Raw genomic sequence first — 55,598 nt, forward strand, 5'->3', positions numbered from 1 at the left:
CCACGCCGGCGGCGACTTCAAAGCCTGCTACCGACAAATCGCCGAAAGACGGGGCCGCAACATCGCCAAGGTGGCGGCCGGCCGCAAAGTTCTCACCCTCGTGTATTACGGCCTTCGCGACGGTCACATCCGTTGCCTCGCACGGGTCGCAGGAGGGTGACGCTCGGACGCAGCCAGCAGTCCAGCCCGCAGAACGGCATGACCCCCTGCCGGGTCGTCATTATGTGATTGGGCACTGTTGGCTGCGCCGGATCGCTCCATGCTCGGACCCGGCCACACCGGTCGGGGCCCGGCGAAGACATGACCAAGCAGCCGAGCGGCCTGCTTGAACCCCACAACCCACGGGGAACTGGAGACGACCGCGCCACGCGTCCATGGCCACAACGGCGAAAGACGCGACCGCGAAGCCCCTGACGGGGCTTCAACATCCATTATCCGAACCGGACTGACCGGGCCGTCAAGGCTTCCCCTCCGGGCGGCCTCCGGCCGGCCTTGACCGCCCTACCCCCGACGACCCACTCGCCGAAGGCCACCCTCGCGCGCTCACACATCAACTAACACTCGCCCGCAACGCCACGAACCCACAACCAAAACGGACTCCGCGGGCGGAGACTCTGCTTGACAAAACCCACTGCTTCAGACATGCCGTTCTGCATCCGACCGATCATCGCTCGAGTCGGATTATTATCGATCGGGCGTTCTGGATAATCAGGATCGGCACCTCGGCGGATACCTGCGGCTCACGCTCCGGGCGGCGCGTTCCGGGCTACCCGCACTCGTGTCAGGGCGAGCCGACAGGCCTTGAAATTTCTCAGAACGATGTCACAAGAGTTGGGGCGGCGGCGTCATTTCTGCATGCGAGAACATGACATAGATCCCGTAGTGGTCATCGGAGCGGGGTTGGCAGGGTTGACCGCTGCGGCGACTGCTGCCCGAGCAGGGAACCGGGTGGTCGTGGTGGAGGCCCACGGCGGCGGAGGTCGGGCGCGCACCGACGAGCGGGGCGGCTACCTATTCAACCAGGGTCCGCACGCTATCTATCGGGGCGGCGAGGCGTGGCGGATACTGCGCGACCTGGGGGTGCCGCATCGTGGTCATCTACCGCCGTTGCGCGGCGCCCGGGGTGTCCGCGACGGCAAGCTGGTGCGGCTGGTATGCGGCCCGATGGGCTCATTTATCGCCAGACTTGTCAAGGCGTCTCCTGCGAGATGGGCGGGTCGAAGCGCTGAAGAGTGGGCCGGTTCTTTGGGGAAAAGCCGTGACGTGTCCGAACTGACTCGGATGTTCATTCGAGTGACCTCCTACGTGGCCGACCTCGAGCGCATGCCAGCCGACCTCGCCATTTCGCAGCTGAAGCTGGGTTTCGTCGGGGGCGTGTCCTACCTCGACGGGGGATGGGCAACCCTGGTGGCGGGCCTCTTGTCGGCCGCGTCGGAAGCCGGTGCAACCATTCGGACACACCAATCCGCCACCGCTATCAATGGCGTCCCGGGAGGATGGGAAGTCTTACTCGCGGGAGGCGAGGTGCTGCCTGCTGCTGCGGTGGTGGTCGCCGCCGGCGGCCCCGCAGCGGCCCGCAAGCTGCTGCCGGTCGACCCGGGCTGGCCTGAGCTCGGACCCGCGGTCACCGCAGCCTGCCTGGATCTCGGGCTGCGGGGACATCGCCCTCCGCTGGTGTTTGGACTGGACGAGCCGTTGTACCTGTCGCGGCATTGCCCGCCCGGTAACCTGGCGCCCAGAGGAGGGTCCCTGGTGCACGTAATGCGCTACGGGGCACGCGACGCACGTTTGGATCGCTCCGAACTTCACGTCCACGCCCGTCTGGCCGGAATTACTGACGGTCACATCGTTGAGGAAAGGTTCCTGGCCGACATGGTCGTCACTCACCTGCTTCCCAGCCCTGACCAAGGGTTAGCCGGCCGGCCGGAGGTCGCCGTGCCCGGGGCGGAGGGGATTTACCTGGCAGGCGACTGGGTGGGGCCCACGGGATGGCTGGCCGACGCGGCGATGGCTAGCGGCGAACGCTCTGGCATGCTCGCAGCCCGGGCACGGGAGGGAAGGCGCACCTACCCGAGGGTCGCGTGAACCCTGGCTCCGCAGCCGGCAGCGTGGATGTCTTCGAAGGGGAGCGTCCGCGCCTGACCGGCCTGGCCTACAGGATCACAGGCTCATTAGCGGACGCCGAGGACGTGGTGCAGGAGGCATGGATACGGTGGGCCACCTACAACGTCGGCAGCGTGGACAACCCGGCCGGTTGGCTCACGACGGTCACCTCCCGCCTGGCGCTCGACCGTCTGCGAGCGCAGCGCCGGCGGCGGGAGGAGTACGTCGGGCCGTGGCTTCCTGACCCGGTTCGGACCGCCAGGAGCGTTGAGGAATCGGCCGAGCTCGCCGAGTCGCTGACCCTCGGGTTCCTCGTCCTGCTCGACTCGCTGGGCCCCTACGAGCGGCTCGCTTTCCTTCTCGGGGACGTCTTCGGCGAGCCCTACTCGATCATCGCCGAGACACTCGGAAAAACCGAGCCGGCGTGTAGGCAGCTGCTTTCCCGCGCAAGGCGCAAGATGCATTCGGCCCGGCCGAACGGCGGGACTCCCGATCCGGGCCCTGCCTCGGGCGAACTGTTGGTACAGCTCATGGACTCCGTGCTCGCAGGTGACGAAGGGAGGGCCTTGAGTCTCCTCGACCCCGACGTCGTGCTCACGTCCGACGCCGGGCCCACCCGACGCGCAGCCAGACATCCCGTTGTCGGTGCCAAACGAGTGCAACAGCTTCTCAGAGGCGGCTGGCGGCTGTTCGGATTCAAGACTCGCCCGAGCCGCGACGAGCTACCGTCTGCACGCCTCGTCGACATCAACTCGAGCACTTCGCTCGTGATGGACTGGCCCGAAGGGCCGATCGTTATGACCTGTGAGAGCATCAACGGGCGTATCACCTCAATATGGCTCCGCCTCAACCCCGACAAAACCGCAGCCGTCAACGACCGGCCGCCCATCGTCTGAGATTTTCACCAATGCGAGTCGATCCAGGGCAGGACCGATCTTCGGAACCGACAAGATCACGCCCGAATAAGTACCGGCCGCCCGGTGTTACGGAGTGGTCGTCGCATACCGGCGGTGGTAGGACACGCGCCCAACGTGCCGATCTGGCGCTGGGCCGAGGACGCTCCAATCGGATTATGGATCGGCCCTTCTGCACCGACAGTCTGCTTCCGAATCAATTGCCGCAGCGCCCTCCGGGCTCCCTTGAGGTGTGTCCCGATGGCCAATTTGGGCTTTGGGATGGTTAGTGCTGGCGCGGGCTTGGCCGGTTCAAGCACGGAAAGATCTCGATCCCCCATGAGCGCCCGACCTATGGTTCTGCTCTTCGCGGGGGTTCGGATCCAGGACTCGTGGAAAGAACTCGAGTACTGCGTCCGAACCGGAGAGCCGGCGTTCCGAAAGCGGGGCGTAACCGACCCCTTCGCCGAGATCGCCCAGGACCCCGACGACGCTGCCACCTTCGACGCAGCCATGGCGTCGGGAACCCGTCTCACCGCGCTGGCGGTAGCCGCGACCTACGACTTCTCGCCGACGGTCAAAGTCGTCGACGTCGCTGGTGGCAATGGTGCCCTTTTGGTCGGCATCTTGGGAGCTCATCCGCATCTTGAGGGCATCGTGTTCGACAAGCCGCTGGTGGCCACCCGAGCGAGCGATGAGATCGCCGCCGCCGGACTCGCTGACCGGTGTCGTGCGCTCGGCGGCGACTTCTTCGATGATGTGCCTTCCGGTGGCGATGCTTATCTGCTGAAGCATGTCATCCATGACTGGGCCGACGAACGGGCGATCGCCATCCTTCGCAACTGCCACCGCGAGATGAAGCCGGGTGCCAAGCTGCTCGTTATCGAAGGTGTCTATCCGGACCGGATCGATGAGTCGCTCGAGAGCCGCGGTGCGGCCGCCAACGACGTCAACATGCTCGTGAGTACCGGGGGCCGGCAGCGCTCAGAGGCCGAATTCCGCTCGCTCTACGACGCTGCCGGGTTCACCTTGAGCCGGATCATCCCAACTCCGGCCATGGTCAGCATCATTGAGGGTGTGCCTAGCAAATAGGCCCTGGGAGTCGGCGTCGATCAGCCACTGCGCACCTCGGGAGTACAGGTGGCGCATCGTCCGCTCGTCGTGATCGATCAGATCAAGCTCGGCGAGTTTTGTTGGTAGCGTCCGAGCGGTGCCGGGAGCAGCCACCACCCCCATGATGCGCGCCGCCGTCTATCGCGGCGAGCACACAGTCGTGATCGAAAAGATCCCTGTACCGGAGCTCGAACCAACGAAGGTATTGCTCGAGATCAGCCACTGCGAGATCTGCGGGAGCGACCTCCACATGTCTCGAAGCTCCGGTTCGCGGGTGCACATAATCACGTCGATCGCAGCCCGAGCACGTGCGCGCGAATCGGCGATAAGCGTCACCCGTGTTCCTCCGGCACTCCGTCGCGACCAGCGCCGAATGTCAGGGCTAAGGGAGGTGAAGGGTTCCGACAGGTAGACCGGGTGCGTTCACTAGGTGGCCATCGTCAGTCAGAACCTTCGCGTCGAGATGCTCGGCCAAGGCGACATACAGGGCGTCAGCGACGGTCAGATTGAACCTGAGACGCCATGCGTCGTCGAGCAGGCCCCGAACCTGGGCGACCCGCAGGGGCCACGTCTTCAACTCGGCCACTGCTGTACCGATGCCGTCTGTCGGCAGGACTGCGTTCAGTTCCCAGCGGCGAAGGACCGCCCCGCACTCCACGAAGAAGTGATCAGGAACCCAGGGAACACTGTCGGTGGGTAGTAGACCTCGAAGTGCTCGGCCACGCATCGTGTCGGCCACCAGCTCCACCCCGGCCGAGGCGTCGATGACGACCGGTGTCACGCTTCGCCGAGGGCACGAACCTCAGCCAAGGTCTCGGCTGCCCGCACGGCCGGGCTGGCCGGCTCCCCGCTCTGGCGGTGGTCCAACCAGGCGCGAAAGGTCTCGGCGCTGACCTCATCGTCTGGATTCGTGACGACAACAGCGGGATCGCTGGGCAGGTCAGCTGCATGGCGTGCCATACCGCCATGGTACCGACGGCCTGAGACTTGGTAGCGATCAGAACATCAGCGCATCTAGTTATGGCCAAAAGCCGAGGGCGTCGAACTCGAGCGCCAGACTCGGCGATCCGGCTCGTGCAGGAAGTCAGCGCAACCGTCGCCCGGCGATGACGACTGCTGCCGGACGCCGGAGTTCTGATGGGTCGTCACGGGGATCGTGGTGGTAGGTGACGATGTCGGCGCGCTCGTCTTGGGGGTTGATGAAACGGCGCGGCCACGCGCTGGCGGCCGCTAAGGCCTGGGCTGGGTCTAAACCCATTTCGGCGAGTAGGGCGACCTCTTCAGGAATCGAGCCGACCACGTCCGTCCCTGCCAGCACGGGCACTCCCGCCCGAACCGCATGCACCAACAACTCCGGGAGACGAGATCGAGTCTCGCGTGCCCGCTCCCGACGATCAGGCGGAGCATCGACATCTTCGGCAGCGGCGAGCATCGCACACAGTGTCGGCGTTCAGGCCACGCCGAGACCACCCATATCCGAGATGGTCTGCTCATCAAGACCCGGCCCGTGCTCAATCGAATCAACTCCCGCCGCAACCAGAGGGGCAAGCCCGGGCAACGTGGCGTGCACCGCAACCCGGGCCCCTAACTGGTGGACGGCCTGGCATAACTGCGCGATCAGTTCAACCGGATAGGTCGGGGCCACATCGGTGAAGGTCGGGACGTGAGGAAAATCAGCGATCACTTTCACCCAGGCGGCCCCGCGCCGTACCTCAGCAAGCGCCGAGTCGACCAGGTCCGCCTCCCCGACGGGTTCCACAAGCAACTCCGGGAAATACCGATCCGGTGGTGCGAGGAATCGACCCGCCGCTCGGACCGCCGGCAAACCCTCCACCCCCGATAGTTCGAGGATGAGCCCACCCGGAGAGCCCACATCCCGTATCAATGTCACCCCTGTCTCGGCCCAAGCGACCAGACTTGCCCGCGCTTGCTCTAAGTCAAGGGCCACCGGACCGTCTGGCCCCCTTCCCACCGCCGGGTGAGAATGCGCATCCACCAAACCAGCCAACACGAATCGACCCGGCAGCGCCTCTGCGTCACCGATCGGCTGCTCGGACCACTTGCCGTCCTGACCGACCCACCACGCCCTGGCTTGGTCACCGAACGGCAACTCGATCCCGTTTACCGCCCAGCTGACCACAGCTCCAGCATCGCGCCAGATCAGCAGCGCCTGCGATTACGCACCCGGCCCGCCGGAACACACCGATTCGGCGCCTTCAGTGGGCTCCTGAGCCGTTCGTCGTTTCACCCTGGTCCCCTGGAGGCAGGGATGCAAGCCCACGCGACGAACGTCAAGTTGGACATGACCCGCGGCAGCCTCCCGAGAGCCGAGCGCCATAGGCGCTTTCGATTCAGGGTCGTCGCCGCGGCCCTGATACTTGCCGCTGGCGGATGCGCCTCATCCCGAAATGCATACCCGGAACGCGCACCAGAGCTCTCATCCTGGCTGTATCTCGATTCGACACAGGTGCGAGCCGGGACACCGATCAATGGCACACTCATCGTCACCAACTCCACAAAGCACACCATCGGCGCGCCTCCGGGCTGCGCCACCAGCTACGAGGTCGTGCTTACCAGCTCGAGTTACCACCCCATGGTGGCGTGGCCAGCCGTCTGCGCGTACAACAGACGTAGCGCCATCTCCTTCCATCCAGGGGACACCAAGATTGCGATCAAGGTCCAAACGACCTACTTGGCCTGCTCACAACAGCCAACATCAGGTTCAGTCACGCCCATGTGTGATGGGGGCGGCCAGCTACCCCCTTTGCAAGCTGGCATTTACTACACCGACCTGGTGAGCAGCGGGAACTTCCTCCTTGTATGCCCCCCGGTCCAGGTGACGTTGCTCAGCCCAACTTGAAACAGAACATGAGCGCATCCAGTTACGGCCGCGACATGGGCGAGGACGCGAGATATCGGCGATCGGGGTTTCAGCCCGTTTCGGCTCCCACGTCTGGGCGATGGGGTATTCGCAGAAGGGCAACCGACAGAGCCGCCCATACGAGGATCAGCCCAACCCACACAAGGAGCTGCTGCCAACCGGAGAGGTCTGGTCCGACTCGTGACCCGAGAATCCCCACGTTCCAACTCGTGGGAGGTGAGGACGGCTGCGAAGGGCTAAGGAAGCTGCCATATTCGATACCCCCGGTGCCATAGATGCGGTTTCCGGAAAGCCCGAGGGTCGAGACATAGACGCCCACAGCAAGAAGGGCGAGAGCTAGCGAGACAACCAGGACTACTCGCTGACCGATTCCGAGGCGACCAAGCAGCGGCACGTCCATATTGTTCTCGCGCTCCGGCGATCCTTTGGTTGACGGTTGGGGACGGGCGCGTGATTCGATCCTATGCGCTTCCGCGGCGTGTCATCTCAATGTCGTATCGTCTTAGCCCGTGTCTGTCGAGGACCCCCTGGGGAGGGTACGGCCGACGGAGGTTCTTGGTCGGTTCACCCTGCCTGTAGGGGCGGCCCTTCTTGTTGGTGGGTTGGCGACCGTGGGAGTCCAAGTCAAGAACGTCATCGACTTCTTCTTCGGCCCGGTCGGCGGCCGTCTCGTGTCGATCTCCGGGATCGTGAGGCTGCCCACAGCTCTTTGTTTGCTTGGATCTGTGTTGGTTCTGATGATGGACGGGGGCCGACGGTTACGAGCACTAGCTTGCGTGCTAGGGGCGGCGACGGGTTTGATCTTGATCGGGCTCAGCATTGTGGGGCTAGTGGGAGTTGTCGAGTTGGCGACCCCCGAGCACGGTCACAGTGCCATCTTGAAAGCCTCAGATGCTGCGTCGCAAGCAGTCGGATATGTCACGATTCTTGCCTTGGCCGCAGCCTTCCTCGTCTTGGCCTCAATGTTGTTGAGGCAAAGAGCGTGACCGACAGCGACGAGCCTTCTCTGCTGTTCTTGCGACCGGTTTCAGGTCTTGTAGCCAGTCTTCTCCTTTTGGCAGTGGTCGCGGCGATGGTGGCGGCTTTACTTCAGACGATCAGCCTGACCATCACAAACCCGGTCCCCGTCGATGGCTCTAGCTTCTCCTTCATTGGCTCACCGCCCGTGGACTTCGCGGATCGGCTGAGCGTCTTCACTTCTGCCGGCACGAATCTGACCATTGTGTTGATGCTTATCGCAGCGTCCGTGCTAAGCAGCCTCCAGCAGCCAAACCTGTGGCGTCGAGTGACTGTTACCTCAGTGGAGCTTCTCGTGGTCATCGTCGTGGTGTCTGACATCGTCATGGCGATCGAAGTGGGGGTCAGCAACGGCCCACTCTTGTTCCCAGGCGTTGACACCACAACACGAGCGACCGCAATCGTCGGCCTCCTAGCCCCTGCTGCTGTTGCCTCCGCTGCGGGTTTGGTCGCTTTGCTCGGGTCCCGTCACAACGCTCAAAAACACGAACCCGCCTTGTCTCCGACTGACCCCGAATAACAACGCATCCGATTATTTGTCGCCGGAGATCAGGGCCCACCGACCGAACGCCGGAGCTCGACACCGACCCGCTCGAGATCGCCGACTACGAGGTGTGTCCTGAAAGGGGAGTGGTGACGATGTAGAAGGTTGTTGTCACGAGCCGTGCTGTGCTGGTGATGGAGGTTGGCCCTCCGGGATCGCCGATCAGGCGGAGATCCCAAACCACCGCAAGCTGCTGCGTTTAAGAGGCGTGGTGGTGAGCGTTGCGGAAAAGGCCCCGTGTGAGGGGTCAGGTGTGCGACATGAAGACGAACGTGAGTGAACCACTGATGACGCATCGAAACGGCGAACGATGACATCGAAACCGGGGAATCTCGTAGTTCCCGGGATGAAGGCGTGCCCGCTGGTCGGGTGGGCCGGGGTCAGGAGGCTGCCTGGTGGCTGTCTTGACGGTGTCCGGTGTAGAGGTGGCGTGAGCGTGTCGCAGGCGCTGGCATGGAACAGGAGAACCTGTCGCCCCGATAGTGACGGCCAGTCGAAATGGGTGTTGTCGGCCCCCTGGTCGCGAGAGGGAGAACGCCAAGGGAATACCACCCGGAGGCGGAGAGTACCGATGCGGGGCACAGGGGCGGACCGGCCCGTAGTAGCGGTGAAGGCTCTGTAATGGGGCTGGAGTGACGGGGCCGGGCGGATCAGATCGACCGGAGGCCAACCCTGTGGGGGAGGAGCCGACGGAGGGATCGAAGCCTACGAAGCGGAAGTCGTTCGACATCGAAAAGCGCCTGGTCTTCCGGGCGTGGGAGAAGGTCCGGGCCAATGCTGGGGCGCCGGGCGTGGACGCCGTCAGCATCGACGTGTTTCAGGAGCGGTGGGGGGACATCCTCTACAAGCTGTGGAACCGGATGAGCTCGGGGAGTTACTTCCCGGGCCCGGTGCGGGCGGTGGAGATACCGAAAGATCATGGGGCGGGGGTCAGGGTCCTTGGTGTGCCCAACGTGGCTGACCGGGTGGCCCAGACCGCAGCAGCGATGCTGCTGGAAGACAAGCTGGAACCGATCTTCCACCCTGACAGCTACGGCTACCGCCCAGGGCGCTCCGCCCAGGACGCGGTCGAGACCTGTCGAAGGCGGTGTTGGGAGCACGACTGGGTGATCGACTGCGACATCCGGGCGTTCTTCGACTCCGTCCCCCATGACCTTCTCATGAAGGCGGTCGCTCACTACACCAGCGAAAGATGGGTGCTGCTCTACATCGAACGGTGGCTCAAAGCCCCCATGCAGATGCCGGACGGCACCCTGGTCCCCAGGGAGGAAGGAACCCCGCAAGGGTCGCCGATCTCACCGGTGTTGGCCAACCTGTTCATGCACTACGCGCTCGATCGTTGGATGGACCGGGAACACCCGGGCTGTCCGTTCGAGCGTTACGCGGATGACATCGTGATCCACTGCGACAACCAGACCCAAGCCGAAAATCTTCGGGCCAAGGTCGCCGAACGGCTCGAGACGGTTGGTCTCGAACTGCACCCCGACAAGACCCGGATCGTGTACTGCAAAGACTCGAACCGGCCCGGAACCTCGGAGCATGTCAGCTTCGACTTTCTCGGGTTCACCTTCCGGGGGCGCCTGCTCAAAGGCCCATACGGACACTTCACAGGGTTCGTGCCGGCCATAAGCAGTAAAGCACGCAAGGCGATCGGCCAGAAGATCAGGACTTGGCATCTCAACCGTCGCAGCTGGGCGGACCTCTCCAGCCTCGCTACCGACATCAACCCGGTGACCACAGGCTGGATCAACTACTACGGAGTCTTCTACCGCTCCGAGTTGCGCTTCCTCGCATGGCGCATCAACGACCACCTCGTCAGATGGGCCATGCAGAAGTTCAAACGATTCCGAAAGCGATACGCCAGAGCATTCGACTGGCTGGTTCGTGTACACCACCACCAGCCAGCCCTATTCGCTCACTGGCAACTCGCCCCACCGCTTCGAGGCCGACCCGTGGGAGCCGGATGACGGGAGACTGTCACGTCCGGTTCTGAGAGAGCCGGGGGGTGAAACTCCCCCCGGCCACTCGCCCGGGTGGCGAAGGTTGTTCGCCGCCTTGGGATAACACGGTGCGCCGGCGTTATGGCGCTGTCGCCGGGACGACAGAAGGCCTTGACTGGTGCCCGGCTTGGGTGTACTCCTTGGCGTCGGCAAGCTGATCCAGGAGGGGAAACGATGAGCAACGTCAAAACCATGCAAGAGCTGTATGCAGCCTTCGGTCGTGGTGATATCGAAATGGTGCTGGGAGGCATGGATCCGAACATCGAGTGGCGGGAAGCTGAAAACAACCCCTACCAGCCCAGCGGTGAACCCTGGATAGGCCCAGACGCCATCGTGAACAACCTCTTTGTCAAGCTAGGTGCGGATTGGGATGGATTTACCGTCAACCCGAAAGAGTTTCATGAGGCGGGTGAGACGGTCGTGGTCGAAGGTCGCTACGCGGGCACCCACAAGGTGACTGGGAAGCACCTTGACGCCCAGATGACACATGTCTGGCGCCTTCGGGATGGGAAGGTGACCGGGTTCCAGCAGTACGTCGATACGGCCCAGCTTCGAGAGGTGATGGGCGAGAACTAGAAGGGGCCCGCGGCTGGGTCCGAGCGGAACGATGCTCCTAGGAATGTCAAGGGGTCATTTCTGATTCTTTCGGTGGGGTCGTCGGCGGGGGTTGCGGCAAGACACGGATGGGCCAGCTGGCTGGCTCTTAGTAGGCCAGCGGTCCCTCGCCGAGGAGATCTCGGATGGGTGGCGGCGGGTCGACAGATCGTTCTAAGCACCTGCCCGCGTGCGGGTTGTCAGCCGATTCTCGGGGCAGACCCGCCACCACGACGGTCGCCGGTTAGACGGCGGCGATGATGTAGGGGTAGATCTCGCGCGAGATGCAGCGCTTGAGGATCCTGATGATCTCTTTCTTGGTGCGCCCGTCTTTGGTTCGACGCTCCACGTAGGCGATGGTACGCACGTCGGAACTCATCCTGGTTATGACGATGTGCCATAGCGCTGCGTTGGCTTGGCGGTTGCCGCCGGGGTTGAGCCGGTGTCGGGTGATCTTGCCCGATGACGCTTCGAGGGGGCTGACACCGCACAGCCGGGCCCATGCCGGCTCGGACCTGATGCGCTCCGGGTTGTCTCCAGCAGCGACCAACAACGCGGCCGCGGAGTGTTTGCCGACCCCGTAGAGGCTGATCAGCCCGGGAGCGGTCTCGGCCAGCAGGGCGTCGAGAAGCTTGTCGAGTTCTCTGCGTTCGGAGTCGAGCTCGAGGACCCGCCGTCCCAAAGCCCGCAACGCTGTCTTGGTCGCATAGCCGACCGGGTCGCTGTCAGCTCTGGGGCGCATCGCGGCCGCGCGTTTCGCGACCAGAAGGCGGGAAATCCCTTCTAGTGACTGGCGGATCTCCTCAGGAGCGGTGAAGCCGAGATGTCGGATCTGGTTCAGCGAAGCGATCTTCATGTCCCTGGCGGACCGCCTGGCGACCATCAGCGCTCGGATCGCTTCCACGTTGCCGTCCTTGGTCTTGGCTACACCGAGTTGGCGTTGCCCCTGCGCGGCCCTCGCTGCTTCGATCGCGTCCACCGTGTCGTTCTTGCCCTTGCGCCGGCGCTCCTGGCGGTTCGGTCGGTCCACCTCCAACGCTTCGACCCCACAGTCCCTGAGGAATCTCGCCAGGGGCGCCCCATACGACCCTGTGCCCTCCACCCCGACACGCTCCAGTTCCCCGAAGCCGGCCATCCACTCCAACAACTACCGGTTGCCCTCCGCCGAGGTCGGAAACGACTCCACACCGAGAAGGCCACCAATACGATCGAGCACCGCGGCAACATTCACATCCAGGTGGATGTCCACACCGCGCGTGACCGGGCGCGGGCTATCTACGATTGTCACAGCCATCCCTCTCTTTCCTGTCTTGGATTCGGGATGGCACCGCCGCTTCGTGCGGCACGGTGGGTCGTCCTGTTGGCGCAGGGCGATCCGCCGCACTCAACCAGCGGCACCACCACCGAGAGACTGGTCGACAACGCTGCTCTCGGACAGGTTGACCGTCAACCCTCTCTACAAGTCAGACCAGACCTCGGCAAGCTGAACGTAACCCTCACCACGATCCAGACGGTGGATGCTCGATCAGCTCCACCCACATCCTCCGTGCCGAATCCGGCACGGCGGGATTGGGCGCACGGACATCGTTCTGCGCTCATGGCCCGTCGTCATGTCGCGGGTACGCGTGAGTGTCAGGCCTCGACGGCGTAGAGCTTCCACGTGCCGGGGACGCCTTTCAGTTCTGTTCGCCTCGGTCTGTGAACTCGATGCCGGCCCCACCGACGAGGTCGGTAACTGTGGATGAGACGGGGACCTCACCCGCGGTCGGTGGAACGCTTCCTCCACGCTGCGGCCGCGGGGCCGCCGCCTACCTTCTGACCTGGGTTGAGCGGGGAATCTCGCACGCAACGCATCACTGTCACGTGCTGCGCTTCGACCTCGACGGGCGCTTCGCTCGTGATCAGTTCTTCTGTGGCGGCCGGTGGGATGCCGGTCTGCTCGCCGAGATGGCGTCGGCCGACAATGCTGGTTGACGTGCGCAGCTTGGCTCCGTCGGTAAATGACCTATTGGCCGAGGTGGACGACCGTGAGCCGTTCGTCAATCCCGATGGCCGCTCGAGCGCCGTGTTCGAACGGGTGTGGATCGCCGGTGTGGCCCACGTCGTGAAGTATCTGCATCTGGATCACGACTTCACCATGCGTGTGTCGGGAGATCTGAGCTGCCGGACGGTGCGGGCCTGGGCTGGCGGACTACTGGATTCAGCGGGGGGCCTGATCGACCACGCCATCGTGGGCGCCGCCCTCGGGCACGGCCGCAACCGCTGGGGCGCGGCCCTGCTGATGCGCGACGTCTCAGCCGAACTGCTTCCCGCTGGCGACGTGGTGATCCCCACCGCCGACTACGCGACCTTCCTCGACCACCTCGCCGGGTTTTGCGCGGCGACGTGGGGCTGGCGCGACGATCCCGAAGCGGGGCCGGGCCTGCTGCCCTACGAAGCCCGCTGGGCGTGGTTCGGCCGTGCGGCCATCGAGGGCGAGCGCGTCCTGGGCTGGCCGGAGCGTGTACCTCAGGTAGCCGAGGAAGGGTGGCGCCGCTTCGACGAGCGTGCTCCGCGGGATCTCGCCCGTTTGGTCGATGAGCTGCGCTGGGACACGGGGCCTCTCGCAACTGCGCTCAGGGAGACACCGTCGTGCTTCTTGCACGGCGACGTAAAAGCGTCGAACACGGGCACGGCAGTCGATGGACGCACGGTGCTGATCGACTGGGCGTATGTCGGTGAGGGGCCTGCGTGTCACGAGCTGGCCTGGCACCTCGCGCTCGACCGGTCCCGGCTGCCGATGTCCAAGGAGTCGTCGATCGAGGCGTTCCGTACCGCCCTGGAGGGCCACGGTGTCGACATCGGCGGGTGGTGGGACCGCCAGCTCGGCCTGTGCCTGCTCGGAGCGGTAGTGCAGTTCGGGTGGGAAAAGGCTCTAGGCGACGGTGAAGAGCTGGCCTGGTGGTGCGACGCAGCGCGGGATGGAGCGGCCTTTCTGTGACAACCGACGCAGCAGCCGCCTACTCCGTCACCGGCGGGGCATGGCAGGAGGGACCTGGACGCATCTACGACCGCCTAGCCGAAGTGCTCGCCGCCCGCTGCCCGGTTCCTCTCAAGGGATGTCGCGTGCTAGACGTGGGTGCGGGGACGGGCGCTGTGACCCGCGCCGTCCTCGGGGCCGGCGCCTCTGGGGTCGTCGCCATCGACGTGGCCTTGGGGATGCTCGCCTACGACGCCGCCCGACGTCCGCCCGCTGTCGTGGGCGACGCTGTCGCCCTGCCTTTCGACAGATCGACATTCGATGCGGCGGTGGCGGCGTTCTCCCTCAACCACCTGGCCGCTCCCGCTGACGGTCTGCGCGAGATGGCCCGTGTCACCCGACCAGGTGGCGCTCTTCTTGCCGCCGCCTACGCCACCGACGACACCCATCCGGTCAAGGCAGCCGTCGAAGATGCTCTCGCGGCGCGGGGATGGTCGCCACAGCCGTGGTACGCGGCGCTACGCACGGAGGTCACACCGCTGATGGCGACGGTCGAGGGCTGCGCCGCGGCTGCGAAGGGTGCCGGCCTCGACGCCCGTGTAGAGCTGATCCGGGTGCCGTTTCCTGAGCTCGACCGCAGCCACCTAATCGACTGGCGGCTCGGGATGGCCCAGCACGCGCCCTTCCTCACCCGGCTGTCACCCGACGATCGGGCCGCCGTTTCGGCCGATGCTCTTGCTCGCCTTGGCGACGCCACCGAACCGCTGGTGCGCTCGATCCTCGTCCTCCAAGCGATCAGGACATGAACACGCGTGCGGCGAACCGGCGCGCCCGACCACCACCGCCGCCGGGTGCTCGGGCGCGCCGAACGCTCACGCAGTTGTAATGGAACGGCCGGCTCGGTTCCGCAACAAAATGCGTGGGTCATCCGCGTGAGTTGTGGATGGAGCCACATACGGAAGGGAGCCGACCGTGTCCAGAAATAGTCTGTCGCATCGGGGAGTGATTCACCTCGGTATGGACGTCTCGAGGGATTGGATCGCTGTGGGGGTGTTGCGCCCGGAGGATCGGGTCGCGGATGTGGAGAAGATCGCCCACGATGAGGAGTCGGTCCGCCGGCTGGTGACCCGGTTGGGTTCCCCGGGGAAGCTGTGGGCGTGTTATGAGGCCGGTCCGACCGGCTACGAGTTGCACCGGCTGTTGGGCCGCCTCGGTGTGCGTTGCGATGTGATCGCCCCTTCGCTGATACCTCGGGCCCCGGGCGACAAGATCAAGACCGACCGGCGTGACGCGAAGCGGCTGGCTCGCCTGCACAGGGCTGGTGAGCTGACGCCGATTCGGGTGCCAGCGCCGGCGGAGGAAGGCGTCCGCGATGTCTGTCGGGCCCGCAGGGTTGCGGTGCGGGACCTGAGCAGGGCTCGGAACCGCATCGGGTCGTTCCTGTTGCGCCACTCGGTGGTGTGGCGTGATGGGGACACCTGGACAATCAAGCACCGAAACTGGGTGGCTACCCGCTATTTCGACGACCCCGCTGTGCGAGTGGCGTTCCAGTTCTACCTGGCCGAGTTATCAACCCGAGAGGCCACGTTGGAAGCGATGGAGGCGGAGCTGAGGACCTGGTTCGCCCACGACCTGTTTGTCGACGCGGTAACCCGCCTCGGCGCCTATAGGGGTATCGAGCACGTCGGTGCGTTGACATTGGCAACCGAGATCTGTGACTGGCGCCGGTTCAACACAGCCGGGGCGTTCATGAACTTCTGTGGGCTGGTTCCTCGCGAGTACTCCAGCGGCGAGTCGACCTGGCGGGGGCAGCTGACTCACGCCGGCAACGTCAACGTGCGCGACCAGCTGGTCGAATCCGCGTGGTCGTACCGTTACGCCCCGGTCCTATCCGCCCGCATCAAGCGCCGCCAACAAGGGCTCGACCCGATGGTGGTCGCCCGATCCTGGAAAGCCCAGCAACGCCTATGTGCCCGCTGGCGGCATCTCGCCGGACGCAAAGAAAACAGGAGCACCGTCGCCGCCGCGGTCGCCAGGGAGCTCGCCGGGTTCGTATGGGCCGAGATCACCGCATGAGATGAGCAGGTCAATCCGAGTGCCTCGCCGATCGGCGCCCGAGGCATCCGGGACTTCCCAGACGCGCCAGCCAACCGCCATCGCAGACCCGACGCCCGTACATTCTCTGCCGCCACCCCGTGGCGGCGAACGCAGTGAGGGGCCAACTTCTGCGCAATCACACTCTGCGATTCCGACACGCGTACATGAGAGTGGCGGTGGTCCGATCCACGATCGGCTGGCCCGTCTGACAAGCCCCCGACCCAGACCACCACCCCTCCCCCTCGGGGGAGGCGTAGCAGCCGCCACCCCAGCGTCAAGAACCGTTCGTCCTCGGCTACGCCTGCGGGCGCTGCGTTCTTGACCCCAGGGCCCCCGCCGCCTGCTCAATCAACAAACATCGCCCCGGACCTTCGGTCCGGCGCGTCCAAAAGGCCATCCCAAAGGAGCCTCGCGACCCACTTGACAGGCCGTTCCACATGAGAATGTCGCTGGAAACGACCGTCAAGGCGATCCGATCGACGGTTCCCGAGCATGCCTCGGCCCGACGCAGCCGTCGAAGGGTGGTACCGAGCGTGCCGCCAGATCGCTCGTGGGCGCGGAACGGCTGTTCGAACGCAGAATGACGCCCGGAGCTACCTCCGAGCGAGGTGTGTGCCGCGACAGAACCGGCGATCCCGCGACCCGGGTCGTCATCATCAATGTCATTCACCGGCCCGAGCGCATAGGCCTGACGGCGGACACTCGAGTTGACCCCTTTGCGTGAGCCACTTGAGCGGCTGCCCGCCTTCAGATTTGGCCGTCCTTCTGTGGGAACCTGGTGAACTCACCTCGTGAGAATCCCAGGCGGACCACCGGCCTTACCGTGCAGCTAGGGCTTCGCGAAGACGGATCGCCACCAGGCAGCAGTGTCGGTGAAGTGCTGCATTCGCGCGACCTTCCCGTCCCTCATCTCGAAAAGCTGCGCCGATTGCACATCCAGGGGAGTCCCACCTTTCCCCTTCCCGCGGAACCGACTTATGACTACGACCGCATCGCTTCCGTCAATGAACCGCTCCGGTGTCACGGTGAAGTCATCCCAGTTCTCGGGGACAGTCGCGAACACCTCGCTCGCAACTGCATCCTGCCCGCGGTGGGTTCCGGCGAAGGGTAAACCAGTATCTTCAGCTTCGATCCACTCGATGTCGGGCGTGAAGTTGCTCAGCACCGCGGGAATGTCACCCTTGGCGAATGCCTCATAGGCCGCTCGGATCGTCCTGACATCATCTTGAGACATCTTCGGCTCTCCTTCCATCAGGTGCTTGGATCACCGTCGGGAGCCTAGCGAGATGACATGCTGGATCCTGCGCGCCCGTCCATGCTGGTTGCGTAATCAAGAACCTGGGAACATGATCGCACCACTCGACACCTACTAGGGAGGGAGCCGGTATGGATCCGATCGAGCGCATCGAGCGCGCCACGGCAGTTGCTAGCGAGAAGGTCAAGGGAGTCCAGATGGCGGACATGTCGAAGCCGACTCCCTGCTCCGAGTTTGATGTGCGGGCTCTCCTCAACCACATGCTGGGTGGACTCACCATGCTGGCCACCGCGGCCGGAGGTGCCCAGGCGGCGATGCCTGAGGGAGACCAGGTTGGCCGGGACCCGGCGGGCAGCTACGACCAGCGCCGGTCCGCGCTCCTCGCCGCCGTGGGTAGCCCTGGTGCCCTTGAGCACAACTGGGAGATGCCCTTCGGATCGATGGCCCCGCAGATGATGGCGAGCATTGCATTCATGGAGCATCTAACGCACGCGTGGGACCTCGCGAAGGCGACCGGCCAGGACACCACGCTGCCTCCGGACTTGGTGGCCGAGTGCATACAGGCGGTCACCCCAATGGACGCAATGTTGCGGACTCCCGGTGTTTGCGGTCCCGTCGTCGACGTCCCCGAGAACGCCTCGGCGCAGGACAAGCTCCTCGCCTTTATGGGTCGCAACCCATAGCCCGCGTCACGATTGACTCGGTTCGCCGCAGAAGTAGACAGCCACCCGCGAATCCTGCGGTTGCGGCTCGGGTGCCACCAATGCTGACCGGGCGATCGCGACGACCTCACACGCGTCGGATGCGTGCCCTTGCGTGCTCGACTCGACGGCCGATGGCGAAATTGAAACGGTCAGAAAGGGCCTTGGGCTGTTGACGGGACCGATCCGAAATAGACGGTCGCCTGTCATCCAATCAGCGATCAAAACGTAAGGCAGCCGCTTTGCGCGCCCCCTGGGGACGTCGGTTGGTCCCCTTGGCCCTATCTGGTCGCCCGATTCGGACGAGCCGGACACCGCGAGCCGACCGTGAGCTGGCAAAACATCACCTCTGGCCTGTTCAGCCAGTCGTGTGCTGCACCAAGGTCCGGGGGATTGAGTTCCTCAAGCACCCACCGTCAATTCGACGTACCCTCTTCCGAGTGCCTTGGTACCTCGACCGCCACGACGCCCCAGGGTTGACCCCGGAGGACGTGGCGGGCGCGCACGGACAGGACGTCGCTGTCCAGGACAGGTACGGGGTCCGCTACGTCACTTATTGGTTCGACCCGACCGCCGGCTCGATCTTCTGCCTCGCCGAAGGCCCTAGTAAAGACGCCATCGATGCCGTCCACCGTGACTCGCACGGATTGACGGCCTCGACCATCATCGAGGTGGAGCAGGGCAACATGGCGGCCTTCTTGGGTACGCTGCCGGCTCACCCGGTCGGCGAGGCCTACGTCGCTCCGGGAGTCCGGTCGATCCTGTTTACCGACATCTGCAACTCGACTGCGATCACTCAGCGACTCGGCGATGAAGGGTCAATGGAAATCATCCGTCTCCACGACCGAGTCGTTCGCTCGGCCCTTGAGAGACACGGGGGCCGGGAGGTGAAACACACTGGCGACGGGATCATGGCCTCGTTCTCGTCGGTCACTGCATCCGTCGATGCTGCCCTGTCAATCCAGGCAGACATGCGGCGGCGAAACGAGGATGCTGAGGTTTCCATCGATCTTCGGATCGGTATCGCTGCTGGCGAGCCCATTACTGACAACGAAGACTTGTTCGGCGCGGCCGTACAGCTGGCTGCTCGGCTGTGCTCGGCCGCCTCACCCGGCGACATAGCGGTGTCTGTGGCAGTACGGGAGCTGTGCATCGGCAAGCGGTTTCGGTTCGAGGATCTCGGCCCTTTGGAGCTCAAGGGCTTCTCCCAGCCCACACCCGCGTTCTGCGTGCGACGGTAGCGGCCGCATCCAAAGCGCCCGGAACCGTGCGACCGGTGATCTGTTCGGATTCGCGAAAGGCGACTAACGAGTCGGTCGACCCGGACGCGCCCGGTGAGCCTTGTCGAGTTGTTTGGGATGGGCCGCCCAAGCTCGCCCGATGGGAGCTGGCCTGACCTCCAACGACCCGCTTAGTCAAGACGCTCACGTCCCGGTCGTGTCCGCTGCACTGGACGGTCCGAGCCGAGGAGCGGGCCGCACTGGGCTCTTGCGAGATATGCGATGTACTCGTATCAGCGAATCCAACCTAACGGACGCCTTCGGAGTCAAGGTCTTCCGCCTGGGAGATGGCCCACGCCGCGTTGATTAGCCCGATGTGGCTGAAGGCTTGCGGGAAATTGCCCAAGAGCTCCCCGGAGCTTGGGTCGACCTCTTCGGATAGCAGGCCCACATCGTTGACGAAGGCGGCGGCGCGTTCGAAGACCTGGCGCGCCCGGACTGGCTGGCCGGCCAGGGCCATCGCCTGGGCCAGCCAGAACGTGCAGAGCAGGAAGGTGCCTTCCTCGCCTTGTAGGCCGTCGTGGGAACGGTAGCGGTAGACGAGGCCCCCCTCGTCGGTGAGGCGGGATTCGGTGGCGTCGATGGTGGCCAGGATTCTCGGGTGGTCGGGGGGCAGGAAGCCGACTAGGGGCATCATCAGATTGGAGGCGTCGAGGTCGTCCGACCCGAACGACTGGGTAAAGGCTTGGGCCTGGTCGCTCCAGCCCTTGGTCATGATGGCGTCGTGAATCTCGTCCTGGATCCGTTTCCAGTCGCCCACCCGGTCGGTCGCGTCGAGCCGCTCCGCGAGGGCGACAGCCCGCTCCAAGGCGACCCAGCACATCAGCTTGGAGTAGAGGAAATCCCTCGGTTCCCCGCGAATCTCCCAGATGCCCTGGTCCTTCTCGGTCCAGCGCCGGGCGGCGGCATCGGCGAGGTGGACCAGGAAGCGCTTGGTGGCAGGGGACAGCTCGGCGACCTGGTCGGAGAGGCGGTAGACGGTGTTGAGTAGTTCGCCGTAGACGTCGAGTTGTCGCTGGCTCCACGCGCCGTTGCCTACCCGCACTGGCGCGGAGTCGCGCCAGCCGGGCAGATGGGGCAGTTCTCGTTCGGTGAGGTCCCGTTCGCCGCCGATTCCGAACATGATCTGCAGATCGGTGCCGCGCGCTACCGAGGTTGCGGCCGAGGTGGTCATGTATTCGAAGAATTCGTTGGCCTCGTCCGGGCAAGCCGCTACCCATAGCGCTTCAATGGTGAAGCTCGCGTCGCGCACCCAGGCGAAGCGGTAATCCCAGTTGCGGTTACCGCCCACGGTCTCGGGCAGCGAGGTGGTGGCCGCCGCGCAGATCGCTCCGGTGGGCTCGAAGGACAGGGCTTGCAAGACTCGCCCGCTGTGGTGGACCAGATCGTGCCACGGGCCCTCGTAGGCTTGATGTAGCTCGGACCATGATTCCCAGGCCTTGAGCGTGTCCTCCACGCGCCGGTGGATCTGGGCCTGGCTCCACACCCGGGCCTGTTTGGGTTCAGCACGTTTGCAGTGGTGCACGGCAAAGCCTGCTGATTCCCCCGACACGAGGCGCACCAGGCCCGACACCGACGACTCGCCGATAGTGAGCGGGACAGGACCGGACAAAACAAGGACGTCCGAGCCTCCGATTGCACGGACACCTCCGTCGACTGTTTCGAGCAACGGTTGAATCAGCCCGTACTCCGGGCGGGGGACGTACTCGAATTCCACATCCACTTCGCCCATGACGCAGGTCGCACGGCGCATCAACAGGTGAGGAGCGTCCTTCCCGAGCTGGTGCCCCCGGTTTCCGTCTCCCATGGCCAGGGCATCGACCACCACCAGGCGGCCTGTCGGGGTGTTGTAGCTGGTCTCCAGGACCATGCTTCGGTTCAGGTAGCGGCGAGAGATCTCGGTGGCCCGCGCAGCCCGGATCGACCAGTGGCCGGCTTGCTCACCCAGCAGACGCCCGAATATCGACGGGCTGTCGAAGCGGGGCAGGCACAGCCAGTCGACCGAACCGTCACGGCTAACCAGCGCGGCGCTGTGACGATCGGAGAGAAGGGCGTAATCCGCGATCGGGGTGGTGCTCATTGCGCCAGCTCCTTTGCGAAGGCAACACGGGGACCAGCTTGTTGGCTGTGCTGTCTCGTGACGACATCGAGCGTTACGACTGTATCGCTTGGGGTGGTGCGTAACGTCCTGGCTTCTCGTCGGACGAGACACATCACTCAACCCTGGAGGTTTGACCCCGATGTCCATCGTCCGTACCCGCAAGGTCCTCGACAACGGATCCGTTGACGCGGTCCTTGCCGCAGCCGAGAAACACGCAACCGAGTATGGCCACCGCGTCGTTATCGCCGTCGTCGACGCCGGCGGCGAGCTCGTCTACCTCCGCCGCCCAGACCGCGCGCAGGTCGCCAGCGTCGGTGTTGCCACCGACAAGGCGAGAACCGCGGCCATCTACCGGCATCCCAGCAAGGACTTCGAGGATCAGGCCAGCAACGGCCGTCCCTCCGCTCTGCACCTCGCCGGGGCGGTGCCGCTCTAGGGCGGGATCCCTCTCGTCGTCGACGGGGAAGTCGTTGGAGCTATCGGTGTGAGCGGCGCTTCGTCGGCCGACGAAGACCAGGCACTTGCCCTCATCGGTGCCGATGGGTACGCCGCCGCAGTTCGGGCCGGCCGCTGACATGGCCACCGCGATGCACCTGAGCCGCGGCGAACACTGCCCACGAGAGCGCCAAATGTTCCGCGGCGCATGGCTGGCATCGGCGTCATGACGCAACAGCTGCGGCGACTAGAAGAGAATAGAACGGCTGACAGAAGAGGTCGGGTACGCGTCGAGCCCGCTCGCAAGCGGGTGCGGATCGTCCTTGGGGGCGAGGTCGTCGCCGACACCACTAACGCTCTGTACGTATGGGAGATCCCGTGGTACCCGCAGTACTACATCCCGATCGCCGACATCGCCGAAGGCGTGCTCGAACCAACCGACACGACCACCCGATCACCCAGCCGAGGTACAGCCCACCACTACACCGTGCGTGCCGGCAATAGGCAGGCCGTCGACGCCGGCTGGCGTCACCCCGACTCTCCCATAGACGAGCTCAGAGATCGGGTCCGGTTCGAATGGGTGGCGATGGACGCTTGGTCCGAGGAGGACGAGGAGGTGTTCGTCCACCCCCGCAACCCTTACACACGAGTCGACATCCTCCGCGCGTCGCGCCACGTGCGCGTGGAAGCCGGTGGCACGGTGATCGCCGAAACGACTCATCCCACTTTTCTGTTCGAAACGAATCTGCCTCGACGGACCTACTTCCCCAAGCTCGACGTCCGCATGCACCTCCTCGACGCGACCACCACCACCTCGATGAGTCCATACAAGGGCACCGCTCGCTACTGGTCGGTTCGTACGGCCAACGGGGTGCTTGCCGACGTTGCGTGGAGCTACGACTCCCCGTTCCGTGAGTCAGGGCAAATCGCCGGGCTGGTCGCGTTCTACGACGAACTCGTCGACCTCTTCGTCGACAACGAACTCCAGACCCGTCCTAGGACGCGCTTCGTGTGAGTTCAGCTGGGCTTGGCGCGGAAGCGCCGGTACAGCTCGATGAGCTCGGCCCGCACTGACGGGTCTGCGGGCGGGAGTCGAGCGCGGCCAAGCGCAGCGATAGTGGCTCGGAGCTGTTCGAGGTAGGCACGGCAGCCGTCGCAGGTTCGCAGGTGCGCCTCCAGCCGGGAGCGTTCGCGGGCCGGGAGGGCTTCCTCCAGGTATTCGGTGAGGAGTTCAATCGCCTGGCGGCACCGCAGCTTGTCCCGGCGCGGCCAACGCAGATGGAGTCTCACACGATCACTCTGCCCGACCTCGGTAGGTCTCGAGGAGTCGCAGCCATACCTCGCTGACGGTGGGGAAGGAGGGGACTGCGTGCCAGAGCCGTTCGAGGGGAACCGCGCCGGCGATGGCCACGGTCGCGGAGTGCAGGAGTTCCTGGGTGCCGGGTCCGACGAACGTGGCGCCCACCACCACCTGCCGGCTCTGGTCGACTACCAGCTGGCTGGTGCCGATGAACGGGTCGCCCAGCACACTTGCGCCGGCAACTCCGCCTGTGGCGTAGCGAACCGTTCGAACGTCGACGCCGGCCTCGCGGGCCTGCTCCTCGGTCAGGCCAACCGCGCACACCTGCGGGTCGGTGAAGGTCACCCGTGGGACTGCGTAGTGGTCTGCGACCGCGGCGGCTGGTCGGCCGAGAATGACATCGGCGGCCGTTCGGGCCTGGTATTTGGCCATGTGGGTGAACAGGCCACGGCCGTTGCAGTCGCCGACCGCATACAGCCAGCCTCCTTCCACACCGTTAGCCCGCAGCTGGTCGTCAACCGCGACGTAGCGGTCTGGCGCCAGCCCGACTGTCTCCAAGCCGAGGCCGGCAACGGCCCCGCTCCGGCCGGTCGCGACCAGGATCTCGTCGGCGGTGATCGTTCTCCCGGCGGTAAGCGCCGCGGTGACGGGGCCGTCGCCCGGCCGGTCGACAGAGGCGACAGTCGCGCCGGTGTGGACGGCGATGCCCTCTGCTTCCAGTGCTGAGCGGATCTCGTCGCCGGCGAAGGGCTCTTCGCGGATCAGGAGCCGGGTGGCCGCTTCGACGACCGTGACCTCTTGGCTGCCTAGCCGCCGGAAGGCCTGAGCCATCTCCAGTCCTATAGGTCCCCCGCCTAGCACGATCAGGCGGTTGGGCACCTGTTTGGCTGCGGTGGCGTCCCGGTTGGTCCACGGCCCCGACTCGATCAGACCCCGTATGGGGGGAATGTCCGCGGACGTGCCGGTCGCGAGCACCACTGCCCGACGAGCTCGGATGCGCCGAATGTCGCCGTCGGACGTTTCGACCGCGACCGTCCGGGCGCCGGCCAGCCGGCCTCGTCCCCTCACCACGGCCACCCCGCGGTCGGTCAGCCAGGGCAGAGCCCCAGTGTCGTCCCAGTGTCCGGTAAACGAGTCTCGTAGCGCGAAGGTCTCAGCCGCATCGACGCCACCGTGAACCGCGGGTGCCGCTCCGGGCACCCTGCGGGCGGCGGCCAGCACATCCCCCGGCCGGATGAGCACCTTGGACGGGATGCAACCCCAGTACGAGCATTCCCCGCCGACGAGCTCAGCTTCCACGATCGCGACCTGCAGGCCCGCCTCGGCGGTGATGCCGGCCACGTTTTCGCCGGCTGGCCCGGCCCCGATCACGATCACATCAAACACTTCTGGTGTGCCCATCGTGATTGCTTCTCCTTTCGCAACGGCGCTGGACCGAATTTCTCTTTGTTGTCGTCCTAGCGATCGGACGTGCGTTACATTGCGAGTCCTGAGGGCGTACAAGTTTCTGGATGCCGCCGGGCGCGCCCCGTTCACTTTGACGCCTTGGACGGCCGGCGAGTGGGTCGAGGCTGCGTCGGCGGTGCCTTGTCACGCGGGTGTGCACGCCTGCAGGGCGGGTGACTTGTCGTACTGGTTGGCGCCCTCGTTGTGGGAGATCGAGTTGGAGGAACCGGTGGTGGAGACTCGCCACAAGCTGACCGCCCGGCGGGGACGGCTCCTGACGCGGATTGACGCGTATCCCGCAGCAGCCGTAGAGCTGGGTGCGGTCTGCGCCTGGCGGGCCCGGGATCGGGCCGTTCAACCCCTGCGCGAGTCGGGTGCCGATGATTTGGCGTCCCGTTTCGAGGCCGCCACCACCCTGGCCGAGTTGAAGGATTTGATGACCGAAACAGAAGACTCGACTTTCGAGGGGACCGCGGCGGCCTTGGCTGCTGACGCGGCCCACTTCGCTCTGACCGGTCCGATTTCCGAGGCGCCTTTTGTGTGCGCCTGCTCGGCTGGCCACATCGAGGCCGGACCAGGCGGCGCGCAGGTCGATTTCGACCGCGGGTACGCGGGAGAGCGGTTCTTCCAGTCGGCCTGGTTGACCGAGCGCCTTGCTCTGGCGCACGACTGAGAAAGGATTTCGGTCAGCGGTGCTGTTGGCGGAAGGCGTTCAGCAAGCTGTCCCGCAGGGGTTGGGGCGGTGCGTCGCCCAGCGGCTGGTCGCTGTCTCTCAGGAGACGCAGCGTGGCTCGGAATTGGTCGACGTAGCGGCCACACGGGCCGCAGTAGGCCAGGTGTTCCTCGAAGAGCAGCCGCTCAGGGTCGGACAGTCCGCCTTCTAGCCACTCGGTGATCTGTTCGACGAACTCGACGCAGCGGACCTGGGGTTGGCGCATCAGGCGGTCACCTCGACATTGTCGGAGTTGTCCAGGTAGCGCTCGAGGGCGGCTCGCGCCTTGGTGCGGGCCCGGTGAAGGAGGACTCGCTGGTTGGCTTCGCTGATGTCGAGGAGCTCGCACACCTCTGAAGCGGAGAGCCCCTGAACGTCGCGCAAGGTGATGACGACCCGCTGGCTGTTGGGCAGTTGCCCGATGGCGGCCAAGACCTGTTTGGTGGCTTCGGCGGAGATCACCTGCTGCTCTGTCGGGGAATGGAAGGTCGGAGGCGTAGACCAGAATCCGGTCCATCGGCCTGTGTCGTGAAACCGGGTGGGATCCTCGGCGGGCTCATCTGTGTCGCTGCCGAGAGCGGAGAACGGCTGGGTGCGGGCCTCCCGCTGGCCCCGGGTGCGGGCCCGGTTCACCAGGATGCGAAAGATCCAGGTCTTCAGCGATGAGCGCCCTTCGAAGCCCTCCAGACCTTTGATCACCCCGAGCCAGGTTTCCTGCACCACGTCCTCAGCGGCCTCGCGGCTGGAAACGTAGTAGCGGGCCACCCGCAACATGCTGGCGTGGTAGCGGTCGATGAGGTCGGCGAAGGCCTGTTCATCACCGCCGCGTAGCGCGGCGAGCAGCTCGGATTCGTCGTCAATGGTCGGGCGGGGGGCGAATTGGATGGGAGCGAGGCTAGGTCGCTCGCTGGGCCTCAGCCGAGCGGATCAGCCAGATGGTCACCGACCTGCAGGGCGTTGGCGACGATGGTCAAGGTGGGGGTTGACCGCTCCGGCGGACACGAAGAACGACGAGTGTCAGGAAGCAACCTCTTTCGGTCATTCGGAGCTCCATGTGCCCCGAAAATCGTTGAACAGGGTCAGGCCGCCGTCGACGAACAGGGTCTGGCCGGTGACGTAGCCCGCCTCATCCGACAGCAGGAAGGTCGTGGCGCTGACCATCTCCTCGGACAGCCCGGCCCGGCCCATCGGGATGTGGATTGTGACAAGGGCCCGCTTCTCCGGGTCGTCGATCCAGGCCCGGTTGATCGGTGTGACCGTGGCCCCCGGACCGATGGCGTTGACGCGAATACCGCGCCCGGCGAACTCGAGTGCCAGTGTCCGAGTCAGGTTCTGCATGCTGCCCTTGCTCACCGAGTAGCCCAGGAACTTCGGCTTCGGGATCATCTGGTGGACCGAGGAGACATTGACAATCGCCCCCGGGCGGTTGTCGTCGAGAAGTTGCCGGATCTGCTCGCGGGCGCACAGAAAGGCACCCCGCAGATTCACGGCCAGCACCCGGTCGAAGGCCGCCCGCTCCAGCACGTCGGAGTCCTGGGCGATCTGGATGCCGGCGTTGTTGACCAGGAAGTCCACCGTGCCGATCTCGTTTCGCACGTCCTTGAACATCTGCTCCACTGCCGTCTCGTCCGACACGTCGGCCTCCACCAGGATGGCCCGGCTGGGGGCGGGGGCACGCGTTGACTTCATCGATGCAAGCCCGCACCCCGGCGTCGATGGCGTGTTTGGTCGCGTCCGCGCCCTCGACCGATCCCACATAGTTGACCGCCACGTTGACGCCCTCGTGTCCCAACCTGACAGCTATCGCCTGGCCAATCCCCGAACTGCCACCCGTCACAATTGCGGTCTTGCCTTCCAAACCGTTCACCAACTGCCTCCTCGTCCGTAACCGGAGAACGCTGTCTGCTGGCGGGCTGAGTTGTTACATCCGGGACCTGTAGTTGTTCGCGCTGAGGTGCTCGCGATGGCGTGTAACGGTTTGGACCTGAACGTGACAGTGCACGCATGAAGTGCTCCCGATCATGGGCTCGCTGACGATGATGGCGCTCCACCTCTTGGATGACCAGCTGTGAAGAGGCTTGACATTGGTGAGGGGTCCCCGGTCCTCCTTTTGCACGGCTTCGGTCTGTCGCCTTTGAGCTACCGTCGAAGCGCCGAGCAGCTCGCCGCTCGAGGAAAAGTTCGAGTGATCGTTCCTGACCTCTTCGATACCAAACGGCAATGGACCCCGGAGTCAGCCCTGGGAGAGCTGGTAGGCATGCTCGACGAACTCGAACTGGACCGGGTCACTGCCGTGGGCCACTCCTTCGGGGGGTGCTTCGAGCTGGGTCTCGCCGCCACCTGTCCCGAGCGGGTGGTTGAGTTGGTCTTCTGCGACACTCTCGGTCTGTCCAACGGATGGGGGCTCGCCACGCAGGCGCTGCGCCCGACCAACCTCTTTCTGCTCGCCACGCCGGGTGCCGCATTGGACTTTGTTCATACCTTCATCGCTCACCCGGCCGGGGTTGCCCAAGCTGCTTGGCACGGATTTGTCGGTGATCATCATCCCGACGTCACGGCTGTGGCTAGAGCCGGTCTACGAGCTCACGTCCTCTGGGCGGAACGGGACACGCTCCTTCGCCAAGAGGAGGGGCGACGGTTCGCAAAACAGCTCGACGCCACGTTTACTGTCGTCTCACCCAGACCCGGCGGCAAGACCGTGGATCACAACTGGATGTACCGATGTCCACAGCTCTTCGTAGACAAGATCGAACGTCTCAGCTTGGAGGCCTGGCGCGGCGGTGCGCAGTTTCAGATGGAGCCCTCAGACACCGCCCGCGCTCGTTCCTCTAGAGGGCTGTAGTAACCGCTCCCGGCAATCAGGTCCACGAGAAGGCCTTCGCTGTGCGACCGCCCTCGAGGCAACCGGCGTAACGGTTGGCTGTAGCGCGACAGCCATGAGAGACACGACTCGTCGCAGAATCCGATCGCGCCATGAAGCTGGTGAGCAATACGGAACGTGGTCTCTGCGGCTTCCAGCGATGCCGCCCGGAGAGCAACAGCATCGGTCATCGCGTCCGGTTCGAAGCGGCGCACGGCCCATAGGGTGTACTTGCACAGCTCCTCGAGACTTTGTGTCGCGACCGCGATGTCCGTCAAGGCGAACTGCACCGATTGGAACGCGGCCAGCGGCTTGCCGAATTGCACCCTGTCCCGCACGTGGGAGCAGGTGAGATCCTGGGCAGCCTGCAGCATCCCGAGCAGTGTCCAGCTTTGGAGTGTCAGCAGCACGGGACCGGCTTTTGTCGACCCGGACCAATCCCCGATCTCGACCGGGGTGACGAACTGACCGAGCTTTCCTCCGACAGGAGACCCGACACCGACGACCTGTGCGGTGCGCCCTTCGAGGTCGAGCACCGTCCAGCTGAGGTCCAGATCAGCATGTGGCACCCGTCCTCTCTCGTCCCAGACGAGGGCTATCGCGTCCGCCCCGTCGACCGAAGCGGAAGCGATCCTTTCCGCTACCGGGTACGGGACTGCGAACCGACCCGCGGCACGGCACGCCAGAGCAGCCGCTTCCGCCTGCTCCTGGTCCTCGACGGCGTCGATGTCCCAGGTGCCCAGGCGGGCGAACCCCTCGCCGAGGCTGACGCGGTAGCTGGGGTCGGCCTCCGCTCGTTGAACGTGATCGAATCCCCCCGATGCGGCCAGCCAGGCGGTTACCGATTGAGCAAACTCCAAGGCTTCCGTCGACGGCTCGGTGTTCATCGTCCTTCTCCTACCATCGCCCTCGAGAGCAGGACCCGCTGCATCTCCGTCGACCCTGACGCGACCGTCGAGGCCTGCGCGTACCGCCAGTGGTCCTCGACCGCTCGGACGAACTGCTTGTACGGCTCTTCGCCACCGCCGACGGCAAACTCCTCCACCACGTCCATCAGGACCTCCCCGACCTCCTGGTCCAACTTCGTAACCGCGATCCGGTAGACGGCAGCGTCGCTCGGATCCACCTGACCGGATGCCTGCCGGTCGACGACCCGGTATGCCAGCAGCCGTGCTTGCCTCGCGTGTACCAGCGCCATCGCCCAGCGCCCCTTCAACACATCGGGAAGCCCCTGCCAGCGCTCGCCGAGAGAGAGCGGCGCCTCGAGCAGGAGGCGCTCGCAGCGCGCGTACCGAGCGATGCCCACCCGCTCGAAGGCCAACGTTTCACGGACCAGCCGCCAACCGCCGTTGACCTCGCCCAGCACGTCATCGGGTCCGACCCACACCCCATCGAAGAAGACTTCGTTCAGGTGATGGGGCCCTATCATCGCCCGGATAGGCCGGACCTCGATCCCGGATCTGTCCATCGGCACCAAGAACGCCGTAATGCCCTGGTGCTTCTCTGCTGCGGGATCAGTTCGCGCGAGCAGGAAGATCCACTGCGCCATTGTCGCGTACGACGTCCACACCTTTTGTCCGTGAACCTCCCAGCCGTCGCCGACCGGCTTGGCGACGGTGCGCAGTGACGCGAGGTCCGAACCTGCTTCGGGTTCGGAGAAGCCCTGGCACCACAGCTCGTCGCCGGCCGCGATAGCAGGCAGGTGCTGTTCCTTCTGCGCTTCGGTGCCGAAGCGCATGATGCCCGGCGCTACCCAGTTCACGTTCATGTACTGGGGACCCCGCGGCTCATGGCGCGCCCACATCTCCTCGCGCAGCGCCATCAACTCCCAGACACTCCGCTCTTGACCCCCGTACTGTGCCGGCCAGCTGAGAGAGATGAGGCCCCGGGCACCAAGCTCTCGGCAGAACCTCTGGGTTGTCGCGAGGTCGGAAGGATCGTCTGTAAATGCGCCGAGGAAGTCCGGGGGCAGAAGCTCTCGCATCAGGTCTCTCAGCTGAGCTCTCAGCGCGGCCGTTTCCGGCGACTCTGCGAAGTCCACCGATCAACTATAGATAGACCGCTATCCCACCTTCCGACCAGGAGTCCCTTGCTGATCACTAGGCGAACTCGCGGACATCCTGTTCCCTTAGTCCCTCAACTACTAGCTCCGGTTCGGTCTTCTCATTCCCGGACAGGGGCTCGCCACATGCAGGTACAGGCAGGATACGACGGGTGGCCACTTCGGACCGCCAGGTTCTAGTCAGTCCCGAGGGTTCAGTCGCCGTGAAGAGCACGCTGTCACTTCCAATTTCATGTCCCGATCGGGGCCAGTCGAGCAAGTCCCAGCCGATCTCCCTAAGGATCGCCCTCTCCACGGCCTGAACAGCCGGCGAGCTCATTCCAGTACAGCCGCGATAACGAGAAAGCTGGTCCTCGATGGGTCCCGTCCGTGTAACGATGCGAATGAGTGACAGGGCGTCCAGATAGCCCCAGCAGGTTCCCTCGGGAAGAATTATCGCAGTTGGCGCGAAACGATGCCCCCCGGTATGGCTGGTTCGGCGCACGGCATTCCCAGCCAATGTTCCATCAGCCTGCAACTCAATTTGGAGTGACGTGCCAAGCGAGCCGCAACATGGGTCTCTTCGCCCGTGACCGCAGATGAGCACTTCCGTCGCTTCAACCGGGTGGCACCCGGGAGGTTCCGATCCCGCCAACAATGCTGAAGCCGTCTCGACCGAACTCAGGCGTGCTGGAGCCCGGACGCCCAGATAGCGACCCCGGGAAGGGTCCCAGCTGTACATGGACACGGACCAAGAGGAATCGCTGCGGGGGACCACAGCTTGAACCCTTACTCCGCGCCGCTTGGCGGCGACCGAAAGTTCGCCTAGGCCTGGGAATTCCGAGACATCGCGGGGCCATGGCAGCGGCCAGTCGATGACTAGGAGTCCCCTGTAGGATCCAGCTGTCCCGATCGGATCGACGCCTTCTGACCTTGTCCATTCGCAACAGCGCATCGGATCGTTCACTCTGATAAGTCTAAGGTCCCGCGGGTCACCAACTGCTTCGGCCAACGAAGCCCGGCGTGAGAGGGGCTTATAACATCGGTGAAGGCTGTCGATGCCAGCGGCTTCGGCGGTATGGAAAATAGGGAGGGCCATGACCACCACCGAGTTGGGGATCAGGGGTAACGCGGACCTCGGCTATCGCATCAACGACGCAGACAACCATTTCACCGAGCCGCCCGACTGCTTCGAGAGGTACATCGATCCCTCCAAGGCCGAGCTCGCCATCCGGTACGTGACGGGGCCAGATGGCAAGCAGGTCCAACTGTTCGCCGGCCAGCACTCCAAGTTCAACGCGCATCAGGTCACCTACTCGAAGGAAGAGGTTCAGAAGATGCTCGGCGACACCTCGACCGTTGGCGCGGGAAGGGGCACCGTCCCCAGGAAGGAAGGCGAGCGCGAGCTCGGCATAGTCCCGGGAATGCTCCTCAACCGCCTCAACCCGCTGAAAGGGCTGTCTGAGGAGCAGCGCCAGGCATTCGTGGCCGAGTTCCGGGAGAAGTCGGAGGCGTTCGGCAACCGCGATCTCCGTCTGGCGCTCATGGACGAACAGGGGATCGACAAAGCTGTCATGTTTCCTGCCGCCGCTCACGACATCGAGTACGAGTTCGCCGACAACATCCCAGCCCTGTACGCCAACATCCGCGCCTTCAACCGCTGGATGGCTGAGGAAGTGAACTTTAACGCCGAGAACCGCATCTTCCTCCCGCCCTACATTTCCTTCGCCGACCCGGACCTGGCGGTGAAGGAACTGGAGCAGGTGATTGGGGACGGCGCCCGGATGATCCAGACCAAGAGCGGCCACGCTCACGGGGGAGCCCACAATCCCTACGGCGGCAGGTCACTGGCCGATCCCGTATACGACCGGTTCTGGTCCATCGTCAACGAGGCTGAGATAAGACTGGCCGTGCACCTAGGTGGCACGGACTACCAGAAGTATGGAGCGGACTGGTCTGAGGACCCGAACGCCGTCTTCGGGGACTTCGACGCGTTCCAGTGGATGATGTACTGGGGTGACCGTCCCGCAATGGAGCTCACCGCAGGTCTGATACTGCACAACTTCTTCGGGCGCTTTCCGAAGGTCAAGGTGCTGCTGTCAGAGATGGGAACCGTGTGGCTCCCATACACTCTTCGCAAGGCCGACCACGCTTTCCTCATGGGTCGCAAGGCCAAATGGTCGGAGAATGGGCGCCTCGATCGCCGGCCGTCGGAGATATTCCGCCAGCACTTCGTCATCGCGCCATATCCGGAGGAGAACGTGCAGCGGGTGGTTTCGGACGTGGGTATCGATCCCATCGTCTTCGGTTCGGACTTCCCACACGGCGAAGGGCTCGCTTACCCATCGCAGTACGTTTCGGACCAGCTGACCGGGTTCTCGGGCGAAGAGCAACGGCGCATCATGCGCGACACCCTGGAGTCGTTCCTCGCCCCGTGCTTGAAATGAGTGAGGACTATCGGCATGTCCGTTACGAGGCGCTCGAGAGTGTCTCTGTTATCACCCTCGACCGCCACCCGATAAATGTTTACGACGGCCGCTTCCACTATGCGTCACCGCGGCCAGCCCTCGGTTGTGACGGCGGATCGGGCTTTGGCGGCCGAGATGACCCCAGCGGCATGGATGTCCTCGCCGGTCGGGATTGTTCCACTCGTCGTGATGTCGGTGTAGCGGGTGTGGCGTCCACGGCTCACAGACGCCGCTGCGGCGACGACGCACGCTGCGATTGCGAAGCCGAACGCGGTGTGCAGGCCGTGGGCGAAAGGCGACGAGATGAGATTGGGGAAGAACGACCTGCCCTGCAGGGCGGCCGCGTGGGAGGGCGAGACATGAGCGAGGACCGACGACCCGAGCAGGTGTTGCATCGGGTTGTAACCCAAGAACGCGGCGAACAGGGTGGCCACAGGGGGCAGGTGGGAGACGTGGCTGGCGACACCAGGACTCACACCCTGTTGGGTCAGACCGTGATACAGGGTTGCCCGCAGCGCACCTGAAAGTCCGATGATCACCAGCGAGAAGAAGATCCCGATGGAGAGGACTTGCGCTGAGTTCTGGAACGTAGTCGCCATCCCCGCTCCAGCCCCCCGGTGCTCAGCGGGCAGGCTATTCATCACCGCCGCCCGGTTGGGGGACATGAACAGACCGTTGCTGAGACCCATCATCAACAACAGGGGGGCAAAAGCCCAATAGTCGAAGTCGATCGGCAGCCGTTCAAGCAACAGGAACGCCGCGGCGGCGCAAAGCATCCCTCCGGTCGCGAACAGCCTCGCCCCGAAACGGTCCGATAGCCACCCCGATATCGGTCCGGCGACGAGGAATCCGATGGTCAAAGGCAGCATGTAGATCCCAGCCCAAAGAGGAGTGCGCGCGAAGTCGTAGCCATGGAGGGGCAGCCAGATGCCCTGCAACCAGATGATGAGCATGAACATCAATCCGCCTCGCCCAACCGCGGACAGGAAGCTGGCGAGTGTGCCGGCTGTGAACGCCCGGATCCGGAACAAGGGGATCCTGAACATCGGGTCGGTCGTATGGGTCTCTATCAAGACGAAAGCGATCAGTAACGCCACGCCCCCGGCCAGCTCGCCGATGACGGCCGGGTTCGTCCATCCCATCGAATGACCGTGATAAGGCTCGATGCCGTATGTGATCCCGACCATCACCAGGATCAATCCAGCCGCGAACGTTAGGTTGCCGGCCCAATCCACCCGGGCCGGATTGCCAGGCAGGACATCGTGCAACTTGGTGTATGCCCACACCGTGCAAAAGAGACCGACTGGTACTGAGATGAGGAAGACGAGTCGCCAGTTGACGGGCGCCAGCAGACCGCCCAGGACCAAGCCGATGAAGGTGCCGCTTGTTGCAGCTACCCCATTCAACCCCAGGGCCATGCCGCGTTGATAGGGCGGGAAGACATCCGTCAGGATTGCAGCGGAGTTGGCGAAGAGCATGGCTCCACCCACGCCTTGGAACAGCCGCAACACGATCAGCCACATCGCCCCTGACTTGCCGCTCATCCAGTCAACTGTGAGGAGCAGCGAGAAAAAGGTGAAGACGGCAAAGCCGAGGTTGTACATCTTCACTCTTCCGAACATGTCGCCCAGGCGACCCAAGCTGACGACGAGGACGCTGGTCACCACCAGGTACCCAAGGATCATCCAGAGTAGATAGAAGCTGTTCGAAGGAAGAAGCGGGTCCAACTTGATGCCGCGGAAGATGTCGGGCATGGCGATCAGGACGATCGATCCGTCGATCGTCACCATGAGCGTTCCCAGGGTGGTGTTGACCAGGGCTACCCACTTGTACCGGTCAGTACGACCAGCGCGAACATTTCTGGGCTCTATGAGTCGTATCGTACGCATTGCTAACGGATAGGGTCAATCACGTAGAGCCGAACCCAGCGACCCTTGCGCTGGCTGGCCTTCACCGCGGTACCTTCTCGGGGTGACGCCAGTGGAGAAGCGTGTCGTTCACCTGCACGGGCACCGGATGGTTTATCGGATCGGCGGGGAGGATTCGACGACCAAGCGGCCCGTACTGCTGCTGATACACGGAATGGCCGGCAGCTCGGTCACTTGGCGTGAGGTCATGCCGGCGCTGTCGCAGCGCTACACCGTAATCGCCCCCGACCTGCCCGGTCACGGAGAGTCCGACAAGCCGCGCCAGGATTACTCGTTGGGGGCTCAGGCGAACGCGCTGCGGGACCTCCTTGTCGCCATTGGAATCGACCGGGCCACGGTAATTGGCCAGTCACTTGGCGGTGGCGTCGCGATGCAGCTGGCCTATCAACATCCCATGCATTGCGAACGCCTTGTCCTGGTCTCGAGTGGCGGACTGGGCCAGGAGGTCTCATGGATCCTGCGTGCTCTCACCTTCCCCGGTGTTGAGTACGTCACGCCGATTCTGTTCCCTTCGTTCGTGCGCGACGCGGGAAACTTGGTCAGCCGCAGTCTGCAGCGCTTCGGGCTACGGGCACCGCGGGTCGAGGAGGAGTGGCGCAGCTACGTCTCGCTCATCGATCCCGAGACCCGCGAGGCATTCCTGCGAACTCTACGCGCCGTCGTAAACGTAGGTGGCCAAACGGTCAGTGCTCACGACCGGCTCTACCTATCGTCTCTGCTGCCCACCCTCATCTTGTGGGGTGAACGCGACAGGATCATCCCTGTCGCCCACGCGCACGAAGCCCACCGAGCGATGCCCGGGAGCCAACTAGTGATCTTCGAAGAATCCGGTCACTTCCCTCACGTCGAGGAGCCCGCTCGTTTCATTCAGACATTGACTGAATTCATCGAGAACACCGAGGCGACGAATCTCGAGGGTTCGGCCTGGGGTGAGCTGCTGATAGCCGGACCCGAGGTCGTGTAAAGCACCAAGTGGCCGCAGCCGTAGCCAAGAACTAGCCGAGTTGTGATGATCTTTGGAGCGGTACTCAGACCTCGCCGGCTATTCGCTGCTGGTCGAGCAAGTGAATCGGCATGACCGCTGGCTCGCCTGGATCGACCCCAACCTCGGCAAGGATCGGCATCAGTTTCTGTCCGAAGGCCCCGAACGACTCCTGCGAGTCCCAGACGTCGTAAACCATCAGATCGCCGTCGTCTCCGAAGCACGAGTGATGCAGACGGCCTTGCTGGTCGGCCAGGCCCACTCCAGCGGCTTCGAGCCGCTTGTGGACTTCGCGAAACTGCTCCAGGGTCATGCCCTTCGGATGGAAGTAAACGGCTATCGGCACTTGGCGCCCCCTTGGGTCGGTCCTCGGCTTCATTGGCTTCGGCCGGGACCCGCCCGCGGGTCCGACCTGACTAGGGCATGATGGCTGCCGCGAGTGGGCGGGTCAAGGGCAAGTTCCGAAAGTCGAATAGAAGCGTCCGTGCGTGGGTTGCCCGCGAGTTCAGGCACCAAGTCGGCGGGCGCCCTCCGCTCTCGCCAGTTCCATGATGGCTGGGTCACCAGCGCGCCAGGTCACCATGAGTCGGACGCCGGTCAGCAACCAGCGTCCGGCTACCCGCGCGAGCGTGTCCTCGTAGTACCCACCGATCGTGTACCAGGAGGCCGCGTCCGTCGGGTCGTAGACGTGATGCGCGTGAACGTACATGGTGATCGCGGCGTTGTCACCGTCGATCGTTGCGAGCGGGTTCGTCATGGAGTGCTGTGTCGCGGCGAGCCCCGTAAACAACGGAACCACCCCGGCGACCCACTGATCCGCACTCATCCGCCGCGGCGGAAGGTCCGGGTCGTAGCTTGCGAAGTCGATCGCCACCGTGTCGGCGAACAACGAGCGATACAACCCCCAATCCCGACGATCGACCCCAATGGCATATCGGTACAGGGTCTCAGCGACGGCGAGCTCGTTGGATACGTTCATCGAGAAAGTCTAGAGATTTGGCGTCGTCGGGATAGAGAGGATCCGCCCGAGATAGCGCCTGTCTGAGCTGACTGCCAGCTCGCTAGGCTCCGTCACCAGCATGAGCATGCGAAGTGCGCCTGAACAACGGAGCGCAGTGGCCGGCCGACCGGTATTTGCAGACGTGGCCGACGCGTTGCGAGGCCTGATGCCGGCCGAACTCGGAGACGTCGGGCTTTACGAGCATCGTTATGGGATAAAGGTCTGGTTCGGCTCCCCGAAGGCGCCGCGCGAGCACTACGAGGCTCAGGTCATCGGCGCTGATCTCGCGCCCGGCGCCAAGGTGCTTGGTCTGGAGATCGGCTTTCATTGCGAATACCCCGAGCCTGCCGACAACGAGGCAGCGCTCGCCCGGCTGGTGGCCAAAGAGAAGACCTGGCGTCGCAAACTGGGACGAGAGCCTGTAGTGGGGCCGTTCCTCGGCCGAGCGAAGCACTGGCGTCGCATCTCCGAGATCTGGCCTGACCCGGATCTCGGAGATCCGGAGCTCCCCTTTGAGCTGGCGGATCGCTTGGCGGAATATGTGACCTGCTTGGAGCCTCATCGTAGGAATCGCCCCGTCGGCACCTGACGTTACGCAGCTTCTCCGGGTCGCGACGTACCGATAAATCGCAGGTCGATACCGAGCAGGTCGAGGCGGGATTGAACCGCCGCGGGCACCCTTGTGACTTGGACCTCGCCCGCGATGCTCCGGATCAGCCGGACCGAGCGCAGAAGGCGAGTTATGCCCACCGCGTCTACCGAGATCACATGTTCGAGGTCGATCTCTACGCGAACGAACGGGGTGAGCACGTTGTGCACCGCGTGCCCTAATGCACCTGCGTTGGACCAGTCGAGGTCCCCGATCGGACGAAGGGAAACCATTCCGTCGGGATGAGTCTCAGTTTTGATCATGACGTACCTTTCGCGTTCAGGTCTTTAGGCAGTAACGAGTTCCGTCTGGCTGGGAAGGTCATCGCGATCGGCCCGCAGCAGAAGCAGCGACACCACCGCCGCCCCGGCCAGTAACACCCCGCTGATCGCGAAAGCGGTGGTGTAACCGTGGACCGTCGCCGCTGCGAACGCCGAATGCACTCCGTGGTGGGATGCCAGATAGCCGGTGGTCGCCGAGGCGGCAACCGTGCTGAGCAAGGCGACCCCCAGAGAACCACCGGTCTGCTGCGTGGTGTTGACCAGCGCACTGGCCACACCCGCGTCGCTCTCGTCGACGCCGATCAGCGCCGCGCTGCTCATCGGCACGAAAGCGGTCCCCAGGCCCAGGCTCACCATGAGCTCGGCTGGGAGGATGTGGGTCAGGTACGAGCTATCGGGATGCACCTGGGTGAAGAGCGCCAACCCAAGGGCGCCGAGGAAGAACCCGGCCGTCATCAGCGGTCGGGGCCCGACCCTGGGCAGCACCTGGCTCGACAGGGTCGCGCCCGCAACTATCCCCGCCGAGAAGGGCAGGAAGGCGAAGCCCGCTTTGAGGGCCGAGTACCCGAGGATCTGCTGGAAGTAGTAGGTGAGGAAGAGGAACATGGCGAAGAGGGCGATGCCCACCAGCAACGAGGAGATGAAGGAGCCTCCCCGGTTGCGCTCGGCCAGCACCCGCAACGGAAGGAGCGGGTTGTCGCTGCGATATTCGATCGCGCAGAACACCGCGAGCAGCACCGCCCCGATCGCCAGGAAGGTCAGGGTCTGGCCTGCTCCCCAGCCGTGGCTCTCCGCCCGGGTGAACCCGTAGACCAGAGCGAGCAGTCCGGCGGTCGAAGTCACCGCGCCAGGGACGTCGTAGCTCGAGCGCCGTTCCGTGCGGCTCTCGCCGACCAGGCGGGTCGCCGCGTACGCCGTGACCAGCGCGATCGGAACGTTGATCAGGAGCGTCCACCGCCACGACACGTACTGCGTCAGCAACCCTCCAAGGATCAGGCCCAGCGCCGCCCCGCCACCGGAGATGCCGCCGTACACACCGAACGCCCGGGCCCGCTCGTGCTCCTCGGTGAAGGTGACGGTGATCAGCGACAGCGCGGCCGGCGCCATGACCGCGGCCATCGCACCCTGCAGCGCCCGGGCCCCGAACAGCATGGCCGAGCTTTGGGCCAGGCCGCCGAGGGCGGAGGCGCCGGCGAACCCGACGAGGCTCAGCACGAACATCCGCTTGCGCCCCAGGTAGTCGGCGATCCGGCCACCGAGCAGCAGAAGGCCGCCGAACGCGAGGGTGTAGGCGGTCAATACCCACTGCCTGTCGTTTACGGACAAATGGAGGGCTCGCTGCGCCGACGGCAAGGCGATCGTCACGACCGTCGCGTCGAGCACGACCATGAGTTGGGCGATGGCGATCACCGTCAACGCCCGGAACCGGCGGGGGTCCGGTTCGGAAATGGCCTCGCCACCCGGCGTGAGGAGCTCAGTATCAATTACAGCCATGCGACTGCCTCTTTCTTTGAACCTTGGGGGGAGATATAATCGGAGCGTGCGTTCCGGTTTCCCATCACTATACGGAACGATCGTTCCGTTTGTCAATCGGTATTTAAGGTTGTGGTGACGTCATGACCGCCGCCTGCTCGTTGCCCTTACGGGCCGATGCCCGCCGCAACCGTGAGCTGATCCTCGACGCGGCGGACAAGGCATTCGCCGAGGAGGGTCTCGGGGTTCCCGTCGACGAGATCGCCCGCCGGGCCGGTGTGGGGGCGGGGACTCTCTACCGCCACTTTCCGACCAAGGAGGCTTTGTTCCAAGCCGTGCTTGTCGCCCACCTGGATGAGATCGCCGAGCGCGCGCGGGAGCTGGCGGAGCGGGAGGACGCCGATGAGGCGCTCTTCGAATTCATGACCTGCCTGGGCGGGGAGGCTGCGTCGAAGAAGAACCTCATCGACGCGCTTGCCGGTGCAGGCGTCGATGTCCATCAGACTGCGCCGGAGTCGAAACGATCCGTGGAGGACGCGTTCAGGAAGCTGTTATCGCGCGCGCAGGCGACGGGCTCGATTCGGTCCGACGTGACCATCGATGATCTCTTCGGTTTGATCATGGGCACGTGCGCCATGGGCAACCCGGCGTCCGACGCCTCGCAGGCGCGGATGCTTGCGATCGTCTGCGCCGGTCTGAGGGCTTCGCCGGCACCCACCGGCAGCGCTACGTGAATTCACCCCTCACGTAGGTGCGATTGGCCACCTCCGGGCCGGGTGCTGGCCGGTCAGTGGGGGACCGGCTTCGGGGATACCGAGGGCACGGTGAAGGGAGACCCGCACGCGGCGGCGGCGCCGACTGCAGGTCCGCCGACATCGAGTGAGGTCGGGATGCGGGACTGCGGGTCGTCAAGGCGTCGGCGATTCACGTCGAGCGCTGACAGGAGGTTCTTGGCGTGAGCGTCGCGGGCGGTCAGGGGGTGGAGGCCGAACAGCGATTCGATCATTGCAAGAGACGAGGTGTGCTCGTAGGGGCCTTCGTGCACAACGCCGGGCTTGCCGAACGGCGAGACGACGATGCACGGGACTCGGAAGCCGAGCTGACCGTAGTTGGGGTGGGTCTGGCCGAGCGTGGTCACGTTGCCGATGTGCGAGACGGTATTGGGATCGGTGTCGTCGATCACGGTGGGGGGAGGAACGTGGTCGTAGAAACCGCCCCACTCGTCGAAGGTGATGACCAGGATCGTCCGTTCGAGAAGGCCTGCGTCCGCGAGGGCGTGGTAGACGTCGGCCATGACCTTGTCACCGAGGCGAACGTCTGCCAGGGGATGGTCGTCGTCAGAGGTGCCGGCGCCCTCGTCCACAAAGGAGGGATCGACGTAGGCCACGTTGGGGAGAGTGCCGTTGCGGACGGCGTCGAGGAAGCTTTCGCCCTCGGGAGCGATGGTGATCGGCGGCAGGGTCGTCCCATCTATCACCCCGGTGGCCGGGATCGGGGTCGCCTGCGAGTACGGACGCACGAACTGGGCGTACTTCTGGCCCCACAGAGCGAGGAAGGGGGCGTCCTGGAAGTAGTAGGCGCCGGTCGGTGGCTGGCCGGGGAGCGCTGGCCCGTGTAGAGGCGACAGCTGGTCCCAGACAGTAGGGAGGGTAGAAATGCTCGGCCCGCCGCTGTTGTGGTCACGGTCGGTGCGCGCAGCATGCTGATAGAAGCGATTCGGGTACGTCTCCGCAGCGATGGCACAGAAGTAGTGGTCCAGTACCACGTAGTTGCGGGCGAGGGCCGCAAGTACGGGGAGGTCCTTATCGATGTAGTAACCGATCGGAAAGGTATTGGCCGCAGCATGCGTGCTGCTGGAGAACGGTCCGGGCCGCTTCAAGAAGCCGTCACAACGGCCTCCGTCGAACTCGATGAGCCAACCCTCCCAGGAATGGTCGGCGTCGCTGTAGCCGCACCCCTGAAAGTCCGGCGCCAAGTGGTAGTTCGGGTACCACAGCCCATCGAGAGCCTGATAGAGCCCCGATTGGGTTCCGTTGGCGCCCGGCAGCCACCCCAGGAGGTGGTCGAAGGACCGGTTCTCCAACATGAGGATGACGACATGGTCAACGCCCAGTTCGGTCGCCGTCGGGAGGTGGGCCGAGCCGGCGATAGAGGAGCTGTCGGCCAGCGCAGGTACTGCGGCACCTATCGCGGCCAAGCCTGCGCCCGTTCCGGCCATGCGGAGAAAAGAACGTCGAGTGAGCATGGCGAATCAATTCCGCTGGCCGGCTTCGCCGTCCCCCCGGGATCCGAAGGTTTCGCCGCCGGTACACCCCTTATTAATGTCGACAGGTGAGCTCGTTAGAGCCTCAGGTCGCGACGGTGACTAGGTGGACGTAGTGTTTGTGCACCTACTGATGAAGGAGCGAGCCCATGCCGAAGTACCTTCTTGAGGTCAGTTACACGCTCGACGGTGTGCGCGGAGTCGTCGCGAAGGGCGGTAGCGCTCGCAAAGCGGCGGCTCAGGCCGCGGCGAAGAGCGTGGGTGGCAAGTTGGACGTGTTCTACTTCGCGTTCGGAGGGACCGACGTGTTCACCGTCGCTGACTTACCGGACAATGAGGCGGCCGCAGCCCTGGCGCTGGCTGTCACCGCGGGCGGAGGAGCGACCGTGCGCACCGTGGTGCTCCTCACCCCCGACGAAATCGACTCGGCGGCACAGAAGAACGTGAAGTACTCGCCCCCAGGTAACTGAGCGGGTCAGCCCAGGGCTCTGGGGCAACATCGTGTTGTCGAGTCCGGCCATCGCTGAACCAGCCTCCGCCGGCAGGTGCCGGCGGACGTAGGCTCACAGTCGGTGTACAACGCCCAGATACGGGACGATGCTCCGGAGGGGATTCACGCCGACTGGTCGGGGCGGCACGCCGCCGCCACCTATGACGCGCTTCGGTCCTACCACCGAGCGATGGGTTCTAGGTATCCTCTTGAAGACGCGGTGCGCCAGGTTGAGTGGGGAGCCTATGAGTGCACATTGCGGGGCCACCAAATGCGGCAGGTGATCGAACGGGCGCTCGACTCGGCACAAGACTGGCGCGGGGAGCCGCTCGAGACCGTCGACGTTGGCCGCACTCGGATGGTGGGGCCTTCAGGTCTGGAACCGCCAGGTTCACGCACGCTCGGATGGCTGCACGAGCACCTGGACGAAAGCCACGTCTACCTGCTCACAGCTGAGATCTTTGAGTGAGGAAACGGAGACCACCGTACCAGAACTCCTCGTCGATTTCATCACTTCGCTTGATGGCTACGCGGCTGCGGACGGCTGGCCTGGCTGGTGGGGGCTGGAGGGACCCGAGTACCTCGGGTGGTTGGGAGATCAGCCCGAAGCCGACTACACGATCCTGATGGGCGCAACCACGTACCGTGTCATGTCGGGACTCGCCGCACAGGGCGAGCCAGGTACCGATGTCCTGGCGGGCATGTCGAAGGTCGTCTTCTCGACCACATTGGGAGAGTCCATTTCTTGGGCGAACACACAAGTCGTGGCTCGAGATCCGGTTGAGGCCGTGCGGGAGATGAGGGCCGAGGCCTCCAAGTCGATGCGAACCATAGGCAGCCTCACACTGTGCCGCTCTCTGCTGAAGGCCGGTCTCGTGGATCGCTTCCGCGTGGTTGTCTTTCCCGTCATCACCGGAAGCAGCGGCCGGGAGAGGATCTATGACGGCTATCCCGATGTTGCTCTCGACATGATCAGCAGTCGCACCTTCGACGGTCGCATCCAACTGCTCGAGTACGTTCCGACGATCCTGGCCGGGCCGCCCGGCGCCTAAGCAGCGGAATGGCCAAGCTGGTTTTCGTCACGAATGTGTCCCTCGACGGCTACGTCGAGGACGCGCACGGCAGGTTCGAATGGACCGCACCCAGCGACGAAGTGTTCACTTTCATCACCGACGTTGTGCGCCCCGCCGGTACCTACCTCTATGGCCGGCGGTTGTACGAGACGATGGCAGTTTGGGAGGCCGACCCCGCCCTTTCCGCCCAGTCGAAGCTCATGGCCGACTTCGCGAACGTCTGGCAGACGGCCGACAAGATCGTCTACTCGGCCTCGCTGCAGGCGGTATCGACGGCCAACACGCGGCTCGAGCGCCGCTTTGACCCCGATGTGGTTCGCGACATGAAGGCGTCCGCCGAGAGCGACTTCACCATCGGCGGCCCGACCCTCGCAGCACACGCGTTCAACGCCGGACTGGTCGACGAATGCCACCTCTTCATCTATCCGGTGCTCGTCGGTCAAGGGAAGCCCGCATTTTCCAGCGACGCGCCCGCCCTGTTGGAGCTGATCGAGGAACACCGGTTCGACAACGGTGTCGTGTACCTCCGCTACCGCGTCCATATCTGATCTACCGAACGGAAGCGCACTGTCGCTTCGCTTCGACGACCCAAACTGGGTGCGCTTCGGGTGCTAAAAAGCTGAAGTGGAATCTCGCCAGTTGTCGGATGGCACCAAGATCCCTCTACTCGCGTTGGGGGTGTGGCAGATACGAAACGGGCCTGAGTGCGTCAACGCAGTTCGGTGGGCGCTTGACGCCGGATACCGGCACATCGACACTGCCCAGCTGTATGGCAACGAAGAGAGCGTCGGCCAGGCCGTGCGGGAGAGCGGAGTGCCACGTGAGGAGCTTTTCGTTACAACCAAGTTCAACCCCTCGCGGCGCGATCCTGTGGCGGAAGCCGAAGGCAGCTTGCGGCGAATGGTTCTCGACTACGTGGACCTATATCTCGTTCACTGGCCTAGCGGCGGTGCGGCCCGGGCCTGGCCGGGCATGGAGAAGGCACTACAGCTCGGTTACACCCGCTCAATCGGTGTGTCCAACTACGGGGTGGCTGAAATGAACGACGTCGTTGGTGGGGCCGAGGTTCCTCCGGTGGTGAACCAGGTTCAGTTCAGTCCCTTCGAGTACCGGCGCGCGCTTCTCGACGCCGCAACCAGGCACAACATAGTCATCGAGGCCTATAGCCCTTTGGGGACCGGCCGCCATCTCAAAGACCGTCGGGTGGGCGAGGTCGCATCTCGAGTGGGTCGTTCGCCTGCGCAGGTCCTCTTGCGGTGGTGCCTACAACGCGAGACCGTGGTCCTGCCGAAGTCGACCCACCGGGATCGCATCGAGGAGAACGCCAGGATCTTCGACTTCGAGCTATCGCAAGAGGACATGGCCGAGCTCGACGGGCTGGATAGCACGAACGGAACCGGCGAGGCTGGCTAGATCAGGACTGATCGGGCACGGACGAGCTATACGGTTCGTAGCGCCTCGGTCGGTGATAAGCGCGCCGCGCGCGTCGACGGGTAGAGACCGGCGATGGCGCCGATCACCAGCGCGGCGCCGATTCCGCCATAGAGGGCCAGTCCCGGGATCACTACCGACCAGTGCTGGGTAACCGCGTAGATGCCAGTCGCCACGCCGCCTATGACGGTGCCCGCCAGCCCGCCAAGTGCCGAGAGCAACAGTGCTTCCGCGAGGAACTGTTCGGCGACGTGGCGCCTGCTTGCTCCCAGGGCGCGGCGAAGCCCGATCTCCGAACGGCGCTCGAGGACCGAGATGACCATGACGTTGGCGATGCCCACACCGCCGACTAGCAGAGCCACCGCGCCGAGACCGAGCAGGAGACCGTTGTACGCGCCCTTGGTGGCGACCTCGGCCTTCAGCACGTCGGAGGGCTGGCTGACGTTCACGAGCGAGGGATCTCTCGGGTTGACTGTCGCGGGCAGGACCGTCGCCACTGCGTTGACCTGGCTGGGCACGCTGCGCAGGTAGATGTTGGTCGGGTGACCGTCGAAGCCGAAGTTCCTTTCCGCCACGGGAAAACCGATCAGGGCCATGCTGTCGATCTGCGTCACCAACTCGACGGGCTTGAGGATGCCGACGACGGTGAACCACCGCCCGCCCAGCCACACCTGAGTCGGGCTGGACAGATCGTGGATGCCCAGGAGCCGCGCGGCTTCGGCGCCGAGCACGACCGCTGGATAGCGCGCGGTCGCGGCGTTCAAGAAGGTTCCGTGGGCGACTGTCGCTCCGAGGGTGGCCGGGAGGAACGCGTCGGTCGCGGTGACCGCGATGCCGTTGGTGTTGATAGGCGGCACGTAGGGGTTGCGGTACACGTGGGCGTTCGAGATCGTGGCGATCTCGGTCACGTTGGTGACCGGCGCGATCCTTGACACCATGCCCTCGGCGTCGGTCGGCAGCTCGGACTGTTGCCCGAACGCGCTTTGACCCGCTTGGACGCTGAGCAGGTTGCCCAACCGGCCGAGTTCGGCGAGCAGCCCAGACTTTGACGACTGGGAGATGCCGAGCACGCCGACGATCGCGGCGATGCCGATGCTTATGCCGAGAGCGGACAGCGACGCTCGCACCCGCCGGCTGCGCAAGCCCAAGCTGCCGATACGCATCAGGTCGCGCCGCGACAGCTTGGACGCGGTCCTGCCGTCGCGCATCACAGTTGACCGTCCCGTCGCGAGTCATGGACGATCTTCCCGTCGCGTATCTCGATCCGCCGTTCCATCGCCGAGGCAACGTCGAGGTCGTGGGTGATCACCACGATGGTGGTGCCCTCGTCGTGTAGCTCGCGGAGCAGGGCGAGGATGGATGCGCCAGTAGCGGTGTCGAGGTTGCCGGTTGGCTCGTCCGCCATTACCAACGCCGGCCGCCCGGCCAACGCGCGCGCGATCGCGGTGCGCTGCTGTTCCCCGCCCGACAACTGGTTCGGCCGGTGCCCCATCCGGTGGCTCAGACCGACGCGATCGATCGCCGCGCTCGCCAAGCGTCGCCGGTCGGAGACCCGACCTCCCCGGTACAGCAACCCGTCGGCAACATTGTCGAGCACGCTGAGACCGTCGAGCAGAAAGAATTGCTGGAAGACGAAACCCAAGCGCCGAGCCCGCAGACCTGACAGTTGTTTGTCTGACATCGTCGAGGTGTCCTCGCCCGCAATTCGCACCACACCTCGGGTGGGTCGCTCGAGGGTGCCCATCACGTGGAGTGCGGTACTTTTTCCAGATCCTGACGGACCGAGGATGGCGACCAGCTCGCCTGGATCGACACGCAGTGTGACACCGGCGAGAGCGACGACCGGAGGGTCGCCCGGGTACTCCTTCGCGACGTCGACGAGCTCGAGGACAGGGGTCGCAGGGGCGGCCCGCTCCTCGACAACCTGCGTTGCGAGCGTCACGAGGAAGGTACCTCCACCAGCATTCCGGCGCTGATGTCCGGAGAGCTGATCTGGACCATGGTGTTGCTGTACAACCCGGTGGTCACCCCGACCAAGTGATGAGTGGCTCCGGTGACCACCTCGACCGCGTCTCCGCCTCCTTGCAGAGCCAGGAGGGCGTTGATCGGCACTGCGAGAACGTCGTCGGCGTGCTCGGTGGTGATGTTCACGTCCACCGGGGCCTGGTCAAGAGTCGCACCCCGCGGGGTGCTGTCCATTGTGACGGTGACGGTGACCGTCGGCGTCGACGAGTTGCCGCTTCCGCTCGACGAGCAAGGCGACTGGTCGGCCGAGTTGTTGCCGCCGCCACCTCCACCGCCGCCTCCGTTGCCGCTGGGGCAGGTCGCCACGTTTCCGACGGTTTGCACGTGCCCCCCCACCGTGGAGGTGCCATCGGGCAGTACAACCGTCACCGCGTCGCCGGGCTTCACCAGGTACTCCTGGGTGACCTGCAGCGCGACACTGACGATCGGGGTGGTGCTGGTCGCGTTCATCACCGTGCCGCCGCTTCCGCCTCCGACCGCCTGCCCGACCGAAGGGGTGACGGAAGTGACCCGGATCGGACCGGGCTCGAAGACGACCTGACCCAAGAGGATCGTTCCGCTCGCGGGAAGACCTAGAGCTGACTGCCAGCGCTGCACCGCTGTTGCCGTCGCCGACGAGTAGTGGTTGCTCTGAGTGAGGCCGCTCCCGTACCCGAGGGTTATCAGGTCGTTGGTGAGCTGGCCCACGTCAGCCCCGTCAGGCATGCCCACGTAGAACGCTCGGTAGGCGGCGCTGGTACCGTACAGGAGAGGGACCGGCTGACCGTCGAGTGAGTACAGGGTTTGGTCCTGGCTGATGACGTCCCCGGCCTTCGGCAGGTGGGTGAAGGTCGTGTTCGGGTTGACCTCGTTGACTTCCAGAGCGGCGAGGTTGGCCTGGGCGGCGGTCAGCTGATTGTTGTCGGTTTCGATCTTCGCTTCGGACTGATTGCGGTCGCGCTTCGCGTTCGCCCGTGCGGTGGTGAGCTGCTGCTGTGCCTGGGTGAGTTGGGTCTGGTCCTGGCTCACCTTCTGAGCGTCCTGGCCGCACGCCTGCGTGGCTGATCCGTTGCCGGCACATTCTTGGCTCTGTCTGCTCTGATCGGCGCTCAACGTTGCGGCAGCAGAGTTGACTGTGTCTTGCGCGGAAGAGATCGCTTGATTGTCGGCGGCGGTGGTGTCGGACTGGGAGGTTTGGTCCGACGCCAACGCCTGCTGGTCCTGGCTCACCTGCTGTTGGGCTTGAGCGACCTGCTGCGCGGTCGTCCCGGTGGCGGCGGCGATGACGTAGGAACCCTGGTAGCCAATCGAGCCGCTCACCTGTACGGTCGACCGCAAGTTGGTCCTTACTACCGGACTGGTGGCGAGGGTGACGCCGTTGCCAGAAGCAGAGGTGCCCGTGGTTCGCACGCTGCCGCTCGACGCCTCGGCGACCCCGCTCGCGACCGCGCCGCCGACGATGGCTCCAGCGAGCGCTGCGACCAACACCACTCGTTTGACGGTTACCTCAGCCACCACTGCCTCCAGTGGCAATGCCGGAACCTCCCGGCCCGCTCTTACCGCCCGGCCCCCCTTCGGGGCCGGTTCCGGCGGTCGCCTCGATTGCGCCGCGCTGGGGCGTGCCGCCGAGTCCGGGCACTCCGGTCTTTTTCGCGCACAGCTTCGACGCGTTCTTGAAGGTCGCATTGTTCGGGTTGAGGTCGCTGCCGGGTTGTACTCGAAGCTGTAGGCCCCCTCCGGACTGCGGGTCGGGAAAGTCCGGGACTCCGTTGGCCCGCATGCACTGTGAGTACTTCGCCATCTTCGCCGGATCCGGCTTCTCCAGCGGCTGGCCGCCGCGCAAGGCCGTCGAGGCTGCTGTCAAGTAGTCACTGCAAGGGTTGTCCTTGCCGTTCGGGGCCCCGAGGGTGGCGGGGCCCGGCCCAGTCCCGGCACTCGGGAACGTGATGTGAATCACCCCGTTGGCGTCGATGGTCGGGTCGACCTGGCCGGGGTCGCCGTTGTTCCTCATGCAGCTGGCCCACTCGTCGAGCAGTTGGGTCGGATTCCCGTGGGGAAGCGTCGTGGTGCTTCCAGTGCCGTTGTTGCCCTGGTTACCGCTGCTGTTGCCCAAGCTGGCCACGTGCGGGCTGCTGGAGCTACCGCATGCGGACAACCCTAAGGCCGCCACGGCGACGAAGGCGGCGATCCACCACGATCGCCAGAACGTCTTGCTCATCTATCGCGCCTCCTGAGATTCGTGCATCGCGAGGCGTTGTAAACCTCGAGGCATAAAGCCCCGGTAAAAAACCCGCACTTTTATCGGATCTTTAAGTTTCGAGTGCGACGATGCCGGTGTGAGGCTGTTAGTTGTCGAAGATCGGCATGTCATGGCGGACTCCATCGCTCGGAGCCTGCGCCGCGAGGGCATGGCGGTCGACGTCGCCTATGACGGGATGGCCGCGCTGCGCCTTGCCGTCGACAACGACTACCAGGTGGTCGTCCTCGACCGTGACCTTCCGGGAGTACACGGAGACGAGGTGTGCCGCCAGCTCGCCGGGGGCGAAGCCCGGATACTCATGCTGACCGCATCCGGGACCGTCGACGACCTGGTCGAGGGACTGAGCCTCGGAGCGGACGACTACCTTCCCAAGCCGTTCGCGCTCGCCGAGCTCGTCGCCCGGATTCGAGCGTTGGCGAGGAGGTCCACCCAGGCCCTGCCGCCTGTCCTGACCGCCGGTGAGCTCACCCTCGACCCCAACTGCCGGCTCGCCGAGCGGGCCGGCAATCCGTTGATCCTCACCAACAAGGAGTTCGGTGTCCTCGAAATCCTCATGTCGCCCCCTGGTCGGGTGGTCAGCGTCGAGGAACTGTTGGAGCGGGTGTGGGACGCCCACGCCGATCCGTTCACCAACACCGTGAGGGTCACCGTCGCAAACCTCCGCCGCAAGATAGGAGACCCGCCCATGATCAGCACCGTCATCGGTGCCGGCTACCGGATAGCGACATCATGAGAGCGATCCGATGGCCGCACCCAACCGTGCGGCTGCGGTTGACCCTCACCTACACCGCGCTGTTCGTCGTAACCGGGGCGGCCCTGCTCGGGGTCAGCTACGTACTCCTCCAGCAGCGGGAAAAAGGACCGGGAACCGCGGTGCAGATCATCTGCACGACCAAGGGCCCCGACGGTCAGCCGGTCAGCGCCGCCGTGGGTGTCAACGTCAACCAGCCCGGCCCGTTGACGGTGAACCCGAGCAGCTGCCCCAGCGCCGTCGGGAGCGTCTACTACCACTCGTTCTCAGGCGGCATCGGCGGCGGAGAGGCGGGGGCGAGCGGAACGCTGCCTGGCAGCGGAGCCGTACTCGGCAAAGTGCCGGGACCGATTCCTGGTCCGACTGCCGCAGAACTCAGCCGGCTGACCAACACCGTCAAGGCGAGCCAGGCGCAAACGCTCCGCACCTTCAAGGTCGATTCTGCACTGGCACTCGGACTCCTCACTATCCTGGCGTTCGGACTTTCGTGGTGGATGGCCGGACGGGCACTCCGTCCGGTCCACCGGATCACTGACGCAGCGCGGAGCCTTTCCGAGCAGACCCTCCACGCCCGAATCAACCTGGACGGGCCCAACGACGAGCTGAAACAACTTGCCGACACGTTCGACTCGATGCTGGGTCGGCTCGATCGTGCGTTCAATAGCCAGCGGCGCTTTGTAGCCAACGCATCACACGAGTTGCGCACCCCGTTGGCGACGGAACGGGTCCTCATCGACGAAGCCCTGGCCAACCGGTCAGCGACCCCCGACGAGCTTCGTTCGATCCTGGAGGAGCTGCGAACCAACAGCGAGGACACCGAACGGCTGATCGACGCCCTCCTGGTGCTCGCCCGTTCCGAGCGCGGCGTCGACAAGTGGACAACCGTAGAGCTTTCGGCGACTACGACCGCGGTTGTCGAGCACGCCCGCGTCGAAGCTGCGCTCGCCGGGGTCCTGGTTGAGACGGACCTACAGCGCGTACCGGTCAGCGGTGATCCTGCTCTGATCGAGAGGCTCGTCGGGAACCTGGTCGAAAACGCGGTTCGGCACAACGTCGTTGGCGGATCGGTGTCGGTGGCAACTCGAGCTGAGGGTGACGTGGCCCTCGTTGAGGTGGCTAACACCGGGGCGGTCCTCGATCCCGCCGTGGTCTCCGGGTTGGTGGAGCCGTTCCGGCGGGGGAGAGCGGACCGCAGCTCACACGATGGCGGATTCGGCCTTGGGCTCTCGATCGTCGACGCGATCGTCGGCGCCCACCACGGGAGCATGACCGTTGCGGCGCGTCAGCGGGGTGGCCTCGACTGCACAGTGCGATTGCCGCTCGCAGAGGCTGTCAACAGCTCAGTCGCCGTGTCGACACCCGTCGTAGAAGTAGGCACACAGGACTAACCTCCGAGGGCCTCAGCGAGGACTGGCGCGGTCTGGTCGCGATCGAAGACCTCGCGGGTGAGCGAGCGGCGTGTGCCGGCGATCGCTGCCACTACGCCCGCGAGTGAGAATCCAGCACCCACCCACAAGGCGGCCTTGAAACCGTCAACGAAGACGGTCGATGTTGTGTAGATGCCTGGCCTGGAGAACACTGAAGCAAGGACGGCGACACCGAGAACGCCGCCGAGCTCGCGAAGCGCGCTGTTGGTACCTGAGGCAACCCCGACCTCCTCGGGCGGTACGGCCGCCAATACTTCGGTAGATACCGTCGGGAAGACCATCCCGATTCCGAGACCAGCGACGCCGAGGGCGGCCCCGATCTCGCCGAACCCGACGCGGGTGCTCGCGATCGCCGCGATCCAGGCGAGACCAACCGCTTGGAGTAGCAGGCCTAGGGCCATGAACGGACGGTTGCCGTAGCGCTCGGCGAGCTTGCCCGCAATCGGTGAGACGAACATCGGGGCACCCGTCCAGGGCAGGAGACGCAAGCCGGTTTGCAGCGGCGAGAGGTGCTGCGCCGTCTGGAAGAACTGCGACATCAAGAAGACGGCACCGAAGAGACCGGCGTACATGAAGAAACTCGTGCCGTTCGCGCTCGAGAAGCTCGGGCGACGAAACAGGGAAAGCGAAAGCATTGGCGTCGAGGTTCTCTGCTCCCACCACAAAAACGCGCCGATGATAACTACGCCACCGACGAGCGCAGCAGTCACCTCGCTGCTTGACCAGCCGACAGTGTTCGCCCGTACCAAGCCCCAAGTCAGCCCGAAGAATCCCGCGCCGGCCAATCCCAGCCCAACCAGGTCAAGGCGAGGTCGGGGGCCGTAGCTTTCGCTCAATCGTTTGGCCGCCAAAGGCACGAGAATTAGGCCTATCGGAACGTTCAACCAAAAGATCCAGTGCCAGTTGATGCCCTGTACGACCGCGCCTCCCACAACGGGACCGCCTGCGACGGCTAGGCCGGCGATGCCGCCCCATACCCCTATTGCCATCCCCCGACGTTCTGCCGGGAAAGCCTCGCTGATGAGAGTGAGCGTGAGAGGCATCACCATCGCTGCGCCCACGCCTTGCAGCGCCCGGGTGGCGATGAGGACCCCAACCGTTGGCGCCAAGGCCGACCCTGCTGAGGCCAGGGTGAACACCGACAGGCCTGTGCAGAAGATTCGTCGTCGTCCAAACCGATCGCCGAGCGCGGCGCCCGTAAGCAGCGAGCAAGCGAACGCGAGGTTGTAGGCGTTGACCGTCCACTCCAGATCCGACAACGTCGTGTGCAGTGACACGCGCAGCACTGGCAGAGCTGTCGTCACCACCAACGTGTCCAGAGCGGTCATGAACAATCCGAACGCTACGAGCACCAACGTCCAGACAGGACGCGGAGTCTCCTCCGTGGAGCTGGGTTTGGTCATCGTTGATGGCATGGTCCTTCCTTAGTGACGTCGCCTGTCTTCGCCCGGCGAGGGCGGCATATATACAGACACCTGCGTTTGCAAAAATTGGTCGCCCGGATCAAGGAACTTGGGGCCGGATATCTCATCACTCACTTGCCGAGACCAGCCATCGCCGGATGTACCACCTCTGAACGACGCCATTGACGACAAAAGGATCCGATGGGGCGAACTCCTCGGCGGCTTCGCGAGACGCCCATATGGACATCGCCCTCACTGAATGGCGCCTCTGGAGAGGCCAACAACGTGCCCCTCGGGGTCGGCGAAGAACGCGAAGGTCAGTCCGAAGTTCTCGATCTCGGTCGGCGGAACGATCGTCATGCCCCCGAGTTTCTCGGCCTTTTCGAGGAACTTCGCCGGGTCGTCGACCTCGACATAGAAGGTAACTCCGCCCGATCCGCCATCCTGACTGGCGCCGATACCGCCGGCGATCCCGCGTTCCCCGGCCTCAACCAACCCGTAACCGGACCCGTCGCCGGCGTCGTTGACCTTCCAACCGAATAGCTTCGAATAGAAGTTCTGAAGCGCCGGACCGTCTTTGCCCGTGACCTCGAACCACCCGACGACTGGCTTACCCATTACGAAACCTCCTGGGAGTTGGTGCGCCGGGAGCGATAGTGGACGCTCCCGCCTGCAGCTGGTATCGTCCAGATAGTAAGTTCTGACGCACGGTGCGTCAAGGCGCACAGTGCGAAACGACGCACGAACCCGAGGAAATCATGAGCTACGACCTGCTTGATCCCCAGATGGAGGCGATCTTCGACGCCCTTGGAGATCGCACGCGGAGGCTCATCGTCAAGCGCCTTGAAGGTGGTCCGTTGCCCGTGGTCGACATCGCTCGTGACATGCCAGTCGCCCGGCCTGCGATAAGCCAGCATCTGCAAGTACTGAAGGCCGCTGGACTGGTCGTCGATAGACCGGCCGGCAACCGGAGGATCTATGCCCTCGATCCCGAGGGCCTGGTCGAGCTCCGTCGGTTCATCGAATCGTTCTGGGAGGACGCTCTGACTCGGTTCGCCAGGTTCGCCGAGAAGGGCATCGAACCAACGCAATGACGCCACCCGATCCGTCGGCTCCGATCATCGAGCCGGTGCGCATGACCGTGCGGGTGCGAAGGAATATCGAAGACGCCTTCGATATCTTCACGAGGGACATCGGCTCCTGGTGGCCACTGGACCGATTCAGCTTTGACACCGAACGATCCCGCGAGCTTCATCTCGAGCCGTTCGAAGGTGGCCGGTTCTACGAGCGTTACCGCGACGGAGTCGAGCATGACAACGGCCGAGTCCTTCGATGGGAGCCACCCCGGCTCGTTGCCTACGCCTGGCGTCACGACGACTGGTCCGAGGCGACTGAGGTTGAGGTGAAGTTCATCGCTGAGCAGCCGAAACTAACAAGGGTCGAGCTGGAGCACCGCGCATGGGAACGACTCGGAGTCGAAGGCGCGAATTGGCGAGACATGTACAACAACGGCTGGCCGACAGTGATCAGATGTTTCGCCTCGTTTGCCGGGGTCGCTTAGCCGTGTGGCGGGTGCTTGTGGCTTCCGACACCCATCTGTCACCAGGGGTACCGAGCGCGGAGTCGAACTGGGCTGCGGTTGTTAGAGCAGTTGCCGCCCGGCGACCCGACGTGGTCGTCCACGCCGGCGATCTGATGGGAAAGCCCGAGTAGAGCTGGTCGAGCTGCCGGGACTGGTTCAGTTCACCCTCGGCGAAGACATCGCCGATCCTTACGAACACACGTCGTCCGGTCCTGACTGACGAACAAGTCAGTTGCTGCCAGAGATGCAGCTCATCAAGCTGGAGCAATGAACTTGCACGTCGAGATCGCCATTCGCGATGCGACCGCCGGTGACTTCGAGGACTGGTTTCGGCTCTACGAAGCTGTTGCCGCGGAGGGCCTATGGATCGCGGGCGAGGCACCAACCGACCGGGCCGACCGCCACAACGCGTTCAACTCCTATCTCAGTGACCCAGATGCTGCGTCATTCTTGGCCGAGGTCGATGGCCTGCTAGTAGGGAACCTCGGCGTTCAAGTCCGCCGAGGGATCGCAGATCTAGGGCCCACAAGCTGATCCTGGAGGTCTGGCCACACAACACGTCCGCTCAAGGCCTGTACCGCAAGTTCGGCTTCGAGCAGGAAGGGCTCTTCAAGCGTCACTATCGCCGCCGGAACGGCGAACTGTGGGATGCGGTCAGGTTGGCCACTTGACCGGCTTCTCGAGCGTCGGGAGGGGACAGGGAAGCTGCCTGTAGACGTGCTACAAATATGTATCAGGTTCCGCCGGTAGCGGTTGCTACAGATGTGTATCGCAAACGGATATACTCAGGTGATACAGATATGTAGCAGGAGCGGCAAGCATGGAACGCCAAGCGCAAATAAGGAGAGGCGCCGATCTCGGTCACGTTCTCGCCGAAGCACGACGAGCCAAGGGATTCACCCAAGCCGAGATGGCCCACGAGGTCGGCCTTACTCGTGTCTACCTCAGCGCGCTTGAATCCGGCCGCAGCACACCTCTCCTTGAGCATTACCTCAGGGCACTACGGAGAATCGGGGCGGAAGTCACGGTGACCTACACAGTGCCCGAGAGCAAGGAAAATGGTGATGGCTAAGCTCGAGCCTCTCGCCGTTTGGCTGAACGACACCCACGTAGCCGACCTGCATCCAACAAACGCCTGGACTCTCAGATGTAGGTACACCTCCGAAGCGCTCGATCTGGCCCCGGTAGGCGCACCCCTGCTCTCCTGCTCCTTACCCCTCGGTACCAGCAGACTCAACGCCACCGTGTTTTGCAACGGTCTTCTTCCCGAAGGCCAGCACCGTGAGGCTATGGCCTCCCTGGCTCGCGTCGCCTCGATGGATACCTACCATCTGCTCGCCCGCTTTGGTCGTGACGTCGCCGGCGCTCTCGTCATCGGTGACTCGCCTGAGAAGAGCCAGGGCTCGGTCGAGCCCTACACAGCTGAGACGCTTGAGGCCGAGATAGCAGAGCTGCCGGACCGACCTCTCGGGTTGCACGACGATTCTGAACTATCTGTCGCCGGTCTCCAGAACAAGCTGCTGCTCGTCAAACTCGAGGACGGCACCTGGGGTCGCCCCGTGCACGGCCAGCCCTCAACCCACATCCTCAAACTTGACGACCCCAGACACCCTGGGCTCATCGAGGCCGAAGCCTCTTGTTTGCGCATCGCCCGCGCTATTGGGCTCACCACGATCGATCCCGAATTGGTCACCATCGGTGGCCAGAGGTGCCTCATCGTCGAACGCTTCGATCGAATCACTGTTAACGGTGTTGTCAAGCGGATCCATCAGGAAGACATGTGTCAGGCTCTCGCTCGAGA

Annotated in this window: 63 protein-coding genes and 1 pseudogene (1 of these 64 running past the window's edge); 36 read left to right on the plus strand and 28 right to left on the minus strand. The window is 64.4% G+C overall.

Annotated elements, in window-relative coordinates; all coding sequences use genetic code 11:
* Positions 1–819 precede the first annotated feature (819 nt).
* From VFZ97_13740 to VFZ97_13755, 4 genes are all read left to right on the plus strand, one after another.
* A complete protein-coding gene (locus VFZ97_13740; GenBank protein ID HEX6394494.1) occupies positions 820–2,085 on the plus strand; it encodes an FAD-dependent oxidoreductase in 1,266 nt (421 codons plus the stop codon).
* Complete coding sequence (locus tag VFZ97_13745) at positions 2,082–2,999, plus strand: sigma-70 family RNA polymerase sigma factor (protein HEX6394495.1); 918 nt, start codon at positions 2,082–2,084, stop codon at positions 2,997–2,999. The genes VFZ97_13740 and VFZ97_13745 overlap by 4 nt, the downstream gene beginning before the upstream one ends.
* Before the next feature lie 336 nt (positions 3,000–3,335).
* A complete protein-coding gene (locus VFZ97_13750; protein ID HEX6394496.1) occupies positions 3,336–4,088 on the plus strand; it encodes a methyltransferase in 753 nt (250 codons plus the stop codon).
* A 118-nt stretch (positions 4,089–4,206) separates the two neighbouring features.
* Complete coding sequence (locus VFZ97_13755; GenBank protein HEX6394497.1) at positions 4,207–4,521, plus strand: hypothetical protein; 315 nt, start codon at positions 4,207–4,209, stop codon at positions 4,519–4,521.
* Here VFZ97_13755 and VFZ97_13760 read toward each other — a convergent pair.
* The 4 genes from VFZ97_13760 to VFZ97_13775 all read right to left on the minus strand — a co-directional run bounded on the left by VFZ97_13760 (position 4,492) and on the right by VFZ97_13775 (position 6,249).
* The gene (locus VFZ97_13760) at positions 4,492–4,890 is read right to left on the minus strand and encodes a type II toxin-antitoxin system VapC family toxin (protein HEX6394498.1); all 399 of its coding nucleotides are present in this window, start codon (positions 4,888–4,890) and stop codon (positions 4,492–4,494) included. The genes VFZ97_13755 and VFZ97_13760 overlap by 30 nt on opposite strands.
* A complete protein-coding gene (locus tag VFZ97_13765; protein HEX6394499.1) occupies positions 4,887–5,069 on the minus strand; it encodes a hypothetical protein in 183 nt (60 codons plus the stop codon). Before VFZ97_13765 ends, VFZ97_13760 begins: the two co-directional genes overlap by 4 nt.
* Positions 5,070–5,193: 124 nt before the next feature.
* Positions 5,194–5,541 (minus strand): hypothetical protein, encoded by a 348-nt coding sequence (locus VFZ97_13770; GenBank protein HEX6394500.1) that lies wholly within the window; start codon positions 5,539–5,541, stop codon positions 5,194–5,196.
* Positions 5,542–5,559: 18 nt separating this feature from the next.
* Positions 5,560–6,249, minus strand: coding sequence for a hypothetical protein (locus tag VFZ97_13775; protein HEX6394501.1), 690 nt, complete (start codon positions 6,247–6,249; stop codon positions 5,560–5,562).
* 129 nt (positions 6,250–6,378) lie between these two features.
* On the opposite strand from VFZ97_13775, the gene VFZ97_13780 reads away from it, so the two are divergent.
* The gene (locus VFZ97_13780; protein HEX6394502.1) at positions 6,379–6,969 is read left to right on the plus strand and encodes a hypothetical protein; all 591 of its coding nucleotides are present in this window, start codon (positions 6,379–6,381) and stop codon (positions 6,967–6,969) included.
* Between the two features lie 70 nt (positions 6,970–7,039).
* On the opposite strand, the gene VFZ97_13785 is transcribed toward VFZ97_13780, so the two are convergent.
* On the minus strand, positions 7,040–7,384 hold the full coding sequence (locus VFZ97_13785) for a hypothetical protein (GenBank protein HEX6394503.1): 345 nt from the start codon (positions 7,382–7,384) through the stop codon (positions 7,040–7,042).
* Between the two features lie 115 nt (positions 7,385–7,499).
* Here VFZ97_13785 and VFZ97_13790 point away from each other — a divergent pair, with 115 nt between their 5' ends.
* The 4 genes from VFZ97_13790 to VFZ97_13805 all read left to right on the plus strand — a co-directional run bounded on the left by VFZ97_13790 (position 7,500) and on the right by VFZ97_13805 (position 11,127).
* Positions 7,500–7,976, plus strand: coding sequence for a hypothetical protein (locus VFZ97_13790; GenBank protein ID HEX6394504.1), 477 nt, complete (start codon positions 7,500–7,502; stop codon positions 7,974–7,976).
* Positions 7,973–8,527, plus strand: a complete 555-nt coding sequence (locus VFZ97_13795) for a hypothetical protein (protein ID HEX6394505.1) — start codon at positions 7,973–7,975, stop codon at positions 8,525–8,527. Before VFZ97_13790 ends, VFZ97_13795 begins: the two co-directional genes overlap by 4 nt.
* 698 nt (positions 8,528–9,225) lie before the next feature.
* Positions 9,226–10,518: a group II intron reverse transcriptase/maturase gene (gene ltrA / locus VFZ97_13800; GenBank protein ID HEX6394506.1), complete on the plus strand. Its 1,293-nt coding sequence runs from the start codon at positions 9,226–9,228 to the stop codon at positions 10,516–10,518.
* A gap of 207 nt (positions 10,519–10,725) precedes the next feature.
* On the plus strand, positions 10,726–11,127 hold the full coding sequence (locus tag VFZ97_13805; GenBank protein HEX6394507.1) for a nuclear transport factor 2 family protein: 402 nt from the start codon (positions 10,726–10,728) through the stop codon (positions 11,125–11,127).
* Between the two features lie 262 nt (positions 11,128–11,389).
* Here the strand turns inward: VFZ97_13805 and VFZ97_13810 are convergent, their stop codons facing one another.
* Together VFZ97_13810 and VFZ97_13815 are read right to left on the minus strand one after the other, a co-directional pair.
* Positions 11,390–12,280, minus strand: a complete 891-nt coding sequence (locus VFZ97_13810; GenBank protein HEX6394508.1) for a transposase — start codon at positions 12,278–12,280, stop codon at positions 11,390–11,392.
* A 12-nt stretch (positions 12,281–12,292) separates the two neighbouring features.
* Positions 12,293–12,439 (minus strand): hypothetical protein, encoded by a 147-nt coding sequence (locus VFZ97_13815; protein ID HEX6394509.1) that lies wholly within the window; start codon positions 12,437–12,439, stop codon positions 12,293–12,295.
* Positions 12,440–12,882: 443 nt separating this feature from the next.
* Here VFZ97_13815 and VFZ97_13820 point away from each other — a divergent pair, with 443 nt between their 5' ends.
* The 4 genes from VFZ97_13820 (at position 12,883) to VFZ97_13835 (ending at position 16,180) form a co-directional block, all read left to right on the plus strand.
* Complete coding sequence (locus tag VFZ97_13820) at positions 12,883–13,119, plus strand: hypothetical protein (GenBank protein ID HEX6394510.1); 237 nt, start codon at positions 12,883–12,885, stop codon at positions 13,117–13,119.
* Position 13,120: 1 nt separating this feature from the next.
* Complete coding sequence (locus tag VFZ97_13825; protein HEX6394511.1) at positions 13,121–14,125, plus strand: phosphotransferase; 1,005 nt, start codon at positions 13,121–13,123, stop codon at positions 14,123–14,125.
* Positions 14,122–14,910: a methyltransferase domain-containing protein gene (locus VFZ97_13830; GenBank protein ID HEX6394512.1), complete on the plus strand. Its 789-nt coding sequence runs from the start codon at positions 14,122–14,124 to the stop codon at positions 14,908–14,910. Before VFZ97_13825 ends, VFZ97_13830 begins: the two co-directional genes overlap by 4 nt.
* A gap of 196 nt (positions 14,911–15,106) precedes the next feature.
* Positions 15,107–16,180 (plus strand): IS110 family transposase, encoded by a 1,074-nt coding sequence (locus VFZ97_13835; GenBank protein HEX6394513.1) that lies wholly within the window; start codon positions 15,107–15,109, stop codon positions 16,178–16,180.
* 850 nt (positions 16,181–17,030) lie between these two features.
* Here VFZ97_13835 and VFZ97_13840 read toward each other — a convergent pair.
* Positions 17,031–17,435, minus strand: a complete 405-nt coding sequence (locus VFZ97_13840; GenBank protein HEX6394514.1) for a nuclear transport factor 2 family protein — start codon at positions 17,433–17,435, stop codon at positions 17,031–17,033.
* 152 nt (positions 17,436–17,587) lie between these two features.
* Here VFZ97_13840 and VFZ97_13845 point away from each other — a divergent pair, with 152 nt between their 5' ends.
* A complete protein-coding gene (locus VFZ97_13845; GenBank protein ID HEX6394515.1) occupies positions 17,588–18,139 on the plus strand; it encodes a TIGR03086 family metal-binding protein in 552 nt (183 codons plus the stop codon).
* A 458-nt stretch (positions 18,140–18,597) separates the two neighbouring features.
* Positions 18,598–19,398: a nickel-binding protein gene (locus tag VFZ97_13850; GenBank protein ID HEX6394516.1), complete on the plus strand. Its 801-nt coding sequence runs from the start codon at positions 18,598–18,600 to the stop codon at positions 19,396–19,398.
* Positions 19,399–19,684: 286 nt separating this feature from the next.
* On the opposite strand, the gene VFZ97_13855 is transcribed toward VFZ97_13850, so the two are convergent.
* A complete protein-coding gene (locus VFZ97_13855; GenBank protein HEX6394517.1) occupies positions 19,685–21,517 on the minus strand; it encodes a glycoside hydrolase family 15 protein in 1,833 nt (610 codons plus the stop codon).
* 160 nt (positions 21,518–21,677) lie between these two features.
* On the opposite strand from VFZ97_13855, the pseudogene VFZ97_13860 reads away from it, so the two are divergent.
* Both VFZ97_13860 and VFZ97_13865 read left to right on the plus strand, forming a co-directional pair.
* Positions 21,678–22,112 (plus strand): annotated as a pseudogene (locus VFZ97_13860) (heme-binding protein).
* An 87-nt stretch (positions 22,113–22,199) separates the two neighbouring features.
* Positions 22,200–22,988, plus strand: coding sequence for a DUF427 domain-containing protein (locus tag VFZ97_13865; GenBank protein HEX6394518.1), 789 nt, complete (start codon positions 22,200–22,202; stop codon positions 22,986–22,988).
* A gap of 2 nt (positions 22,989–22,990) precedes the next feature.
* Here VFZ97_13865 and VFZ97_13870 read toward each other — a convergent pair whose 3' ends face one another.
* Positions 22,991–23,263, minus strand: a complete 273-nt coding sequence (locus tag VFZ97_13870) for a zf-HC2 domain-containing protein (GenBank protein HEX6394519.1) — start codon at positions 23,261–23,263, stop codon at positions 22,991–22,993.
* Positions 23,264–23,267: 4 nt separating this feature from the next.
* Positions 23,268–24,674 carry an NAD(P)/FAD-dependent oxidoreductase gene (locus VFZ97_13875; protein HEX6394520.1) on the minus strand — a complete coding sequence of 469 codons (1,407 nt, stop codon included), beginning with the start codon at positions 24,672–24,674 and terminating at the stop codon, positions 23,268–23,270.
* A gap of 79 nt (positions 24,675–24,753) precedes the next feature.
* Between VFZ97_13875 and VFZ97_13880 the strand changes: the two genes are divergently transcribed.
* Positions 24,754–25,392: a hypothetical protein gene (locus tag VFZ97_13880; GenBank protein HEX6394521.1), complete on the plus strand. Its 639-nt coding sequence runs from the start codon at positions 24,754–24,756 to the stop codon at positions 25,390–25,392.
* Between the two features lie 13 nt (positions 25,393–25,405).
* On the opposite strand, the gene VFZ97_13885 is transcribed toward VFZ97_13880, so the two are convergent.
* The 3 genes from VFZ97_13885 to VFZ97_13895 form a co-directional block, all read right to left on the minus strand.
* The gene (locus VFZ97_13885; protein HEX6394522.1) at positions 25,406–25,657 is read right to left on the minus strand and encodes a zf-HC2 domain-containing protein; all 252 of its coding nucleotides are present in this window, start codon (positions 25,655–25,657) and stop codon (positions 25,406–25,408) included.
* Complete coding sequence (locus VFZ97_13890; protein ID HEX6394523.1) at positions 25,657–26,349, minus strand: RNA polymerase sigma factor; 693 nt, start codon at positions 26,347–26,349, stop codon at positions 25,657–25,659. Before VFZ97_13890 ends, VFZ97_13885 begins: the two co-directional genes overlap by 1 nt.
* A 120-nt stretch (positions 26,350–26,469) precedes the next feature.
* A complete protein-coding gene (locus tag VFZ97_13895; protein HEX6394524.1) occupies positions 26,470–27,189 on the minus strand; it encodes an SDR family oxidoreductase in 720 nt (239 codons plus the stop codon).
* Positions 27,190–27,499: 310 nt separating this feature from the next.
* Here VFZ97_13895 and VFZ97_13900 point away from each other — a divergent pair, with 310 nt between their 5' ends.
* Positions 27,500–28,273, plus strand: coding sequence for an alpha/beta hydrolase (locus tag VFZ97_13900; GenBank protein HEX6394525.1), 774 nt, complete (start codon positions 27,500–27,502; stop codon positions 28,271–28,273).
* Here the strand turns inward: VFZ97_13900 and VFZ97_13905 are convergent.
* Positions 28,222–29,178, minus strand: a complete 957-nt coding sequence (locus VFZ97_13905) for an acyl-CoA dehydrogenase family protein (protein ID HEX6394526.1) — start codon at positions 29,176–29,178, stop codon at positions 28,222–28,224. The genes VFZ97_13900 and VFZ97_13905 overlap by 52 nt on opposite strands.
* Positions 29,175–30,332 (minus strand): acyl-CoA dehydrogenase family protein, encoded by a 1,158-nt coding sequence (locus tag VFZ97_13910; protein HEX6394527.1) that lies wholly within the window; start codon positions 30,330–30,332, stop codon positions 29,175–29,177. The genes VFZ97_13905 and VFZ97_13910 overlap by 4 nt, the downstream gene beginning before the upstream one ends.
* A gap of 1,097 nt (positions 30,333–31,429) precedes the next feature.
* Between VFZ97_13910 and VFZ97_13915 the strand changes: the two genes are divergently transcribed.
* Complete coding sequence (locus VFZ97_13915; protein ID HEX6394528.1) at positions 31,430–32,779, plus strand: amidohydrolase family protein; 1,350 nt, start codon at positions 31,430–31,432, stop codon at positions 32,777–32,779.
* 104 nt (positions 32,780–32,883) lie between these two features.
* Here the strand turns inward: VFZ97_13915 and VFZ97_13920 are convergent, their stop codons facing one another.
* Positions 32,884–34,689 (minus strand): MFS transporter, encoded by a 1,806-nt coding sequence (locus VFZ97_13920; GenBank protein ID HEX6394529.1) that lies wholly within the window; start codon positions 34,687–34,689, stop codon positions 32,884–32,886.
* A gap of 82 nt (positions 34,690–34,771) precedes the next feature.
* Here VFZ97_13920 and VFZ97_13925 point away from each other — a divergent pair, with 82 nt between their 5' ends.
* On the plus strand, positions 34,772–35,692 hold the full coding sequence (locus VFZ97_13925) for an alpha/beta fold hydrolase (protein ID HEX6394530.1): 921 nt from the start codon (positions 34,772–34,774) through the stop codon (positions 35,690–35,692).
* Positions 35,693–35,756: 64 nt separating this feature from the next.
* On the opposite strand, the gene VFZ97_13930 is transcribed toward VFZ97_13925, so the two are convergent.
* Positions 35,757–36,056 (minus strand): hypothetical protein, encoded by a 300-nt coding sequence (locus VFZ97_13930; protein ID HEX6394531.1) that lies wholly within the window; start codon positions 36,054–36,056, stop codon positions 35,757–35,759.
* A gap of 159 nt (positions 36,057–36,215) precedes the next feature.
* Entirely contained in the window at positions 36,216–36,689 is a 474-nt protein-coding gene (locus VFZ97_13935) for a nuclear transport factor 2 family protein (GenBank protein ID HEX6394532.1), read from the minus strand.
* Between the two features lie 100 nt (positions 36,690–36,789).
* Between VFZ97_13935 and VFZ97_13940 the strand changes: the two genes are divergently transcribed.
* Positions 36,790–37,299, plus strand: a complete 510-nt coding sequence (locus tag VFZ97_13940) for a hypothetical protein (GenBank protein ID HEX6394533.1) — start codon at positions 36,790–36,792, stop codon at positions 37,297–37,299.
* 2 nt (positions 37,300–37,301) lie between these two features.
* On the opposite strand, the gene VFZ97_13945 is transcribed toward VFZ97_13940, so the two are convergent.
* Positions 37,302–37,622 carry an STAS domain-containing protein gene (locus VFZ97_13945; GenBank protein HEX6394534.1) on the minus strand — a complete coding sequence of 107 codons (321 nt, stop codon included), beginning with the start codon at positions 37,620–37,622 and terminating at the stop codon, positions 37,302–37,304.
* A 24-nt stretch (positions 37,623–37,646) separates the two neighbouring features.
* A complete protein-coding gene (locus tag VFZ97_13950) occupies positions 37,647–39,134 on the minus strand; it encodes an MFS transporter (GenBank protein ID HEX6394535.1) in 1,488 nt (495 codons plus the stop codon).
* Between the two features lie 122 nt (positions 39,135–39,256).
* On the opposite strand from VFZ97_13950, the gene VFZ97_13955 reads away from it, so the two are divergent.
* Positions 39,257–39,847 (plus strand): helix-turn-helix domain-containing protein, encoded by a 591-nt coding sequence (locus VFZ97_13955; GenBank protein ID HEX6394536.1) that lies wholly within the window; start codon positions 39,257–39,259, stop codon positions 39,845–39,847.
* Positions 39,848–39,900: 53 nt separating this feature from the next.
* Here VFZ97_13955 and VFZ97_13960 read toward each other — a convergent pair whose 3' ends face one another.
* Positions 39,901–41,331 carry an alkaline phosphatase family protein gene (locus VFZ97_13960; protein ID HEX6394537.1) on the minus strand — a complete coding sequence of 477 codons (1,431 nt, stop codon included), beginning with the start codon at positions 41,329–41,331 and terminating at the stop codon, positions 39,901–39,903.
* A gap of 194 nt (positions 41,332–41,525) precedes the next feature.
* On the opposite strand from VFZ97_13960, the gene VFZ97_13965 reads away from it, so the two are divergent.
* From VFZ97_13965 to VFZ97_13985, 5 genes are all read left to right on the plus strand, one after another.
* Positions 41,526–41,846, plus strand: a complete 321-nt coding sequence (locus VFZ97_13965) for a GYD domain-containing protein (GenBank protein ID HEX6394538.1) — start codon at positions 41,526–41,528, stop codon at positions 41,844–41,846.
* Positions 41,847–41,921: 75 nt separating this feature from the next.
* Entirely contained in the window at positions 41,922–42,335 is a 414-nt protein-coding gene (locus tag VFZ97_13970) for a hypothetical protein (GenBank protein ID HEX6394539.1), read from the plus strand.
* A complete protein-coding gene (locus tag VFZ97_13975; protein ID HEX6394540.1) occupies positions 42,328–42,918 on the plus strand; it encodes a dihydrofolate reductase family protein in 591 nt (196 codons plus the stop codon). The genes VFZ97_13970 and VFZ97_13975 overlap by 8 nt, the downstream gene beginning before the upstream one ends.
* A gap of 8 nt (positions 42,919–42,926) precedes the next feature.
* A complete protein-coding gene (locus VFZ97_13980) occupies positions 42,927–43,487 on the plus strand; it encodes a dihydrofolate reductase family protein (protein HEX6394541.1) in 561 nt (186 codons plus the stop codon).
* A 76-nt stretch (positions 43,488–43,563) separates the two neighbouring features.
* The gene (locus VFZ97_13985) at positions 43,564–44,352 is read left to right on the plus strand and encodes an aldo/keto reductase (protein HEX6394542.1); all 789 of its coding nucleotides are present in this window, start codon (positions 43,564–43,566) and stop codon (positions 44,350–44,352) included.
* Positions 44,353–44,378: 26 nt separating this feature from the next.
* Here the strand turns inward: VFZ97_13985 and VFZ97_13990 are convergent, their stop codons facing one another.
* The 4 genes from VFZ97_13990 to VFZ97_14005 are packed head-to-tail and all read right to left on the minus strand — an operon-like array spanning position 44,379 to position 48,592.
* Positions 44,379–45,578 (minus strand): FtsX-like permease family protein, encoded by a 1,200-nt coding sequence (locus VFZ97_13990; GenBank protein ID HEX6394543.1) that lies wholly within the window; start codon positions 45,576–45,578, stop codon positions 44,379–44,381.
* Positions 45,578–46,312 (minus strand): ABC transporter ATP-binding protein, encoded by a 735-nt coding sequence (locus VFZ97_13995; GenBank protein HEX6394544.1) that lies wholly within the window; start codon positions 46,310–46,312, stop codon positions 45,578–45,580. The genes VFZ97_13990 and VFZ97_13995 overlap by 1 nt, the downstream gene beginning before the upstream one ends.
* Positions 46,309–47,907 carry a peptidoglycan-binding domain-containing protein gene (locus VFZ97_14000; GenBank protein HEX6394545.1) on the minus strand — a complete coding sequence of 533 codons (1,599 nt, stop codon included), beginning with the start codon at positions 47,905–47,907 and terminating at the stop codon, positions 46,309–46,311. The genes VFZ97_13995 and VFZ97_14000 overlap by 4 nt, the downstream gene beginning before the upstream one ends.
* Positions 47,882–48,592 (minus strand): hypothetical protein, encoded by a 711-nt coding sequence (locus tag VFZ97_14005; protein ID HEX6394546.1) that lies wholly within the window; start codon positions 48,590–48,592, stop codon positions 47,882–47,884. Before VFZ97_14005 ends, VFZ97_14000 begins: the two co-directional genes overlap by 26 nt.
* A 118-nt stretch (positions 48,593–48,710) precedes the next feature.
* Between VFZ97_14005 and VFZ97_14010 the strand changes: the two genes are divergently transcribed.
* Together VFZ97_14010 and VFZ97_14015 are read left to right on the plus strand one after the other, a co-directional pair.
* Positions 48,711–49,367, plus strand: coding sequence for a response regulator transcription factor (locus VFZ97_14010; GenBank protein HEX6394547.1), 657 nt, complete (start codon positions 48,711–48,713; stop codon positions 49,365–49,367).
* Positions 49,364–50,773 (plus strand): HAMP domain-containing sensor histidine kinase, encoded by a 1,410-nt coding sequence (locus VFZ97_14015; GenBank protein HEX6394548.1) that lies wholly within the window; start codon positions 49,364–49,366, stop codon positions 50,771–50,773. Before VFZ97_14010 ends, VFZ97_14015 begins: the two co-directional genes overlap by 4 nt.
* Here VFZ97_14015 and VFZ97_14020 read toward each other — a convergent pair.
* Positions 50,770–52,215, minus strand: a complete 1,446-nt coding sequence (locus tag VFZ97_14020; GenBank protein HEX6394549.1) for an MFS transporter — start codon at positions 52,213–52,215, stop codon at positions 50,770–50,772. The two genes, VFZ97_14015 and VFZ97_14020, sit on opposite strands and share 4 nt — an antisense overlap.
* Before the next feature lie 252 nt (positions 52,216–52,467).
* Positions 52,468–52,833: a VOC family protein gene (locus VFZ97_14025; protein ID HEX6394550.1), complete on the minus strand. Its 366-nt coding sequence runs from the start codon at positions 52,831–52,833 to the stop codon at positions 52,468–52,470.
* A 140-nt stretch (positions 52,834–52,973) separates the two neighbouring features.
* On the opposite strand from VFZ97_14025, the gene VFZ97_14030 reads away from it, so the two are divergent.
* The 6 genes from VFZ97_14030 to VFZ97_14055 all read left to right on the plus strand — a co-directional run.
* Entirely contained in the window at positions 52,974–53,309 is a 336-nt protein-coding gene (locus VFZ97_14030; GenBank protein ID HEX6394551.1) for a metalloregulator ArsR/SmtB family transcription factor, read from the plus strand.
* Positions 53,306–53,776 (plus strand): SRPBCC domain-containing protein, encoded by a 471-nt coding sequence (locus tag VFZ97_14035; protein ID HEX6394552.1) that lies wholly within the window; start codon positions 53,306–53,308, stop codon positions 53,774–53,776. The genes VFZ97_14030 and VFZ97_14035 overlap by 4 nt, the downstream gene beginning before the upstream one ends.
* A gap of 11 nt (positions 53,777–53,787) precedes the next feature.
* A complete protein-coding gene (locus VFZ97_14040; protein ID HEX6394553.1) occupies positions 53,788–53,928 on the plus strand; it encodes a hypothetical protein in 141 nt (46 codons plus the stop codon).
* A gap of 136 nt (positions 53,929–54,064) precedes the next feature.
* Positions 54,065–54,331 (plus strand): hypothetical protein, encoded by a 267-nt coding sequence (locus tag VFZ97_14045; protein ID HEX6394554.1) that lies wholly within the window; start codon positions 54,065–54,067, stop codon positions 54,329–54,331.
* A gap of 286 nt (positions 54,332–54,617) precedes the next feature.
* The gene (locus VFZ97_14050) at positions 54,618–54,869 is read left to right on the plus strand and encodes a helix-turn-helix transcriptional regulator (protein ID HEX6394555.1); all 252 of its coding nucleotides are present in this window, start codon (positions 54,618–54,620) and stop codon (positions 54,867–54,869) included.
* On the plus strand, positions 54,862–55,598 hold the 5' portion of the coding sequence (locus VFZ97_14055) for a HipA domain-containing protein (protein HEX6394556.1). Its footprint extends 502 nt past the window's final position; only the first 737 of its 1,239 coding nucleotides appear in the window; it begins with the start codon at positions 54,862–54,864; its stop codon lies beyond the right edge, outside the window. Before VFZ97_14050 ends, VFZ97_14055 begins: the two co-directional genes overlap by 8 nt.

The sequence above is a fragment of the Acidimicrobiales bacterium genome, from assembly GCA_036378675.1.
Classification (GTDB): Bacteria; Actinomycetota; Acidimicrobiia; order Acidimicrobiales; family Palsa-688; genus DASUWA01.

Coding starts and splice junctions, on each gene's coding strand:
- VFZ97_13740 (HEX6394494.1), top strand. CDS start 820: ATGTCACAAGAGTTGGGGCGGCGGCGTCATTTCTGCATGCGAGAACAT.
- VFZ97_13750 (HEX6394496.1), top strand. CDS start 3,336: ATGAGCGCCCGACCTATGGTTCTGCTCTTCGCGGGGGTTCGGATCCAG.
- VFZ97_13765 (HEX6394499.1), bottom strand. CDS start 5,069: ATGGCACGCCATGCAGCTGACCTGCCCAGCGATCCCGCTGTTGTCGTC.
- VFZ97_13770 (HEX6394500.1), bottom strand. CDS start 5,541: ATGCTCGCCGCTGCCGAAGATGTCGATGCTCCGCCTGATCGTCGGGAG.
- VFZ97_13780 (HEX6394502.1), top strand. CDS start 6,379: ATGCAAGCCCACGCGACGAACGTCAAGTTGGACATGACCCGCGGCAGC.
- VFZ97_13805 (HEX6394507.1), top strand. CDS start 10,726: ATGAGCAACGTCAAAACCATGCAAGAGCTGTATGCAGCCTTCGGTCGT.
- VFZ97_13810 (HEX6394508.1), bottom strand. CDS start 12,280: ATGGCCGGCTTCGGGGAACTGGAGCGTGTCGGGGTGGAGGGCACAGGG.
- VFZ97_13815 (HEX6394509.1), bottom strand. CDS start 12,439: ATGGCTGTGACAATCGTAGATAGCCCGCGCCCGGTCACGCGCGGTGTG.
- VFZ97_13840 (HEX6394514.1), bottom strand. CDS start 17,435: ATGTCTCAAGATGATGTCAGGACGATCCGAGCGGCCTATGAGGCATTC.
- VFZ97_13845 (HEX6394515.1), top strand. CDS start 17,588: ATGGATCCGATCGAGCGCATCGAGCGCGCCACGGCAGTTGCTAGCGAG.
- VFZ97_13855 (HEX6394517.1), bottom strand. CDS start 21,517: ATGAGCACCACCCCGATCGCGGATTACGCCCTTCTCTCCGATCGTCAC.
- VFZ97_13865 (HEX6394518.1), top strand. CDS start 22,200: ATGACGCAACAGCTGCGGCGACTAGAAGAGAATAGAACGGCTGACAGA.
- VFZ97_13875 (HEX6394520.1), bottom strand. CDS start 24,674: ATGGGCACACCAGAAGTGTTTGATGTGATCGTGATCGGGGCCGGGCCA.
- VFZ97_13885 (HEX6394522.1), bottom strand. CDS start 25,657: ATGCGCCAACCCCAGGTCCGCTGCGTCGAGTTCGTCGAACAGATCACC.
- VFZ97_13895 (HEX6394524.1), bottom strand. CDS start 27,189: ATGTGGGATCGGTCGAGGGCGCGGACGCGACCAAACACGCCATCGACG.
- VFZ97_13905 (HEX6394526.1), bottom strand. CDS start 29,178: ATGAACACCGAGCCGTCGACGGAAGCCTTGGAGTTTGCTCAATCGGTA.
- VFZ97_13915 (HEX6394528.1), top strand. CDS start 31,430: ATGACCACCACCGAGTTGGGGATCAGGGGTAACGCGGACCTCGGCTAT.
- VFZ97_13920 (HEX6394529.1), bottom strand. CDS start 34,689: ATGCGTACGATACGACTCATAGAGCCCAGAAATGTTCGCGCTGGTCGT.
- VFZ97_13935 (HEX6394532.1), bottom strand. CDS start 36,689: ATGAACGTATCCAACGAGCTCGCCGTCGCTGAGACCCTGTACCGATAT.
- VFZ97_13940 (HEX6394533.1), top strand. CDS start 36,790: ATGAGCATGCGAAGTGCGCCTGAACAACGGAGCGCAGTGGCCGGCCGA.
- VFZ97_13945 (HEX6394534.1), bottom strand. CDS start 37,622: ATGATCAAAACTGAGACTCATCCCGACGGAATGGTTTCCCTTCGTCCG.
- VFZ97_13950 (HEX6394535.1), bottom strand. CDS start 39,134: ATGGCTGTAATTGATACTGAGCTCCTCACGCCGGGTGGCGAGGCCATT.
- VFZ97_13955 (HEX6394536.1), top strand. CDS start 39,257: ATGACCGCCGCCTGCTCGTTGCCCTTACGGGCCGATGCCCGCCGCAAC.
- VFZ97_13960 (HEX6394537.1), bottom strand. CDS start 41,331: ATGGCCGGAACGGGCGCAGGCTTGGCCGCGATAGGTGCCGCAGTACCT.
- VFZ97_13965 (HEX6394538.1), top strand. CDS start 41,526: ATGCCGAAGTACCTTCTTGAGGTCAGTTACACGCTCGACGGTGTGCGC.
- VFZ97_13980 (HEX6394541.1), top strand. CDS start 42,927: ATGGCCAAGCTGGTTTTCGTCACGAATGTGTCCCTCGACGGCTACGTC.
- VFZ97_13990 (HEX6394543.1), bottom strand. CDS start 45,578: ATGCGCGACGGCAGGACCGCGTCCAAGCTGTCGCGGCGCGACCTGATG.
- VFZ97_14005 (HEX6394546.1), bottom strand. CDS start 48,592: ATGAGCAAGACGTTCTGGCGATCGTGGTGGATCGCCGCCTTCGTCGCC.
- VFZ97_14015 (HEX6394548.1), top strand. CDS start 49,364: ATGAGAGCGATCCGATGGCCGCACCCAACCGTGCGGCTGCGGTTGACC.
- VFZ97_14020 (HEX6394549.1), bottom strand. CDS start 52,215: ATGACCAAACCCAGCTCCACGGAGGAGACTCCGCGTCCTGTCTGGACG.
- VFZ97_14025 (HEX6394550.1), bottom strand. CDS start 52,833: ATGGGTAAGCCAGTCGTCGGGTGGTTCGAGGTCACGGGCAAAGACGGT.
- VFZ97_14030 (HEX6394551.1), top strand. CDS start 52,974: ATGAGCTACGACCTGCTTGATCCCCAGATGGAGGCGATCTTCGACGCC.
- VFZ97_14035 (HEX6394552.1), top strand. CDS start 53,306: ATGACGCCACCCGATCCGTCGGCTCCGATCATCGAGCCGGTGCGCATG.
- VFZ97_14045 (HEX6394554.1), top strand. CDS start 54,065: ATGAACTTGCACGTCGAGATCGCCATTCGCGATGCGACCGCCGGTGAC.
- VFZ97_14050 (HEX6394555.1), top strand. CDS start 54,618: ATGGAACGCCAAGCGCAAATAAGGAGAGGCGCCGATCTCGGTCACGTT.